This window comes from Enterovibrio makurazakiensis (assembly GCF_050336585.1).
GTDB lineage: Bacteria > Pseudomonadota > Gammaproteobacteria > Enterobacterales > Vibrionaceae > Enterovibrio > Enterovibrio gelatinilyticus.
The window spans coordinates 57672-113854 of the sequence record NZ_JAKJSE010000022.1; the positions used below are offsets into that span (position 1 = coordinate 57672).

Consider the following 56183-nt stretch of genomic DNA (forward strand, 5'->3'; position numbering starts at 1 on the left):
GAGTCAGGTAGAGAAACCTCTGGACGTGACCAAGAAAGACGGCCCATTTGTGATCTTGATGGTGGGTGTCAATGGTGTAGGTAAAACCACCACCATTGGTAAGCTTGCGAAGCAATTCCAGCAAGAAGGTAAGTCTGTGATGCTTGCCGCAGGTGACACTTTCCGTGCGGCTGCAGTCGAACAGCTACAAGTTTGGGGTGAGCGAAATAAAGTCCCTGTCATTGCCCAGCATACTGGTGCAGATAGCGCATCAGTGATCTATGACGCGATTGAAGCTGCAAAAGCACGTAATGTTGATGTCGTGATTGCTGATACTGCAGGTCGTTTGCAAAACAAAGCTAACCTGATGGAAGAGCTGAAAAAAATCGTCCGCGTGATGAAGAAGCTTGATGAGAATGCACCACATGAAATCATGCTGACCATTGATGCAGGTACGGGCCAAAATGCTATCAGCCAAGCACGTTTGTTCAATGACATCGCACCGCTTTCAGGTATTACCCTGACTAAGCTCGATGGCACGGCAAAAGGTGGCGTTATCTTTGCGGTTGCCGATCAGTTCAACATTCCTATCCGTTACATCGGTGTGGGTGAAGGGATCGACGATTTAAGACCGTTTGTGGCGGAAGACTTTATAGAAGCACTGTTTAGTCAGGAGGACTGATAGGCGTGATCCAGTTTCAGCAGGTTAGTAAAGCCTACCGTGGTGGGCAGCGAGCACTACAAAAAGTAAGCTTTCACTTGCCCAAAGGGGACATGGCATTTTTGACCGGCCACTCTGGGGCTGGCAAAAGTACCTTGCTGAAACTGTTGTGCGCCATTGAACGACCAAGTGACGGCAAAATACTGTTCAATAACCACGATATTTCGCGTATTGACCGAAAAGATATTCCTTTTTTACGTCGACACATTGGCGTGATTTTTCAAGATCATAAGCTCTTGATGGACAGAACTGTGTTTGACAACGTGGCACTGCCTCTGCGTATTGAGCAGGCTAATGAATCTGACGTGAAAAAGCGTGTATCGGCTGCGTTGGATAAAGTGGGTTTGTTGGACAAAGCGGCGTGTTTGCCGATCCAGTTGTCCGGCGGTGAGCAGCAACGTGTGGGCATTGCTCGCGCGGTGGTTAACCGTCCGCAGGTGTTGATTGCTGATGAACCAACGGGGAATTTGGATGCGGCACTGTCGCAACAAATCATGGAATTGTTTCGTCAATTCAACCAAGTGGGTGTCACGGTACTCATGGCAACACACGATACCTCCTTACTGAGCCGATACGACATGCGTCGCTTCGATCTGAATCAGGGGCATTTGTCGGAGGTGGCGCGTGGCTAATTTTTTGTCGCTGCATAAGCAGCAATGCGGGCAAGCATTAAAAGATTTGTTAGCACGCCCAACCGGTAACCTGTTGACGGTGCTGGCACTGGCATTCTCGCTCGCACTGCCTGTTACTTTGTATATGTTGGCGAAAAATGTGGTTGCCGTCAGTACGCAATGGCAAGCGCCGAATCAGTTAACCGTGTATCTCGATGACATGCCGGAAAATAGCGCAACATCACTCAGTGAAGAGCTTTTGCAGTGGTCCGAAATTGGTTCGGCTGCGTATATCTCTCCGGATCAGGGCTTGTTAGAGCTTCGTCAGATCCAAGGATTTGATGAAGCGGTCAGCTTACTCGATGATAATCCACTACCTGGGGTTATCGTGGTGACACCCAATAGTGATGATGCCGCGGCCGTCACCGCGTTGGCGTCTAAACTGCATGCAGAATCTGGCATAGAAGAAGTACGGCTTGATAGTGATTGGTTGCAGCGTTTGGCGGCGATTGAATCCTTGGTGCTGACATTAACTTGGGTGTTCTCCGGTCTGATGCTAATGGCGGTGTTCCTTATCGTCGGTAATACCTTGCGATTGCAGGTACTCAACCAAAAACAAGAAATTCAAGTGATGAAGCTTGTGGGGGCGACGGACAGTTATATCCTGCGGCCTTATTTGTACACGGGTGTTTGGTTGGCATTGTCTGGAGCCGTGGTCGCGTGGATTGTTGCAACGGTGAACGGATTACTACTTGATGCAGCCGTCGCGAAATTGGCTACATTATATAGCAGTGGTTTTCGTCTCAGTGGCTTAGGTGTCGATGAAACTTTGATTCTGTTTATGGTCGCTGGCCTGATTGGATTGTTAGCCGCCAGACTTGCCGCAGGAAAACATTTGCGAGACATTGAACCTGTCTAACAGGGAATGGTCACATAATGTAGAGAATATGTACTCGGGCTTGCAGTTTTTTTGTACATGAGTAGAGTATGCCTTTGGTCTTTTTTGACCATGAGTGTTCGATAGATTCGAAAAGAGGTGAAAATGACAGCAGAGATGCATGCACTAGCTCCGATCTCCAGAGATAGCTTGGATAGCTATCTACGTCAGGTAAACAGCCACCCAATGCTGTCAGCTGATGAAGAGCGGGAGCTTGCAGAACGTCTGCACTATGACGAAGACTTGGATGCGGCGAAAAGCCTGATCCTGTCTCATCTAAGATTTGTTGTTCATATTGCCCGTGGTTATTCCGGTTACGGACTGCCTGTGTCTGATCTAGTGCAAGAAGGTAATATCGGTCTAATGAAAGCGGTTAAGCGCTTTAACCCAGAAGTGGGTGTGAGACTGGTGTCGTTCGCCGTGCATTGGATCAAAGCTGAAATTCATGAATACGTTTTGCGTAACTGGCGTATTGTGAAAGTCGCGACGACCAAGGCTCAGCGTAAACTGTTTTTCAACCTGCGTAAGTCGAAAAAACGTCTTGGTTGGTTTAACGCTGAAGAAGTGAACTTAGTTGCCGAGCAGCTGGGTGTTGATGCATCAGAAGTGCGTGAGATGGAATCTCGTCTTGCGGCGCAAGATGCAGGTTTTGATGGTGGTGCTGATGATGATGAGCGTGAAGGCTCAGGCCCTGTGGCTCCAGTCTTTTTCTTAGAAGACAAAAGCTCAGACGTTGCCATCAACCTCGAAGATCAAAACTGGGAAGACCATGCCAACCGCCGACTGGCTCATGCGATGTCAGGGCTAGATGAACGAAGCCAGCATATTATTCGTTCGCGTTGGTTGGATGATGACAACAAAGCAACCTTGCAGGAATTGGCAGATCACTACCAAGTATCTGCTGAACGCATTCGACAGTTAGAGAAGAATGCGATGAGAAAATTGAAAGAGGCGGTTGGCGAAGACGCATTATGATCTTGCCACCCTCTTTGATCGTTAAAAACCGGCCTATCGCCGGTTTTTTTGTCTCTAATAAAGCCTTATCGCTCTAGGGCTCAGATCACTTGTCCACAGCTTTATTACGATCAACACTATATGTTGTGGATCTTTCTCTGAGATCCTACTTTATCAACGCAATCCACAGATTTTTCCACAGGCGACTAAAAATCGTACAAAGCCCATTATTTCTCTGTGGCAAGGATTGCGCAAAACTCAGGTACAATGGTGTTTTCGCTGTTGTTTCCCAGTAATTACGTGAAATCTCAGCATTTTGAATAATGGCAGGGAGTGGAATAACTCATGGAACAATTTGCGCATATCTCCGTTTTGGATGCTTGGCAGCTACTTGAGGACAACGATCAGAACGCAGTGATCGCGGATATTCGGGATCCTCAGTCATTTTCGCTATCTCATCCACAGGGCGCATTTCATCTTACCAACGATACCATGGTGCAATTCAGTCAGAACGTTGATTATGAGCAACCCGTACTTGTGATTTGCTATCACGGCGTGAGTAGCCAAGGTGCGGCACAATATTTGGTTAACCAAGGCTTTGAGCAGGTGTACAGTGTTGATGGTGGATTTGAAGCCTGGCATCGACAGTCGTTGCCAGTTGTAGGTAATAACGATTAGAACAACGAGAAAGAGGCTTGAATGGTAAGGCTGATTGCAATTTCTAACCCTCGTGCTGGACAGGCATTCATTGACTACATGGCATCGCGAGAGATCGACATTCAAATGATGCCGGAAGGGGAAGGGCAATTTGCCTTGTGGCTAACTGATGATCAACATCAAGTTGAAGCAGAGTCTGAACTTCACGCCTTTTTGCAAAACCCCACGGCACGTAAATATCAATCAGCTTCATGGGAAATGGCGGAAAGCCGTACTGCGCATTTTACTTACCCAAAGCAGGGCATATTGGCTTCACTGAGACAAAATGCTGGACCGTTTACGCTGTCTATCATGGTGGTATGCATTGTCGCCTATGCAGGGTTTACCCTTGGCTTTGGCAATGAGGTCTTCTCTTTACTGCATTTCCCTGCAACGGACGACCAGCAGTGGGAACTGTGGCGTTTGTTTACCCATGCCTTGCTGCATTTTTCCGCCACCCATATTGTGTTTAATCTGCTGTGGTGGTGGGTGCTGGGCGGTAAAATAGAAAAACTATGTGGTAGTGCCAAACTGGTGCAGCTGTTTTTGCTCACCGCGCTATTTTCTGGTTTAGGGCAGTATATGTTTGAAGGCCCTGCATTTGGCGGCATGTCCGGTGTGATCTATGCCTTGATGGGGTATTTGTGGCTAATGGGTACATTGGCACCTTCTCGCGGATTGTCGATAGAACCGAGTTACGTCGGCTTTATGCTGTTGTGGTTCGTCGCCGGATTCTTTGAACCGTTTGGTATGGCTATCGCCAACATGGCGCATTTGTTTGGTTTGGTTTCAGGCTGTGCTATTGCCGTGTTTGATGCGAAGTTTTCCCGAGTTGCGAGAAATCCTTCCTAATGCTTAGTGAGTAGTGTGATGCGTGCTGACCCTTGGGCTTGCTTTCGTTGGCAAGCCGCAGGCAGCCACGTAAACTAAAATCTGACATTGTGCTAGCGCAGAGGACACCGTGAAGCAAACGCTACGACATCAAGAAATTCTCGATTTAGTTAGAAGCAAAGGGTATGTCAGCACTGATGATTTGGTGGCTTTTTTTGACGTAAGCCCTCAGACGATTCGTCGAGATTTGAATGAACTGGCAGCGGAAAACAAAATCCGACGTCAACACGGTGGTGCGACCATTCCATCAAGTTCGGTGAATGCAGCCTATGATGCACGCAAAGTGATGCAACAAGACGCCAAGAATAAGTTGGCGCTGGCGTTGGCTTCACACATACCTGATGGTGCAACTTTATTCCTTGATATCGGCACCACGCCCGAAGCCGTAGCACGGGCTCTGCTTAACCACCAAGATCTGCGTATCGTGACTAATAACCTCAATGCGGCGAGCATCTTGATGGCGAAAGAAGACTTTCGGATCATCATGGCGGGCGGAGAAGTCCGTAATCGTGATGGCGGCATCATGGGTGAAGCCACCTTGGATTTCATTTCTCAGTTTCGTCTTGATTTCGGTATTTTGGGGATCAGCGGCATCGACCTTGATGGTGGCCTGCTCGACTTCGATTACCACGAGGTGCGCGTTAAGCAAGCCATCATGGAAAACAGTCGCTCCGTGATGCTCGCGGTGGATCATACTAAGTTTGGTCGTAACGCCATGGTCAACGTGGGTGACATTGCACAAATCAATATGCTTTTCACCAATGCGGCCTTGCCTGAATCTATCGCTATCCTCCTGCAAGACGCTGATACACAAGTCGAAATCATCCTGTAATTGCTCCTGTCGTTGTTGTTACCTCTACTCTCGCCACCGTCAGGTGGCGTTTTTGTATGCGCGTTTTGTTGCGTTTTTCACCACATTGTCACTAGACACGCTCATTTTTTGCACTAGAATGTTCGTAAACGAAAGTTAAATGTTCGAATGAATGGTTGTGCCGATAAGTTGCGCTGTACGGTGCGACACAATGAACGTGAGACAATAGATAGGGCAGAAGGTGGAATGAGCGCAGAAATGTTGGACATACTGGTAGTTGGCGGCGGGATAAATGGTGCGGGCATCGCTGCTGATGCAACGGGGCGTGGCCTGAAAGTGGCGTTGTTTGAGGCTGATGATTTTGCATCAGCGACTTCGTCAGCAAGCTCGAAGCTGATTCATGGTGGTCTGCGTTATCTTGAGCACTATGAGTTTCGTTTAGTGAGTGAAGCGCTCGCTGAACGTGAAGTTCTGTTGAAAAAAGCACCTTTCCTCGCGTGGCCCATGCGTTTTCGTTTGCCTCATCGTCCTCATCTTCGTCCTGCATGGATGATTCGTGCCGGCCTCTTTCTTTATGACAATCTCGGAAAACGCACTAGCCTCCCCGCGAGCAAAGGCATTCGGTTTGGCGCGGATTCCGTATTAAAACCGGAAATTACAAAAGGCTTTGAATACTCAGATTGTTGGGTGGACGATGCGCGATTGGTGGTGCTCAATATCATGGACGCGCAAGAGCGCGGCGCGGAAGTGCGTAATCGCTGCAAAGTCACTAAAGCCACACGCTTGGGCGCTCACTGGGAAGTTGAGATTGTCGACCAACTGACAAACGAGACATTTATTCGTCATTGCAAAGTGTTGGTAAATGCATCTGGCCCTTGGGTTAAGCAGTTTTATGATGACAGCACGACGCTCAAATCCCCTCGCGGTATTCGTCTTATAAAGGGCAGTCACATTGTGGTGCCAAGAGTGCACGATGGGTCTGCGGCGTATATTTTGCAAAATGAAGATGGTCGTATTGTCTTTGTACTGCCTTACTTGGATCGATTTTCGATTGTTGGCACGACGGATGTTGAGCATCATGATGACCCGCGAAAGGCGTCTATTGATGACAATGAAATTGCGTACATGCTGAAAGTCTTCAACCAACATTTTACTAAACAACTGACTGCTGACGATGTGGTATGGACATACAGTGGCGTGCGTCCACTGTGTGATGATGAGTCAGACTCACCGCAAGCCGTGACGCGCGATTACACCCTCGATCTTGATGAAAATGGCGGTGATGCACCGATTTTGTCGGTGTTTGGTGGCAAACTGACCACATATCGAAAACTGGCGCAGGCCGCGGTGAACAAGCTTGAACCTTTCTTTGCTGACATGGGTAAGGCTTGGACTGCTGAGAGCGTGCTTCCTGGCGGAGAGGGAATAACGTCCTTCAATGACGTTGAGACTAGGTTGACCCAAGATTTCGCATGGATGGATGCAATGACCATAAACCGATTGGCGACCACTTATGGTTCGCGTGTTTTGGTATGGCTAGAGGATGCGAAGTCGGCCTCTGATTTGGGCGAGCAATTTGGCAGTGGCCTAACGCAAAAAGAAGTCGACTACTTGATGGCTATTGAATACGTGCAGACAGGCACGGACTTATTGTGGCGTCGTACCAAGCTGGGTTTGTACTTGTCCGAACAAGAGCAGCAACGAGTATGCGATTACGTGGCGCAATATCGTCGTGTGTCGGCCGATCAGGCGATCAGCGCTTAACTTTAACGAATGAGTACACGAAAAAAGCGCACCGCTTAGGGTGCGCTTTTTTATTTGTCTTTAACTACTGGTAGAGGTATTTGGTAAACAGCAGGTCTACCAGTACCTTTTGATTGGTTTCAGCCAGCAGCAGTTCATTGACCTTCTCTAAGCAGGCTTTTCGAATCGCTTCTCGTCCTGATAAGGATTTGACGCGAACTTCATTCTCTTGAGCCAACACTTCAATGATGGTGTCGCGGATCAACGGCTGGTGATATTCCAGCATCTGGATGAGCGACGGGTCATCAACCATTAAGTCGATACGAACATTGATAAAACCGAGTTTTCGACCATCGGTAATAAAGTTGGTGGTAATTTCAGGCTCAAGCGTGAAATAGCTATATTTCGCGGCTTCCTCTTCCGCATTTGCAATGGATGGAATTGAGAGCAGCAGCGTCAATAATAAGGTGAAAATGGCGGTCGTATTTTTTTTCATGGTTTTTGCCAAACCCCAGATTTAATGAATCTCTTATGGTAGTTTAGCTGCGCATGCGTTCGCACAGCTGTGTACAATAGCGCACTATTAATACTAAACATTAATGGCAGATTCGGCGAAAGTTTTGTTGTTTTTTTGCTCTTTGGCTCAGGATAAAATGTCAAATTTCAAGCGATTATATGTAGAAGCCCTTTTGGCAGCGAATTGGGTGGCTCCAGACTGGCAACTGCTGGAAAAAACAAAGGAAGGTGGGTGGCTGCTTGAGCGCCATTCAATGACGGAGCGCTTGAAAGCCTGCTGCCGTACCTTAACGGTGGAAGTGCTGGGTCTTCACGAAGTCGGCAAAGAAGTCTTGTCGAATAATGAACGTGAATTACTTGGCGACCAAGCATGTTTGGTGCGAGAGGTCGTTCTGTCAGGCGACGATACTCCCTGGCTTTGTGCACGAACCTTGGTGCCGATGTCGACCTTGACTGAACGCGAGCAAGACATCGCAGATTTGGGTGCCGTCCCGTTGGGACAGCGTGTTTTTAATCAGGCTAATGCGCGTCGTGATGCAATCGAAGTTGCGCACCTTGTCTGTGATGGACAAGCCTTGTTAGCACGCCGCTCCCGTTTGTGGGTGAATGACAAACCGATGCTGGTGTCTGAATTGTTTCTGCCTCATGCACCGATCTATCAGGAGGAAGGCTAAATGGATGCAGCCAAAGCTAAAGCGTTTTGGCAATTAACGCGGATGGATCGGCCCATTGGTAGCTTGTTGCTGCTATGGCCAACCCTGTGGGCGTTATTTCTTGCTGCTGATGGCGTGCCAGATCCGAAGGTGCTGGTGGTCTTTGTACTTGGCGTTATCATGATGAGAGCGGCAGGCTGTGTGATTAACGATTTTGCTGACCGCAACCTCGACGGTCATGTAAAGCGTACCAAAGCGCGTCCTCTTCCCTCTGGACTTGTTTCCGCCAAAGAAGCGTTGGCGCTCTTTGCCTTTTTAGTGCTTGGCGCTTTCTTACTGGTTCTGACGCTTGACCCACTGACGGTTAAACTCTCGGTGGTGGCGCTGGCGCTTGCCTCCATTTACCCGTTTATGAAGCGTTTCACCCATATGCCACAACTGGTTCTGGGTATGGCGTTTAGTTGGGCGATCCCGATGGCCTACGCGGCGCAGGCTGGTGAACTGCCGCCAGTTGCGTGGATGCTGTTTCTCGCCAATGTCGCGTGGACTGTCGCATACGATACCCTTTATGCCATGGTCGACAGAGATGACGATGTGAAAATCGGCATCAAGTCATCGGCGATTTTGTTTGGTAAGTATGACAAGGCTGCGATTGGTGTGCTTCAGCTCATCACCTTATTGTTGCTAGTACTCGTCGGGTATCTGTCTCAGTTGTCGACGATATATTACTGGTTCTTATTAGCGGCATCGGCGCTGTTTGTTTACCAACAATGGCTAGCAAAAGGGCGAGAAAGAGACGCCTGCTTTAAAGCTTTCTTGAATAACAATTACGTCGGCATGTTGGTATTTGTCGGCGTCGGCTTGGCTGTCATGCTCTAGCAATACAGTCTCTTTGCCGCGAAACGCAACGGCACAATGGCATATCGCTCTCGTGCCAGAGAAAACCGGATAAGCATAAAAAAGAAAACCCTCGCCAATGGCGAGGTTTTTTTGTTTGCTTGAAGCGGCCTCGTTACGCGTCAGAAGGCTGATTCAGAATCGCTTGAATCGTGAGCTGTACTTCTGGCGAAATTAAGCCCAACACACTTTCTTGCAGGGCTTCAATGTGCTCTTCTTTGGCGTGTCCTTCATCATTGAGGTAACCCTCTGCACGCAATGAATCCACTAAAGTACTGAATACGCCTTTGTCGAAGAACTCTGGTGCATTGATACCGTGCAGGCGACTCAAGCGTTGCGCCATCATTTGACTTTGCTGCTCAAGATCGGACTTTGATACATCCGGCTCGTGGCAGAACAAAGTGATAGTGATAGCGTAGCGTTGCAAGGTTTCGGCAATGGTGCGGCCTAACAGCTGAAGTTGATTCAGTTTACCTGACGCTCTTTGCAAGGTGTCGCCATCAATGGTCAGCAATGACTGACGCTCTAGCTCAATGATCACGGCATCCACGTAGCTTTCCAGTGCTTCGTCATCAAAGCTCATAAAGAGCTCAGATTTAAGTAGTGGGTAAAGCTGACGTACTGTTTCCAGCAAGGCTTCACGTTTCACACTGGTCTTGAACACCAGCATTTGCGCGATCAATGATGGAATCGCAAACAGATGAATAATGTTGTTGCGGTAGTAGGTCATCAAAATGGATTGATGACGATCCAATGAAATCACTTCACCTAATGAATCTTTCTCTACCACGAATTTGTTCAGGCTTAATGCATGTTCAACCAACTGTTGCGCCGTGTCTTCTGGCACTGTACTGGTTGATGAATACGGCACTTGGCGTAGTAATTCGAGGTAAATGTTCAACTGCTCTTCAAGCGCTTCACGGCTCAGAGCGCGTTGACGAGAGGCCAACAAAGCTGTGGCACAAAGCGTTAACGCATTGGCGGCTGCCGCATCGTTGATTTGCGTCATCATACGATCTGCTAGCTCATTCACCACTGGGTTTAGCCAGCTTGGGCGCTGAGGCTCGATAGGGTCGATGTCTTTGTGCCAGTTCGGTGCTTTCTCATTCAGGAAGTGGTTAACCTGAATCGGTTCGCCAAAGTTCACATAGCCTTTGCCGTAGTTACGCAGCTTGCGCAGAATGCCGACGACTTGGCCGAAGCTTTCTTTTTCTTTGCGCTTACCTTGTAGCTCTTTCGCGTAGGTACTGACTTCCATTACATGTTCGTAGCCGATATACACTGGCACCAAAGTAACCGGACGTTTTAGACCGCGAAGCATGGCTTGGATGGTCATTGCGAGCATGCCAGTTTTAGCGGGTAGCAAGCGACCTGTGCGTGAACGACCACCTTCGGAGAAATACTCAACCGAATAGCCTTTGGCAAACAGTTCTGCCAAATATTCGCGGAACACGGTGGAGTAAAGGCGGTTACCTTTGAAGGTACGACGCAAGAAGAATGCGCCACCACGACGGAAAATCGGCCCGGCTGGGAAGAAATTAAGATTCACCCCTGCCGCAATGTGTGGCGGAACCAAACCTTCTTTATACAGGGTATAAGAAAGTAGGACGTAGTCCATGTGCGAGCGGTGGCAGGGCACATAAACAATTTCATGACCGTCTTGGGCAAGCTTACGCACACGCTCGGCATTATTGATATTAATGCCTTGATACAGCTTATTCCAAAGCCACGTAAGTAGGCGATCGGCATAGCGAATCATGCTTGGTGAAAAGTCCGCGGCAATTTCTTCCATCATATCGATGGCTTCTTTACGCACTTTTTCGACAGGCACATCTCGGCTGGCAGCTTCGTCTTGTACCACTTTGTCGATTGCTTTGGACGCTAGCAGGCGCTTGAAAAGCAGCTGTCGATCAGGCAGTCCTGGGCCAGATGCCGCCATCTTTTGGCGTGAGAAATGGATTTTAGCAACACGGGCGAGTTTGTTAGCAATAGTGGTGTCGGTGCCGTGCTTGTCTGCCATGAATCGCAGCGAAACAGGGTTGCTTAGACGCACCATGCTGTCGCGACCTAAGGTCAAAATTGTGTAGCACTTTTGCAGCCCATTCATGGCTTGCAACGATGCAGCGACAGGGCGCGATTCATTGCCAGGGCTTCTGTCCCAAACCACAGATGCTGGGATCAACTGAATATCAAGCTCAGAGTCGCGCTTGTGCAGTTCGAGCAGTTCAGTAAACAGTTCTATGGACTCTTCAGGAACCGGATCGCCTTGTTTGAACATGCGTTTGCCTTCTGATATGAAGACATAGCGTGGCAGACTTTTCCCGCCAAGTTCTAAGGGCTCAAGTGGGTCTGGTAACCCGAGTTGCAGGCATATATTGCGCAACGTGAGCAGATCGGTATGAGAGCGAAACGGCAGAACGTAAACCATAGGGCGCGTGAGATCGAAGCCCAGCTGGTTAATCGGGTCTGACGGGATACTGATCGTCTTGACCAGTACCGATAAAGGTAAATTCAGTAACTTGTGATAAAACGATTGGCAAGCAGACATCTGATCGCAGCCTCTTATATTCTGTGCGTGGCAAGTCTAGCAGAAAACATTCGCGAACTTGCAGCGAAATGACACTAATACGCCTGCTTATGTCACCCGTGAGGCAGTAAAGGCAATGCGAGATTAAACAGAAAAGTGTGATCTCTGAGAGGGTCGTTAACCGAGTTGGTGCAAAATGCGCCTTTTCAACTGGTTAAACACTGGATATACTCACAGTTAACTGTATAAAAAGACAGGTCTGATTATGAAGCCGTTAACCGCAAGACAGCAGCAAGTCTTTGATCTTATCAAAGCAAAAATCGACGAGACGGGAATGCCACCAACCCGTGCTGAGATCGCGAGAGAGCTGGGCTTCCGCTCAGCGAATGCCGCGGAAGAACATTTGAAGGCGCTGGCGCGAAAAGGCGTGCTTGAAATCGTACCTGGTGCATCACGTGGCATCCGTTTACTGCTTACAACGGAATCCGCCAATGATGATGGGCTACCTCTGATCGGTCGAGTGGCAGCCGGTGAGCCAATTTTGGCGCAAGAGCATGTAGAAATGCACTATAAGGTTGACCCTAGTTTGTTCAAACCGAGCGCTGATTTCCTACTGCGTGTCAGCGGTATGAGTATGAAAGACATCGGTATTATGGATGGTGACTTACTCGCCGTGCACAAAACACAAGATGTGCGTAATGGTCAGGTGGTGGTTGCGCGTGTTGAAGACGATGTGACGGTTAAGCGCCTAGAACGTAAAGGCACGCAAGTCTGGTTACATGCTGAAAATGAAGAGTTTTCACCTATTGTGGTCGATTTAACACATCAGAACTTAGCCATTGAAGGTATTGCTGTTGGCGTTATTCGCAACAGCGACTGGATGTAATACCACTCCAAATCCAAGATGACTGAGAATAATAGGCGGTTAGTGGCGAAAGCATGCTAACCGCCTTTCTTTTACCTTTTTCTTGTGCCACAAGCCCTATCCTCGGGGTGTCTTCATCCATCTGTTTTCACCCTTTCCCTACTGTATATATCCCTTAATTCGCGATTAAACTCTCTCTAATTTAGTGAGTTACCGTTCGCAAAATTTCGTTCTCGCTAGCGAATTTGTCGATAAAAGTTAAGGATGAAACACTTGTCTTCATCTCGTAATTTCGTGGCTGGCATCAAGTTTCAGCGCATTTTGCAGTCCATTTTTTGTTCTTTCCTGATTCCTTGCCTAGTTTTAATTGTAAATGAAGTGTTAATCGATGTTTCTGTTTGCTGCGCCCAATGAATCTCTGTTTTGCGTAGTGACTTCTAGGAGGGATCCGGTGACGACTCGCCAAACTCTATCTACGCTCGCGCTCCTCCCATCATTTGCTGCTGTCGCTGCAGATGAACAGTCTTCGTTCAACCTGACAAAAGGGGTGACGAATATCAGTGAGCAGGTCTACGACCTGCACATGACGATTCTGTATATCTGTGTCGCGATTGGTGTTGTGGTTTTTGGGATTATGTTTTGGTCGATTGTGCACCATCGCAAATCCAAAGGCGCAGTAGCAGCAAATTTCCATGAAAGCACCAAAGTGGAGATCTTATGGACATTAATTCCATTCTTGATCCTTATTGGTATGGCAGTTCCCGCTACGCGTGTGCTGTTAGCAATGGAAGACCCGTCTGACTCAGACATTACCATTCAGGTCACTGGCTCTCAGTGGAAGTGGCACTATCGCTACTTCGACCATGATGTGTCGTTTTTCTCTCTGCTCGCTTCTTCCTCAGCTCAAATTAATGGCGAACTCAAAAAGCGTGAAAATTACCTACTCGAAGTGGACCGCCCTTTGGTGGTGCCAGTGGGTAAGAAGGTGCGCTTCCTGATCACTTCTGAAGACGTTATCCATTCTTGGTGGGTGCCTGCGTTTGCGGTGAAGAAAGATGCGAACCCAGGCTTCATTAATGAGGCGTGGACAAAAATCGACAAGCCCGGCATCTACCGTGGTCAATGTGCGGAATTGTGCGGTAAAGACCATGGCTTTATGCCGATAGTGGTCATTGCCAAGCCAGTTGATGAGTTCAATGAATGGGTGCAAGAGACGGCATTGGCACAAGCGAAAGTACGTGAAGAAGAACAGAAACTGCTGTCGATGAACATGGATATGGACGAACTGATGACACTGGGTGAGGACGTTTACAACTCTCGTTGTGCAGCGTGTCACCAAGTCAATGGTCTCGGTTTGCCTGGTGTATTCCCAGCATTGGCGCAATCCGATATGGCGATTAAGTCGGACAGGCTTGTTGAGCATCTGAACGTAGTGATTCACGGCAAAGATGGTACAGCGATGCAAGCTTTCGGCGCACAGCTGGGTTTGAAAGAATTGGCTGCGGTCATTACCTACGAGCGAAACGCATGGGGTAATGACACGGGGGATGTCATTCAAGCATCTCAAATTAATGCAGTGCTTAACGGTGACGATCTTTAAGGAGAAACGGTAATGACGGATATGACTCCCGATCAGGTCGATCATGATGACCATGATCATAAACCTCGCGGGGTGATGCGTTGGCTGTTGACAACCAACCATAAAGATATCGGCTCCATGTATCTGATCTTCAGCTTTAGCATGTTTTTGCTTGGCGGAGCCATGGCGCTCGTGATTCGTGCTGAGCTGTTCCAACCTGGGCTGCAATTGGTTGAGCCAAATTTCTTCAACCAGATGACAACGGTTCATGGACTTATCATGGTATTTGGTGCGGTGATGCCAGCCTTTACAGGGCTAGCCAACTGGATGGTTCCTTTGATGATTGGTGCGCCAGATATGGCATTGCCACGCATGAACAACTGGAGCTTCTGGATTCTACCGTTCGCATTTCTGATGCTGATCATGTCACTGTTTATGGAAGGTGGTGGTCCTAACTTCGGTTGGACATTCTACGCACCGCTTTCGACCACCTATTCTCCTGACAGTACCGCACTGTTTGTGTTCGCCATTCATATCATGGGTATCAGTTCTATCATGGGGGCCATCAACGTGATTGTCACCATCATGAACCTGCGAGCCCCAGGTATGACTTACATGAAAATGCCGCTGTTCGTTTGGACATGGTTTATTACGGCCTTCTTGCTTATTGCCGTGATGCCCGTACTCGCGGGGGCGGTGACCATGGTGCTCACCGACAAATACTTTGCCACCTCATTCTTTGATGCCGCGGGTGGTGGTGATCCCGTGATGTTCCAGCATATCTTCTGGTTCTTTGGTCACCCTGAAGTTTACATTATGATTTTGCCGAGCTTCGGCATCATATCCGCCATTGTTCCAGCATTTTCACGCAAGAAGCTCTTTGGGTATGCCTCCATGGTTTACGCCACCGCGTCCATTGCGGGTTTGAGTTTCGTTGTGTGGGCGCATCACATGTTTACGACAGGGATGCCTGTGTTTGCAGAACTGTTTTTCATGTACTGCACCATGCTGATCTCCGTGCCGACAGGCGTGAAAGTGTTTAACTGGGTAGCCACCATGTGGCGTGGCTCGTTAACGTTCGAAACCCCCATGCTGTTTGCACTCGCCTTTATTGTGTTGTTCACCATTGGTGGTTTCTCAGGGTTGATGTTGGCGATCACACCGGCTGATTTCCAATACCATGACACCTATTTCGTGGTGGCGCATTTCCACTATGTTCTCGTGACGGGGGCGATCTTCTCCATCATGGCGGCGGCTTACTACTGGTTGCCGAAGTGGACAGGGCACATGTATGACAACAAATTGGCATCATGGCACTTCTGGTGCTCGCTGATTTCGGTCAACATTTTGTTCTTCCCGATGCATTTCCTTGGCTTGGCAGGTATGCCGCGCCGTATCCCTGACTATGCTCTTCAGTTTGCTGATATCAACGCGATTGTGAGTGTAGGGGCATTCTTGTTTGGCTTCTCGCAACTGATTTTCTTGGTGTTGGTTGTGAAATGTGCTCGCGGCGGTGAGCCAGCACCCGCGAAGCCTTGGGAAGGCGCGGAAGGTTTGGAGTGGGAAATTCCATCTCCAGCGCCTTATCACACCTTCTCTACGCCACCGAAAATTGATTAAAGGTAGGTTTGAATGGGCGAACAAAAAGACGACAACATACAACAACAGTCAGGTCGCTCAGCGTTAAAGCTGGCGGGCATGGCTGTACTGATGTTCGGCTTTGCGTTTGCCCTTGTTCCTTTGTATGACGTGTTTTGTGACATAACAGGCATCAACGGTAAAACGTCTGACATTGCTGCGCAGGAAAGCCAGCAAGTGGATTTCTCTCGAGAGGTCACCGTTGAGTTTGTGGCTTATATCAATCCTGGCCTTGGCTGGGATTTCACGCCTGAAATGAAAAAAATCACAGTCCATCCAGGGGAAACGCACACCATTGCCTACCGTGCGACGAACAACACCACCATGAATTCCATTGGGCAAGCAGTACCTTCGGTTTCTCCGGGGTTAGCGGCTCAGTACTTGAACAAAATTGAATGCTTCTGCTTTAACCGCCAGCCATTAGAGGCGGGGAAAGATGCAGAATTGCCATTGGTTTTCTATGTAGACCCGGCAATTCCTGACGACATCAATACCCTGACGTTGGCTTACACCCTGTTTAGCGCCAAAACTGAGCCAGTCACTCAGTAACCGCAGTGAGGTCATCATGACAACAACGCACTCAAACTCCGAATCACAGCAGGACTATGAACATTACTACGTCCCTGCACAGAGCAAATGGCCGATTGTCGGTGCTATTGCCCTGTTTTTGATCGCCATGGGCGCAGGCTCGACGGTCGGAGGGTTATTCGGCGGGAATGGACCCTGGATGCTGCTTGCGGGCTCTGCGGTGTTGATTTTCATGCTGACAGGTTGGTTTCGCGATGTGATCCATGAATCCATGGGTGGGCTATATTCGCATCAAATGGATCGGTCGTTTCGTCAGGGAATGAGCTGGTTTATTTTCTCTGAGGTCATGTTCTTTGCCGCCTTCTTTGGTGCGTTGTTCTATGCGCGCTTTATCGCGGTGCCTTGGCTTGGTGGAGCAAGTAACAATGCCATGACAGCGGAAGTGCTATGGCCAGACTTCATCCCGGGTTGGCCTTTAGTGAAAACCCCTGATGGCACTGAGACAACAGCAATGGGCGCGTGGGGTTTACCGCTGATTAACACCGTTATCTTACTGGCGTCTTCTGTCACGCTTCATATCGCGCATGTGGCGATGGAAGAGGGCAACCGAAAACGCATCGTCCAAATGCTGGGTTTAACAGTACTGCTAGGCTGGATTTTCTTGTTCTTGCAAGGTGAAGAATACATTCACGCATACCAAGAGCTGAACCTGCGTCTTGATTCAGGTGTTTACGGGAATACCTTCTTCATGCTGACCGGTTTCCATGGCATGCACGTCTTCCTTGGTTCGGTTATTTTGTTCATTGTTTGGCTTAGGGTGCTAAAAGGGCATATGTCGCCTGATCAGCACTTTGCCTTTCAGGCCGGGGCTTGGTATTGGCATTTCGTGGACGTGGTATGGCTGACACTGTTTGTGTTCGTGTATGTCTTATAGCGCGATGTTGGGGTGATTCTTCACCCCTTTTACGTATTTCAGTGCTTAGTAAGGACGAGGATTCGGTTCGATAACGCCAGTCGCTATTGCGATCAGTAGCAAAGCGAACGCAATCACAGAAAAGAAAACACGCCGACCGAGATAACGCGACATAGGGATATCGGACTTCCCTTTGAGCATGATGGGAAGCGCGCGAAACAGGTTAAACACAATAAAGATAAGTAGGCAGACGAGGATAGCTTTGAGCAACATATTGCCTCCATCTGGCCAAAAAGGTGACCAACAGGGTGAATGGGTGTCGACATCGAAAGTACGTCGCATACGACGCTTGGGTTTCCTTGCTTTTACTTTGACCATGGTTGTGCTCTTGGTCAAGTTAGGGATGTGGCAAATGTCACGTGCTGCGGAAAAAGAGACGCTTCTGGATCAACTGTCCGCGCGTCAGCAGCAAGTGTTCACTCAAGTTTCCTCTCTTCCTCAAGATGCCAAAGGGTTTGCGGTTGACCTAAGTGGCACCTTCGACGTGAATCGCAGTGTGTTACTCGATAACCAAATTCATCAAGGAAGAGTGGGGTATCGCTGGATGATGCCACTCTTGACGGATGACCGCTGGCTGTTGATTGATTTGGGTTGGATTGCCGCGCCGCCGCGCCGCGATACATTGCCAGAGTTACCCAAGATATTAGGACGTTATCGCGTTGAGGGTATTGCGGATTTTCCCTCGCAACGCGTGGTGCTCGCCACAGATAATGCGGCGCCTTCGTGGCCTTGGCGAGTGCAGTTAATTGATATTGAAGCGATATCTAAGGCCAGTGGTTACCCCCTACAGCCTTGGGTGATACGTGTTGAAACGATAACAAGTCAATCGGGGGAAACGGTTGATTGGAATGCCTTACCCGTGTGGGAACCTGTCGTGATGCAGCCTGAGAAACACTATGGCTATGCGATGCAGTGGTTCGGCTTGGCTCTGGTGGTGGCTTTGGGATTTGTGATTTGGTGGAGGAAGGGACGCTGATGAATGGAAAGAAAGCCTTAATCATGGTGGTAATAGCCTTTGCTGTGCCTGTGGTGGCTGCCAAGTTGGTTTTGGAAATGGGTTGGTTTAACAAAGGCGTGACCAACAAAGGGGAGCTGCTGACACAAGAGGTTCGCACGGATTGGCTCGAACACAATGGGCAGTGGCGCTTGGTGTATTCTTTGCCGCAAACCTGCTCAGAGCAATGTGAAAGTGCGCTGTTTCAGTTAAAACAAATCCCCGTTGCTGTTGGCCCAGAACGCGATCGCGTGACCAGTATTTTATTGGTGTCTGATGCGCCAGCAGCGAAGGGCGGCGACAGTATCATTGAGCAGAGAATCGATACTCAGCAGCACCAAACCATGGCGGCACTGCCTCATGCGGGTGAAGCGATTTATCTGGTTGACCCACTTAATAACCTCATCTTGGCGTATCCGATTCCGGAAGGAAAACCTGAGCAAATTACTCAAAGCAAGGGGCTACTCTCTGATCTTCGTAAACTCATGAAACTGTCAAAAGTGGGGTGAGCATGGACGCTGAAAAACGCTACCTCGGGGTTATTTATGGCGCACTGCTCTTGGCGTTTGTGGTGGTAGGGCTCGGCGCGTTCACCCGTTTAACAGAAGCAGGGCTAGGTTGCCCTGACTGGCCGGGATGTTATGGATTTTTGACCGTCCCACTAACCCCTGAAAAAGTGGAACAAGCCACACAAGCTTTCCCAAATGCTCCCGTGGAAGCGCAAAAAGCATGGAATGAGATGATCCACCGCTACGTGGCTGGCACCCTAGGTTTGGTCATTGCAGCCATCGCTTGGCTGGCTTGGCGAGGTCAGGGTAGAAGTCGAACATTACCCACAATTTTGCTGGCTGTGGTGACATTTCAAGCCGCTCTCGGCATGTGGACTGTCACCATGAACTTAATGCCCATTGTGGTGATGGGGCACCTATTAGGCGGCTTCACCACAGTGACCTTGCTGTTTTTGTTGGCCGTACTTGAGCGAAAACGTTTTAGGCAACAGCATGAAAGTCATGAAGTATCTGAGCAAGCAGGCGTGGTGCCACCAGACGCCGCATCAATGGCTATCCAAGATAACACCACGTTGTCTGGTTCAATATCCGGTCGATTAAAAGCGCTCACGGTAGGGGCTCTGATGGCGGTGATATTGCAAATTGCCTTGGGTGGATGGACGTCGGCGAATTATGCCGCGGTGGTGTGTACGCAATTGCCCATCTGTGAAGTGGACTGGGCGAGCAGTTATGACGCGTCAGCGTTTCACCCAATCAGCCCAACCAGCGAGACCTATCAATATGGTGTCCTCGGTTTTGAACAGCGTGTGACCATTCACGCCACCCACCGAATTGGCGCGATGGTGGTAACGGCATTGGTGCTGCTGTTGGCGTGGCGTGTTCGCCGACCATTAGGAAAAAATACGTCGATGCTGCTTGTCGGCGCGTTACTGTTACAAATTTCACTGGGTGTAACCAATGTTGTTGCCTTATTACCATTGTCGGTGGCAGTGGCACACAACGTATGTGGCTTGTTGTTGTTATTAATTATGGTGCGGACAACCGTGTTGGTTTTTTCCGCCCAACCTTCCAACGCGTCTCAGACGTCATTGGAAGAATCGGGGAGGTTGAGTCATGGCTAAAGTCTCAGTGCAATCGCTAGCAAACAGCACATCTACGAGAACGGAAACCGCCGTCTGGCGTGATTATCTGGAGTTAACCAAACCTAAGGTGGTGGCCATGTTGCTACTCACCGCGATGGTGGGAATGTGTCTTGCTGTACCAGCGTTACCAACAGCAAAAGTGGTGATTTTGGGACTGCTGGGTATAGGGATGCAATCCGCTGCCGCTGCGGTGTTCAATCATGTGATTGACCGTCGTATTGACCGTCAAATGCAACGCACCATCCATCGTCCTGTGGCGAAAGGTCGTGTCAGCACCATGCAGGCATTGGCGTTTGGTGTCACGCTCATGGTGGTGGGTTTTGCCTTGCTTTGGGCGTTGAATTCGCTGGTGGCATGGCTCACGTTCGCGAGTTTAATTGGCTATGCCTTGGTGTATACCGTTTGGTTGAAGCATGCCACCCCACAAAACATTGTGATTGGTGGCCTTGCTGGCGCCATGCCGCCATTGCTCGGCTGGGTCGCGGTCACAGGTTCATTAGACCCTCATGCATTGCTACTTGTGATGCTGGTGTTTACGTGGACACCGCCTCATTTCTGGGCGTTGGCGATTCACCGTCAGAAAGATTATGCCAAAGCTGGCGTTCCTATGTTGCCCGTGACGCATGGTGTTGAATTTACCAAGACCATGATTTTGCTCTACACCATGCTGCTCATCGTTGTAGGGTTCTTACCATGGTTAGCAGGCATGAGTGGTGAGATTTATTTGGTTGGCAGCTTTGCGCTGAACCTTGGTTTTGCGTGGTATGCATGGCGTTTGAAGTTTGCCGATGAAAAAGGACTAGCCTGGCAGACCTTTAAATATTCCATTTGGCATATCTTCGGTCTGTTTGTCGCCTTGTTGGCTGACCACGCGTGGTATGCGTTAGCATAAGGGAAATGTTTCCTTTGTGCTGAGTGCCATCATGACCTTTCCTGATGTGACGTTTCGAACGCCGCGGTTAACTGCCGCGGCGTTATCATCTACCTCATCACCTCACGTGTTAAGTGCAGTTTCAACGCAGCTTGCCTCGATACTGACGACTGATGTGACTCGCCATCTTCCCCCTGATATACAAACGGTGTGTGACACAGAAAGTGCGGCTAAGTGGTTATTGAGCACGGTCGCTGAATGCCAGTTTGTGACAGTGAGCTTGGCCGATGATGATGCGCTGGCAGGCTTCTTTTTGCTCTATCCAGAGATTGACGCGCACGAAAGCGACGGCTATTTGCTTCGATTGGGCTATGTGGTGGCTGAACGCTATCAGGGGCAAGGGCTTGCCAGTGAAATGATTGCGGGATTAGTGGCGTGGAGTCGCTCGTCTGGTGTTGTCAAAGCCCTGTCTGGTGGCGCCAGTGCCGAGAATGTCCCATCGATTAAGGTGTTGGAGAAAAACGGCTTTGTCCGAGACGAAAATGATGAAAATCATCAGGGTAATACGGTGTTTTTAACGATAACGTTTTAATCATCTTTGCTACACTGGCCCACCGAATTTTCCTAGTGTGCGAATTATGTTTTCAGCACTTCAACAAAAATCACTCCACGTTCGCGTGTTCTCTCTCGCTTTTCCTATGGTGTTATCCAACATCACTGTGCCGCTATTGGGGCTGGTGGATGCGGCCGTTATTGGTCATCTCGACCATGCTTGGTATCTCGGCGGTGTTGCTATTGGCAGCACAATGATTGCTGTTACCTTCTGGTTATTGGGCTTTTTGCGCATGGCAACCACTGGGCTGACGGCGCAAGCGTGGGGCGGTAACGACAAAACAGGGCTTGCCAATGTGTTTTTGCAAGGCTTGACCTTGGCGTGGTTACTGGCGGCGGTGATCCTCGCTTTGCATCCGTTTATTGCTGATGCCGTGCTCTCGTATAGTGATGCCAGCGCGGAAGTAAAACGCTATGCGGATGAATATTTTTCTATTCGTATTTGGAGTGCGCCTGCCGCGCTAACCAATTTGGTGATCATGGGATGGCTGCTTGGCGCACAAAACGCCAAGAAGCCGATGATGCTGATCATCTTGGTCAATCTGGTCAATATCGTGCTGGATTTACTGTTTGTGGTGGGCTTTGGCTGGAAAGTTCAGGGCGCCGCTGCGGCGAGTGTGATCGCCGATTATTCAGGTATGGCGCTAGGGTTGTATTTCGTTGCTAGGGTTTGGGTGGAATCGTCACTGCCTTCGCCGCTTGCGCAATGGAAGAAAGCGTCTGCGGGAATGAGCCGATTAGCAAAGCTCAACAGAGACATTTTCCTGCGTAGCCTTTGTTTGCAATTAGCGTTTACGTTCATGACCTTTCAAGGTGCGACCTTGGGGGATGACGTGGTGGCAGCCAATGCGGTGTTGATGAATTTCTTGATGCTGGTGTCTTTTGCCATGGATGGGTTTGCCTACGCGATGGAAGCCATGGTGGGTAAGGCGATCGGCGCTAAAAATCGGCAAGAACTATTGGAGTCTCTCACGGCAACTTCCTTCTGGAGTTTGGTTATTTCTTTGCTGATCACCTTGGCGTTTTTATTGGGAGGGCGAAGTATCGTCGGGGTAATTTCAGACATTCCCGCCGTACGCGAACAAGCATATTTATACCTGCCTTGGCTGATAGCCATGCCTTTGGTGTCTATGTGGTGCTTCTTGTTAGACGGCGTGTTCATTGGGGCAACACGTGGACGAGAAATGCGTAATACCATGTTCATCTCGATGGCAGGCTTTTTCGCCATTTGGTGGCTGTTGAGCAGTGCGAATCAAGACATAGGTAACCATGCTCTTTGGGCGGCAATGCTCGGCTTTATGGCTTTACGAGGAATTACCCTAGGTGTGTTGTTTGCGTATCAGTGGCGACGTGGGAAGTTCTTGTTGTCATCACATCCTTAAAAACTCGCTATCAGTGATGGCAGGGTGGTGAAAATAGAAAACGAAAAAGGCTCCTTGGGAGCCTTTTTTATGTGTATGTACTCAACGAGCTGGGGGCACTTAGTAGTAAGAGTGCTCGCCGGCAGCGTGCTCAGTCACATCACGTACAGCGGTTAATTCGCCGCTGAATTCTTCAAGTAGCTGCTTTTCGATACCGTCTTTCAATGTCACGTCGACCATCGAACAACCGTTACAGCCACCACCAAACTGGATAACAGCTGCGCCGTCTTCAGTGATTTCAATTAGGTTGATGTGACCACCGTGACCTGCAAGCTGAGGGTTCACTTGAGTTTGGATAACGTATTCAACACGCTCTAACAGCGTGGCATCATCCGACACTTTACGCATTTTCGCATTCGGCGCTTTCAGAGTCAGTTGAGACCCCATTTTGTCAGTGACAAAGTCAATTTCCGCATCATCAAGGAACGGCAGACTCAATTCATCAACGTAGGCCAAAAAGCCATTGAATTCGTACTTAGTGTCCGACGCTTCAATGGCATCTTGAGGGCAGTAAGACACGCCACACTCAGCGCTTTGCGTGCCTGGGTTAACCACGAATACGCGGATGTTGGTGCCTTCTGGTTGCTGCTCCAGCAGCTTAACGAAATGGCTTTGTGCACTTTCTGAAATAATAATGTGTGACACGGCTTCTTACCTGACTATTCCGATATGTTAATGACAGTTTACTCTGGTTTTTCTTTACTATCACCCCCAAAGCAGTGAGGTTACTTTTTTGTCACTTTGGCGGTGTTCGACAAAGGCAATAGACATCAATCTGAGTGACGCCCTGTTTACGCAATAACCGACAAAGTTCATTAATGGTTGCGCCTGTGGTGACCACATCATCAACCAATGCAACGTGCTTCGGCAGTGTTCCTTTGCTTGTAAATGCCCCGCGAAGGTTAGATAAGCGAGATTGTCGGCTTAATCCTTGCTGTTGGCGAGTCGCGCGGTGGCGTTTTAGGATGTCGGGCGCACATTGGGCTTCTAAAGGCTTGGCTAATGCCTTTGCCAGTAGAGTACTGTGATTAAAACCTCGCATGACTCTCCGTCGCCAATGCATAGGAACAGGCAATAAAATCGGTGCTGGGTCGTCGATTTCCTCAGCCAGCAATTTCCCGAGCGCGGGCGCGAGCCAATAATGGCCTTGGTATTTGAAGCGGTGAAGCAGCTTGTCATACGGAAATGTGTAGCCACCGACACAAATGAGCCTATCCCAAGCGGGTGGCGAGTTCAGGCAGCGACCGCAACTGTCGGTAACATAGGGCGTCGGCAAGCCACAGTGCAAGCAGCGCGGGATGCGAGGAAACGTCTCATGACATGTTTCGCACCAGGGATAATGTCGATGCACCAGCGTGTGATGACAAAGCTGACAGCGAAGCGGCAGGGCGCGTAAGATAGAGCGAAACATCATAGCTTGATGGCTCGAAACGAATCGAATTTAGGCAGTGTAAATGACGACATCTCTTTACTGGCATACGGAAGGCCAGGGTTCCGATCTGATTCTCATTCACGGTTGGGGCATGAACAGTGCAGTATGGCAAAACATTCTCCCCGCTCTCACTCCTCACTATCGCGTGCATTGTGTCGATCTGCCCGGTTATGGCTTCAGCCAACCGACAGATGCGTTTTCTTTGCAAGAGATGGCACATTGCTTGCTTGATAATTCTCCACAGGAATCGATCTGGGCAGGATGGTCCTTGGGCGGCATGGTTGCGACGCAAGCGGCGCTGATTGCCCCTGAGAGAGTGAAAGGCTTAGTGACTATTGCCAGTTCACCTCGATTTTCTGCAGAACATGGATGGCGAGGGATTAAACCCGAGGTATTGCAGGCGTTTACGAAACAATTGGCGGGCGATTTTAAAACAACCGTTGAGCGATTTATGGCGCTACAGGCAATGGGCAGTCCAACGGCGCGACAAGATATCAAGTGGTTGAAGCAATCGGTGTTGTCACACCCTGCGCCGCAACCTGAAGCTCTAGAGGCTGGGCTAGGTATTCTTGCTGAGGCTGATTTGAGACCGCAATTGCGTGATATTTCAATGCCTTGGTTGAGAATGTATGGTCGGCTAGATGGCCTTGTGCCCGTGAAAGTGGCGCAAGAGCTCGATGTACTGGCACCGCAGTCGCAACGGCAAATTTTTGCCAATGCATCGCATGCACCGTTTATCTCTGATCCTGCCCATTTTACGCAGGCGCTGTTGGCGTTTTGCGGACAATGTTTGCCGTCCAGTCAGAAAAAAGTGACGAAATAAAGTGAAATGCGGCTAAATTTTACACGTTAGTTGCCGATACTTTATACGTGTTACTTGATATGGCATCAGGAGAGACCATAATGAATATAGGTAACGTTGGGCAATCTCAGTACGTTTACGCTAAACCTTCGCCTGTAAATGCAGAAGCAAAGGCGAATCAGGCGCAAACGTCAGAGGGAGCAAATCAGTCTTATGCGCAAGTCGCTAAAGGTGTAACGGACGCTAAGACTGTCAACCAAGCAACGGCAACCGAAGGCAAAGTACCCGCTTCATCTGACGTTGAAGCATTCACTTACGGGGCATTGGGTATGGACCACCCTGACGAAGTGAAAACCAATGATGATGGGGCTTATACCGCCGGACAAGTTTTATCTGCCATCGGTACGATAGGTGGGATATTAGCTATCTTGGTATAGTTTCGCTGTAGAGATACAGTTTGCGCATGTCGCGGGGTTGCCCGCGGTTTGCCATAAGGCGACGGCCTTCGGTTGATGTTGGGAGACAACATTGGCATGAACATTTCGCCCGCAAACGTCAGCATACCCGCTGTCGCACCGTCAGTGAATCCGCCAACGGAGCAAGTTGCGCGGGACAATCGCGTGCGCGAAAAAATTGTCCCTCCGCGCCAACCCACCGCTAACGCCGAAGAGCGTCCGGTTAGCCAAGAAGAGAAGCAGCTTCGCAAGCCATCATGGGATCCGTCTGAGCATCCTACTTACACTGATCTCACGCAACAATCTCGCCAATTCGATGGCGCACAGTTTGCGGCGCATGAAACCCTAAGCCAACTTTCGTCAATGCTATCAAGCGGCAGTTATGTTCCCGCTGGTGAAAATGGCTATGCCATGAAACTCAAATTGCCGAAAGAAGTGCTGGATAAGATTGATCAGTTGAAAGATTCCCAGCGGACAGGGGCGGTGGTAGCGATGCGCTATCAACAATCGTCAGCGGCAAACCTTCCTTCAGAAGTGTTGATCGTGATTTAGCGAACACTCGCCTGAGCGACCATTGCGATGCTTCGCATCGTACACACGGTAAATGAATATAAAAAACAGCGCCGAGAGGCGCTGTTGTGGTTTTTAGCAAAAGGTTTGTCGTCGGCTTATTTGCGCTTTGCCTTCGCAAATGCATCTGCGAACGCACCACCAAAGGCTGGTGAGTTACCGCTTTGTTGTTGATGACTCGATGCGCCGCGATGAGGTTGATTACGCGTTTGAGGTTGGGCTGAACGTGAATCACGGTTTGCATTGCCACGACTTGCAGGTTTGTTGTCCGCCCCCGGCTCATCGTTTAGACGCATCGACAAGGCAATTCGTTTACGCGCAAGATCCACTTCCATCACCTTCACTTTCACCACATCGCCGGCTTTAACCACTTCACGTGGGTCAGAGATGAATTTGTCTGACAGTGCCGAGATATGCACTAAGCCGTCTTGGTGAACGCCGATATCCACGAACGCGCCAAATGCTGTCACGTTAGTGATGGAGCCTTCTAGCACCATGCCGGGGATCAGATCTTTCACTTCGTTTACGCCTTCCGCGAACGTGGCGGTTTTAAACTCAGGTCGTGGGTCACGTCCTGGTTTTGCTAGCTCAGACAGAATGTCTGTGACCGTTGGAATACCAAAAGTACTGTCTGCGTAATCTGACGCTTTCAAGCTGCGCAGAAAGTCATGGTTACCGATCATGGCATCCACCGCTTTACCTGTGTTGTCGGCAATGCGTTTCACCACAGGGTAGGCTTCAGGGTGAACCGAAGAGCCATCCAATGGGTTCTTGCCATGCATCACACGCAAAAAGCCTGCACACTGCTCGTAGGCTTTCGGGCCTAGGCGCGGTACTTTCAGTAAGGTTTTACGATCGCCAAAGCGGCCGTTCTCATCACGAAACGCCACGATATTCGCCGCCATGGTGGTAGAAAGGCCTGCCACACGGGTTAGCAGTGCGGCAGAGGCACTATTCACATCCACACCCACGGCGTTCACACAGTCTTCTACCACCGCATCCAAGCGTTTTGCCAATTGGCTCTGGCTCACATCGTGTTGGTATTGGCCCACACCGATAGATTTCGGGTCAATTTTCACCAGCTCGGCCAATGGGTCTTGCAAGCGACGCGCAATGGAAACGGCGCCGCGCAGCGAGACGTCAAGTCCTGGGAATTCGGCAGCGGCAAGTTCTGACGCTGAATAGACCGATGCGCCTGCTTCACTCACCATCACGGTTTGAATTTTCTGGCCTGCGTCTTTGAGCATGCCAGCCACAAACGCATCGGTTTCACGTGATGCTGTGCCGTTACCAATCGCAATCAAATCCACGTTGTGCTTTTTCACTAACGCCATGACCACGCGCGACGATTCGGCAATCTTGTTGTGCGGCGCGGTTGGGTAAATGGTGGCGGTATCGAGTAGCTTACCTGTACTGTCCACGACAGCGACTTTACACCCTGTACGCAAGCCTGGGTCGATACCCAAGGTGCTGCGAGGGCCAGCGGGTGCAGCCATCAGGAGATCTTTCAGGTTATCGGCAAACACTTTAATGGCATCGTTTTCTGCCATTTCACGCAAGTTGCCCATCAATTCAGTTTCCATGTGCATCAAAATTTTGATGCGCCATGCAAAGCTCACCACCTGCTTGCGCCAACGATCGGCAGCAGCGGTACCGAGTGTCACGCCAAAGTGATCGCAGATGATGTTTTCGCAATACGATCCCGTGGATTTTTCATCCTGACCGGGATCGGCATTGAGAGAAAGTTGAAGGATGCCTTCGTTGCGACCACGGAACATGGCCAATGCTCGGTGAGACGGCACTTTGGTGAGACGTTCGTCATGCGCAAAGTAATCTTTAAATTTCGCGCCTTCGTTTTCCTTGCCAGCAATCACACGCGCTTGAAGCTCGGCTTGTTGGTTTAAGTGACGACGAATTTTATCAAGCAGGGCTGCGTCTTCGGCAAATTGCTCCATCAAGATAGCACGTGCGCCATCAAGTACGGCTTTGGTGTCAGCGAAGCCTTTGTCGGCATCAATGTAGCTAGCGGCTTCGGCGTCTGGATCGGTATCTGGGTGCTGCCATAGGGTTTGCGCCAACGGCTCAATGCCCGCTTCAATGGCAATTTGCCCTTTGGTGCGACGCTTTTGTTTGTACGGCAGGTACAAATCTTCAAGGCGGTTTTTTGTGTCAGCGCTCAGGATATCTTTTTTCAGCGCGTCGCTGAGTTTGCCTTGTTCATCAATCGATTTGAGGATGACGTGGCGACGGTCTTCTAGTTCGCGTAAATAGCCAAGGCGAGATTCCAGATTACGCAATTGGGTGTCATCAAGGCCGTTAGTGACTTCTTTACGGTAACGGGCAATAAATGGGACGGTATTGCCATCATCGAGCAGGGTAACAGCAGCAATCACTTGCGCGTCACGGACATTTAGCTCACTGGCAATTTGTTGATAAATTGACGAGGTCATGGTGTTCCTTTGAGAGTCACCGCCGCAACGGCAGTATTAAAGTTCGTCTTGTTGATAGCGGATGGCATTAACATACCAGAGCTTAACGCCTTCAGGAGTTGGCACTGAGGCTTCGTCATCGACTTCTTTTTTTATCAATGCACGTGCCATGGGGCTATCAATGGAGATGTAGTCTTTTCGGCCATATATTTCATCGGGGCCGACAATGCGGAAGGTAAGGGTGTCGCCGTTCTCGTTTTCAATATCGACCCATGCACCGAAGAACACCTTCCCGTCTTGTTGTGGGTTATAATCGATGACGCGCAATATTTCTAAGCGCTTGCGCAGGTACCGAACGCGACGATCGATTTCACGCAGTATCCGTTTGTTATACGTGTAATCCGCATTTTCTGAGCGATCGCCGAGGCTTGCCGCCCACGATACGATTTTGGTGATTTCTGGGCGTCGTTCTTTCCATAAGAAATCGAGCTCTTGTTTGAGCTTTTTGTAGCCTTCTCGGGTGACTAAATCGGTTTTTTTCATTGCTATGTCCGAGTATGTCGTTCGTTTTCGAGAAGAGTTATAACCGCTTTGGCGTCATGATTAAAGCCAACAAGCCCTGCAACGTTAAGCTATCCCGCGAAATGGTGGTCGGTGAGCAAGCTGGGACGGTTACAACTGGTAACAGTTTTTCTCCCCGAAGGGCTTCGCCTTGATGTTTCATAAACAGGTCAGACGATACAATCAAGTTCGTAAACACCTTCAAGAATAGAAAGAAAGGTAGGTCATGCAAGATAATCATAAAATCCTAGTGGTAGATGACGATATGCGTTTGCGCTCTTTGCTTGAGCGTTATTTGTCAGAGCAAGGTTTTCAGGTTCGTAGCGTGGCGAATGCCGAGCAGATGGACCGCTTACTTTCTCGAGAGAATTTCCACCTGATGGTGTTGGATTTGATGTTGCCGGGTGAAGATGGGTTATCCATTTGCCGCCGCCTTCGTCAGGCGAACAACACATTACCGATCCTGATGCTGACTGCAAAAGGTGATGAGATTGACCGCATTGTGGGACTGGAAGTGGGCGCGGATGATTATCTGCCAAAACCATTCAACCCGCGTGAATTGCTTGCTCGTATTCGTGCCGTATTACGTCGTCAAGTTGTTGAAGCACCGGGCGCACCGTCTAGTGAAGAAAAAGTGGTTCAGTTTGGTCAGTTCCGTTTGAACCTCGGCACGCGTGAAATGTTCCGCAATGATCAGCCATTGACGCTCACCTCGGGTGAATTCGCCGTGCTAAAAGCACTGGTGACTAACGCGCGTGAACCAATGTCTCGCGATAAGCTGATGAACATGGCTCGTGGTCGTGAGTATTCCGCGATGGAACGCTCGATTGACGTGCAAATTTCACGACTTCGCCGCATGGTGGAAGAAGACCCAAGCAAGCCGCGCTACATTCAGACAGTTTGGGGCTTGGGCTACGTGTTCGTTCCGGACGGAGAAGCGTAAATAATGCGCTTTTCTCCACGTAGTAACTTTGCTCGTACACTCGTGGTAATGGCTGGCCTTCTTATCGCCAGCCAGATCTTCTCTTATCTCACTATCCTCAATTACGCCCTTCTGCCCAGCATTAAGCAGTTCAACAAAATCCTCGCCCATGAAATTCAGGTGATGCTGAATGAGGACATGACGCTGTCTGATGGCAAGGTTTATCACCTCGATGAAAATCTGCGCCGTCAATTGCTGGAAAAATTGGGTGTCACCATGCATGACGAAACTGAACTCGTCATGATGGAAGAATTTGAGAATGCGGCGGCGATTGATTACCTCAGTACGGATATGTCGGAAAAGCTGAGTGCGCCGACGGAAGCGCGGATAAGCTTAGAGTCGAAGAACTATGTGCTTTGGCTAGATAGCACCGCGTTCCCTGGCTATATCATGCGTATTCCGCTTTCAGAGCTGCATCAAGATGATTTCCAACCATTATTCTTCTATTCCATGTTCATCGCCTTGTTGGTGATTGGTGGCGGTTGGGTGTTTATCAAGGTGCAAAACCGTCCGCTGGCTGCGTTGGAAAAAGCTGCATTGGAAGTGGGGAACGGAAAGTTTCCGCCACCTTTGCCTGAGCGAGGCGCGTCAGATATTCGAGCAGTGACGAAATCGTTCAATCAGATGAGCGAAGGTATTCGTAAGCTGGAAGAAGACCGTGCCCTGCTAATGGCAGGCGTGAGTCATGATTTACGCACACCATTAACACGTATTCGCTTGGCGACAGAAATGATGTCTCCGGCGGACGAATATCTTGCCGACAGCATGATCAAAGACACGGAAGAGTGTAACGAGATCATCAACCAATTTATGGACTATTTGCGTTCAGTGCAGCTGCAAGATATGACCCCGATTGATTTGAACGCCTTGGTTGATGATGTCTCCGTGGCGGATGGTGCAACGGGTCATGATCTTGAAATGAGCAAAGGCGAGCTGGTGGGTAAGCTTGAAGCGAACGAAGTGGCTATTCGCCGCGCGGTGACCAACTTGGTGGTTAATGCCGTGCGCTATGGCGGAGGCTGGGTTCGCATTGCGACAGGCAGTAGTGCTGATCGTCGTCATCAATGGATCACCGTCGAAGACAATGGTCCGGGTATTGAACCTGATCAGGTGGAGATTGTGCTGCAGCCTTTCACTCGCGGTGATACAGCGCGTGGCAGTGAAGGTACTGGGCTTGGATTAGCAATCGTGAAACGCATTGTGGAGCAACACAATGGCACGTTGAAACTGATGCAGCGTTCGCAAGGCGGATTGCGTGCTCAGATTGTTTTGCCAGTCGCCAAAAATAAAGGTTCGCGCACGACAACGCGTTAATTTATAAATATATTTTCAATAACATCAAAACGCAGGGCGGTCACCGCTCTGCGTTTTTTTGTGGGTATATTCCTGTTCCTGTAGCAAATTTTTTGCATTTTTATCGTCTCACTTGTGAGTCATCTGCTACAACTGTAATAGAGTGCCAATACAGCAGGAAGAAAAATGCACATTGTCATCGACCCGCAGGATCCATCACCGAAGTTCCGTCAATTGATGACGCAGATCCAGCGTCAAATTGTGGCGGGGACCTTAAAGCCGGGGCAAAAACTGACGTCTGTCAGGAAGTTAGCTGCAGAGCTAAATATCAACCCAATGACCATTTCTCGTTGTTATCAGAACATGGAAGAGCTTGGCTGGCTTGAGCGTAAGCGCGGCGTGGGTATGTTGGTGGCGCGTGATGGACTGAATGCGCGTATGGAAGACCGATTTGGCTTTATTGAACCATCACTGAAAAATCTGATCGTCGATGCTCGCGAAGTTGGGTATAGCAAATCAGAAGTGATGGCGCTGGTGATGCAGTACTGGGAAGATGAGTGATCTGCTCTAGCGTAAGCTATGCGAGCGCTGATGGGGCTTCATCAACTCTCGCTGTCAGTCTGCCTGTGCCGTTTAGGCGTTGCTGTATTTGTCTTTGTTACCTAACCAACGCGTAATGATGGCTTTGGCGTTGTCAGGATAATTCTGGTGTAGATACAACGACAGTTTCTGCACTTCAGGGATCAGTTTCTGATCGCGAACCAAATCCGCAATTTTAAATTCTGCTAAGCCTGTTTGCTTGGTGCCTAGAAGCTCTCCGGGGCCACGAATTTCCAAATCTCGTTGTGCGATGACAAATCCATCACTGCTCTCTCGTAATACGCCCAACCGTTTGGTCGCTGTTTTGGACAGGGGGGCGTGATAGAGCAATACACAATGACTCGCTACTGTGCCTCGTCCTACTCGTCCACGTAACTGGTGCAATTGCGCCAGCCCCAAACGTTCTGGGTTTTCGATAATCATCAAGCTGGCGTTCGGCACATCTACACCCACTTCAATCACGGTGGTGGCAACAAGCAGGTGAAGCTCGCCATCTTTAAAGGCCTTCATCACGGCTTGCTTTTCTGCCGCTTTCATTCGGCCATGTACCAATCCGATATTGAGATCGGGCAGGGCGCGAGATAAATCATCTGCTGTGTCGGCGGCGGCTTGCGCTTCCAACACTTCAGATTCATCAATCAAGGTACAGACCCAATAGGCCTGACGGCCTTCTTCTATACATGCAGCATGTACACGATTGACGATATCAATGCGTCGTGTATCGGGTACGGCAACGGTTTGAATGGGGGTTCGCCCTGGTGGCAGTTCATCGATAATGGAAGTGTCTAAATCTGCGTAGGCTGTCATGGCGAGTGTGCGTGGAATAGGCGTCGCCGTCATGATCAGTTGATGCGGGTGAATACCTTGTTTCATGCCCTTTTCACGCAGCTCGAGTCGCTGATGAACCCCAAAGCGGTGTTGTTCGTCGATGATAACCAACGCCAGTTGAGCGAACTCAACATGCTTTTGGAACAGTGCGTGTGTGCCGACTACCATCTTTGCTTCGCCGCTGGCAATCTTAGCGAGCTCCGCTTCTTTGGCTTTTCCAGTTAGCTTTCCGGCTAACCAGCCGACGGAAATCCCCAAGGGCTCAAGCCAGTTGGCAAAGTTAATGGCGTGCTGTTCAGCCAAAAGCTCAGTCGGCGCCATGAGCGCCACTTGGTAGCCTTGTTCTATAGCTTGCAGTGCCGCTAGTGCGGCAACCAAGGTTTTGCCGGACCCCACGTCGCCTTGCACTAAACGCATCATTGGCTTGGTCAGTCCCATATCACGTTCGATATCGGCGACAACACGAGACTGCGCACCTGTCGGAGAAAACGGTAACGACGCTAACAGTTTGGCGGCTAAATCCACCGACGGTGGCAGTGAAAACGTGGGGTCTTGTTGCAGCTTGCTGCGTACCGCCAGCATCGACAAATTCTGCGCCAATAACTCTTCGATGATCAGCCGCTTCTGTGCAGGGTGTTCGCCGTTTTCCAGCGCATCGACAGAAATGTCGGGGGTGGGGCGATGCAGGGTGATCAGTGCATCTTTCAGCGTGATTTGTCGGTCGTATAGCCCCTCAGGCAATAACTCTTGTACGGCGGCACCTTCGAGTAAGGCGAGTGCTTGATCGGTGAGGTTTCGCAGCGTTAACTGGCGAAGGCCTTCTGTGGTTGGGTACACAGGGGTTAGGGTTTCTTCTAGAGAAAGCTCTGTGGGTTCAGAAAATACCTTGTAGTCGGGATGAATAATCTCGAGCCCGCCCTGTCCGCGTTTGATCTCGCCATAGGCTTTGACGCGCTTGCCGGACTCCAAGCTGTTTTTCATTGCCGCGTTGAAGTTGAAGAAGCGCAAGGTGAGGGAGCCGTTACCGTCGGTGATTTTGACCGTCAACATGCGTCGGCGACCAAACGAGATATTGCTGTTCACTACCTCGCCTTCTACCGAGGCATGTTGCCCTGGCATTAGGCTCATAATAGGCCAGACACGAGTACGGTCTTCATAGCGATAAGGGAGATGAAACAGCAGATCCTGAACGGTAAACAAGCCGATTTTCTCGAGCTTTTCCGCCATTTTTCCACCCACACCAGTCAGCGCGGTGACGGGAACTGCATCTAACATTGAAGCGCGCATGGCGGTTTCATCTCTCCTGAATCGTGATTGTCACCCATCCATCTTGTCTAGCTTACCTAGGCGACATAGATGAGGTTCGTTGAGTTGGCTTTATTTGGCGGCCTGCATTTGTGCCCACCACGCGGTATCTGCCACTATCTGACCTTGGCCATCTAGCGCAGGATACGGCAGACCTTTGCGTTTGGCGACTCTTGCCAGTACAGGATGCCCGCGTTCGAAGATAATGCGGTCAACTTCGTCTTGCGGGATCAAGGTATGCGTACGCTGGTACATGCCTGCATTCTGCCGCTGCCGCTGTGCTTCATACAAAATTAGGGCACTGGCGACCGAGACATTGAGAGACTGTACCATACCAATCATGGGAATGATGATGTCTTGATCCGCCAATTCAAGGGCTTGCTGGCTGATCCCCGTTTTTTCCTGACCCATAACAATCGCGGTGGGTTTGGTGTAATCAATCTCACGAAAATCGACAGCAGTGTCAGACAGGTTGGTGACTAAGATCTGCATGCCTTTGGCTTTCATTGTCGCAAAAGCTTCAGGCGTGGTGTCATGTGTGACCACATCAACCCAGTTACGCGCACCCGCTGAAGTGCCGCCCAATGTGCGCATTTTACTGTTCTTTGGCCAAACGGCATGAACTTGATGAACGCCTACCGCATCGGCGGTGCGGATAATTGCTGAAATATTATTGGGTTTGTGGACTTCTTCCATACAGACCGTTAAATCGGGCTGTCGGGTAGCCAGCACGTCATGGATACGTGCAAAACGTTCTGGAGTCATTTTGTTCTCATCTATAAAAACGCCCGCGAATGGCGGGCGTTGTTGTTTGTTGCCTGAACATTGCTTGAACGGGCCTGCGCCACGCTGAGTACTAAATCAGTTCTTCTGACGGCTGACTTTGACCACGTTAGGCATGACACGTAAACGGCGCATGATATTGGCCAGATGCACACGGTTCTTGGTCGTGAGCTTCACGTAAATCGTATATAAACGGCCGTCACGCTCTTCCGTAGACAGTCCCTGAATGTTTGAACCTGTCGCGGCAATGGCGTTGGTCAAATCAGCAAGTGCACCTTGGTGGTTGTGCATATCAATACGCAAACCGGTCACGAAATCTTGGTCAATGTCTCCACCCCATTCGACAGACATGTATTTGTCTGGCTCTTGGCTATAACCGCGGATATTGGCACATTCTTCACGGTGGATAACCAACCCTTTACCCGGGCTGACGTGACCCACAATGTGGTCACCAGGGATTGGGCGACAGCAGTTCGCATAGGTAAGAAGAATGCCTTCTGCCCCGCGAATTGGCAGGCAACCGCCTTGTTCTTCTAAGCTGTCAGCATCACCCAGAAGGCGTTTGGCTATCACCACGCTCATCAACTCACCAGACCCGATATCGGCCAGCAAATCGTCTACGGTCTCGAGCTTAAGGTCGAGCAAGACTTTGTTGATGTTCTCTGGTTCCATGTCCTGAAGGTTAAAGTCTCCAAGGGCATGGTTGAGCAAGCGACGACCAAGGATCAAGGATTCTTCACGGCGCTTGGTTTTGAGCACTTGACGAATCTTGGTGCGAGCGCGAGAGGTCACGACATAGTTGAGCCATGCCGCATTCGGACGTGCGCCCGGCGCTGTGATGATCTCAATGGTTTGACCGTTCTTCAGTGGTTGACTCAGCGGGTAGGAGTTGCGATTTACGCGTGCACCCACACAGGAGTTACCGACATCCGTATGTACGCCATAGGCGAAGTCGACTGCCGTTGCACCAACAGGCAATTCGACAATACGGCCTTTTGGCGTAAACACGAACAACTCATCAGGGAACAAGTCAGATTTCACGCTTTCGATAAATTCGAACGAGCTGCCTGCGCTTTGCTGAAGTTCAAGCAGGCTTTGCATCCAACGTTGTGCGCGAACTTGAGCGGTGGTTTCACCTTGAACGCGATCAGCACCGTCTTTGTAAGCCCAGTGTGCGGCAACACCTTTGTCTGCCATCTGATCCATGTCTTCAGTACGAATCTGCACTTCAATCGGCACGCCGTGTGGACCAATCATTGACGTATGCAAAGACTGATAGCCGTTTGCTTTTGGTACGGCAATGTAATCTTTCATGCGGCCCGGGCGAGGCTTATACAAATTGTGCATTTGGCCCAGCACGCGATAACAAGTATCTAGGTCGTCAACAATCACACGAAACGCGTATAAATCCATGATGGTGTGGAAGCGCTGCTCTTTGTTCTTCATCTTGTTGTAGATAGAGTACAAGTTCTTCTCGCGTCCTAACACTTTTGCATTCATGCCGGCATCGCTAAGGCGGCCTTCAATCTCTGCATGGATTTTCTGGATCATCTCTTTGCGGTTACCGCGCGCTTGAATAACCACTTCCTTCAACACGCGATAGCGGTTGGGGTATAGCGCTTCAAAGCCAAGCTCTTCCAGTTCCACTTTGATGTTGTGGATACCGAGGCGGTGGGCAAGTGGTGAGAATATTTCGAGGGTTTCGCGGGCTATGCGGCGACGTTTATCGGGGCGAAGTGCACCGAGTGTACGCATGTTGTGAGTGCGGTCGGCCAGTTTGATCAGAATAACGCGAATATCATGGGCCATTGCCATGATCATTTTGCGGAAGTTTTCCGCCTGCGCTTCTTTGCGGTCACGAAACTTCAGTTTGTCGAGTTTCGACACGCCATCAACCAAGTCGGCGACGGTATCACCAAATCGTTGCTGCAAGTCTTCCTTGGTTACGTCAGTGTCTTCGATCACGTCATGCAGCAAGGCTGCCATTAAGGTTTCGTGGTCGAGACGCATTTCCGCAAGGATACGAGCAACGGCTATTGGGTGAATAATGTAAGGTTCACCGCTGGAGCGGCTTTGCCCTTCGTGGGCATCACGCGCCACCAAATACGCTTGCCGGAGTGCCTCTAAGTGCGGCTCCGGCAAGTATTGTGCGGCGACTTCTTTCAGGCTATCGAAGAGATACAATCTGCCTGTTTCCCTGAAGTTAGATTAGCGGAGTGAGCCTGTGATGGTGCTTACAGCAGCCATTTCAGCCGCTTCTTGCTCTTGCTGCTCTTGGCGTTCACGAGTGTCTAGCACTTCTTTCGTGATCAGACCTTCTTCGATTTCACGAAGAGCGATAACGGTGTACTTATCGTTCTCTTCTTGAACCAGTGCATCTTTACCACCAGTTTGCATTTGGCGTGCGCGACGAGCTGCTACCAATACTAGATCGAAACGGTTGCCAATTTTTTCAACAGCGTCTTGAACGGTTACGCGTGCCATGAAGAACTCCAGTAAGTAATAAAATCAAAATGACCGAAAATTATACAAAAGCGTTGACTATTGTGCCAGCAATCTGTCGAGCATGTCGTGATATTTGCTGGCTTGCTTGTCTTGCTTCATGCGCTCGGCACGTAGAATGGCTTTAAGATCCATCAAAGCTAGGTCAAAATCGTCGTTCACTATAACGTAATCGTACTCGCTAAAGTGGGAGATTTCGGAACAGGCTTCTTCCATGCGCTTCGCGATGACCTCATCAGAATCCTGACCACGGGCATTCAAACGGCGTTCTAACTCTTCACGACTTGGTGGAAGAATAAAGATGCTTTGTGCCAACGGCATTTTTTCACGAATTTGCTGAGCACCTTGCCAGTCAATATCAAGAAAAATGTCGATGCCTTTTGCCAGCATTTCTTCAATCCAAATACGTGACGTACCGTAATAGTTACCGAATACTTCCGCATGTTCCAAAAACGCGTCTTGTTCGATCAGTGCTTTGAATTCGTCAACCGGCACGAAATGATAGTGAACACCGTCTTCTTCACCCGGACGAGTTGCTCGGGTGGTGTGAGAAACGGACACTTTTATGTCGTAACGAGGGTTGTCTTTCAACAGCGCCGAAATCAGGCTTGATTTTCCGGCACCACTTGGCGCTGAAACAATGTAAAGCGTACCTTGGCTCATGGTTTTGATCACTGTGAGGTTAAAGGGCGCGCAGAGTACCACGAACGCTCGATAAAAAAAATCCAGCGTTGGTGTTGTTTACTCTCTGCGATGGCCTTTGTCGCTATTTGTAATAAGAGTAACACGCAAAAACACGTCTAGCGTAATTTAGGTGTATTACCCCATGCTCCCAACGACCGATACACTGCGATCATCGGGGATTTCATTGAATGACAACACGTACAACCCACGTGCGCAAACGCGTGCGTATCGAGCGAGTAATGGGCGCAGTTGTGGCATGACTAACAAGATAGGTGGATGTCCGTTGATCCGCATCGAATCTAGCACTTCTGGCAAGCTACGTTGCAGTTTATCAATCAATGTGGGTTCTAGGGCGAAGCCATCAAGTTGCACATGACCACTTGTTTGCGCCTGACTGAGTGCGCCCATCAGCATTTGTTCCAAATCGCCGGATAAGGTAACGGCAGCCACTTCGTGTGCCGTGCCCACTAATCCGCTGAGAATATTGCGGCGCAAGGCACAGCGAATATCGGCTGAGAGCAAAATTGGGTCTTTCGACAATTCAGAGGATTCGATCAGTGAGTTGGCGATCGTGACGATGTCATTCAGTGACACACCATCAACGGCTAATTGGCGAAACACACGCAATAATTGTTGCGGGGTGAGTTTTTGGCGCAAGTCATCAGCAAGGCGAGTGTTGAGTTGGGACAGGCGACTCATCACACTCTCTACTTCGTCTGGGCCTAAAACATCTTCCACGTATTCGTTGAACACTTTACTGATGTGCGTCGAAATGATGGTCGCGTGGTCAACCACGGTATAACCAAGGTTCACGGCTTTATCTTTATTTGTCGGTTTAATCCATACCGCTTCCATGTTGTAAGCGGGGTCACGAGTCAGAATGCCGTCGACATCCCCAAACACTTGCCCTGGATTAATGGCGAGCAAATGGTCCATTTCCAAATCAACTTTGATCACGTTGGCGTCACGCACCGCAATTTGATATTCGCTTGGCTCAAGACCCAAATCATCTCTGACATGGATTTGCGGGATCACAAACCCGCGCTTTTCAGACAGTGTTTTACGGATACCAGCAAGGCGGTTTAGCACTTCTGCGCCTTGGCGACGGTCGATAAGGCTAACCAGTCGGTAGCCCACCATCAGGCTCATCGCATGAACACGTGGAATGTCAGTGGCGTTGATTTCAAGGTTTTCTTGCAGGGCAGGGCTGCTGTCTACCAGCGCTTCTGCACGGGCGAGGTCTTCGGCAATCTGCGGGCTTTCCGCAGGAGATTGCATTCTCCAGCCCACAAACGCTAGCACAGCGGCAAAGCTTAAGAAGGCAAGATGTGGCATGCCGGGGATGAGACCCAGAACCAGCATCAAACCTGCTACCACAAAGATGACCACTGGCGAGGCCAGCATTTGGCGTGATATCTGGCCAGACAGATCGGAAGCATCGCTAACGCGGGTTACGATGATGGCCGCTGCAGTTGCGAGCAGCAATGACGGGATCTGGGCAACCAGACCATCACCAATGGTGAGCAATGCATAGGTCTTGAATGCTTCAGAGAAATCGAGGCCATTCGAGAACACGCCAATGGCGATACCACCAATGATGTTGATAAACAGAATCAACATACCGGCAATGGCGTCACCACGAACGAATTTTGACGCACCGTCCATCGAACCATAGAAATCGGCTTCGGTGGCGATAGTTTCACGGCGCGTTTTAGCTTCAAGGTGGTCGATAATGCCGGCGTTGAGGTCGGCATCGATAGCCATCTGCTTGCCTGGCATCGCATCCAAGGTAAAGCGGGCGCTTACCTCGGAAATACGTTCACCACCTTTGGTGACCACGACAAAGTTGATGATCATCAGAATGACAAACACCACCATACCGACCACATAGTTACCGCCGATAACAACGTCACCAAAGGCTTGGATAACCTTACCGGCGGCGTCGCCACCTTCGTGACCATGCAGCAAAACCACACGGGTAGAAGCAACGTTCAGTGCCAGTCGTAGCAAGGTCGCCACCAACAAGATCGTCGGGAATACCGAGAAATCGAGCGGCTTTTTGCTGTAGACCGCCACCAACATCACCATCAATGCCAGCACGATGTTGAAGGTAAACAGGATATCCAGCACAAACGGAGGGATCGGGAGCATGACCATTGCGAGAATGGTCATTAGCAGCAGGGGGACGCCCAGCTTTCCTTTCGCCAATAGTTGGCTGATGGTGGCAATTTTCGTTTTCATGATCACGGCTTATCGACGTAGTTCTTCAGGGACAACGACCGTTGGCAGAGCAGGCAGACTGGTTTGTCGACCTTGCTTATATTGATCCAACTGGAAGATGTAATTCAGTACATGGGCAACGGCGACATACAGTTGCGCCGGTACTTCTTGCCACTCGTTCGTGGAGTAGTACACCGCACGAGCAAGAGGGGGAACCTCTATCACTGGCAGTTCGTGTTGCTTAGCGATTTGACGAATCTGTAGCGCGGCTTCGTCTACGCCTTTGGCGACAACAAACGGGGCTTTGGCTTTTGATAAGTCATACTTTAACGCCACCGCATAATGCGTCGGGTTAGTAATAATGACGTCCGCTGTCGGCACGGTATTGGTCAAGGCACGTTGCGACATCTGGCGCTGCAGTTGACGAATCTTGGCCTTAATTTCTGGTCGACCTTCACTGTTTTTATGTTCTTCTTTTGTCTCTTGTTTGGTCATTTTGAGTTTGCGAATGTAATCCCAAGAGGAGTACGGCAACTCAAGAACAGCAATCAAGAGCAACGCAAGGCCATAAACAAACAATCCTGTCCAAAGTAGGTCAAGAAACGCAGGAATTGCGGCGCTGAGCGAAGTGCGTTGCAGCGCGATAATGTCCGTTAAATAGTGGTTGAGCAGGGCATAGAGTGCCCAGCTGATCAGCGCCACTTTCAGAATGCTTTTAATCAGTTCTACCAAGGAGTTTGCAGAGAAAATGCGCTTAACTCCCGCGATTGGGTCTAACTTTGACATTTTCGGCATGGCTGCTTTCGATGAGACGTTCCATCCTCCGCGCAAAAGGTTTGCGCCGACCGTGACCATTAAAATTAGGGCAAACATGGGCGCGATGGCCCACGTCGCGGCGAGCGCACTTTGCCATAAGTACTCTGTCATTTTTGCGGTCGAAAATACCGACTCTTTATCCAGCGCCAACGTCATTTGAGAAATGGTCACGATCATGTCATACATGGCGGAAGAGAAAGCATTCAACAGTAGTGCCGACGCGATGGTCATGAGCGCAGTGACCAGTTCCTTGGAGCGGGGTAAGTTTCCTTCCTCACGTGCTTTTCGGATTTTCTGTTCACTGGGTCGTTCTGTTTTGTCCTGTGAACTGCTGCTGTCGCTCATGGTTAGCCCTCCAGCCTTGTCATTAGCGTCAGGATTTCACCGCATAAACGGGCGAAGTTATCCGGAATGCCTGACAAGGTCAGGAACAAGCACATCAGGCCCAAAAGCATGGTCATCGGGAAACCCAATGCAAACACGTTGAGTTGAGGGGCGGCGCGGTTCATCACACCGAACGCAATGTTCACCAATAGCATTGCCACCACAGCAGGCAGTGACAATAGCAACGCAGCGCCAATCATCCAGTTGAACTGGGTGATCACTGTGTCCAATACATGTTGGCTTGGGAAGTCGCCTACCTGCCAGGTATTGAAACTCTGTACGACGATCTCGAGTGCAACAAGGTGCCCGTTAAGTGCCAGAAACAGCAACACAGCGTAAAGCTGATAGTACTTACCAATAGCTGCAATACTGACGCCGTTGATGGGGTCGTTCATCATTGCCATCCCCAGACCCATTTGTGTCGACAGGATTTGGCCTAAGGTCATAAATATCGAGAACAGCAATTCAATCAACAGGGCTAAGATGCCGCCGATCAGTATTTCTCTGCCAGCAATCAGTATTGCGTCGAGAGAAAGGGGATCGACTTCAGGCATAGGTGGCATCAGGGGAGCGGCAATGATGCAAATCATCATGGTCAAGCCAACGCGCACTTGCGCGGGCATGTTAGCGCCACCAAAGATAGGCACTAGCATCATGAAGGATCCAATGCGAAGAAACGGCCACCAAATCTGGCCAAACCACGCCGTGACCTGAGCGGCAGTTAGCTCGAACATTGGCTATCCAATCAGGTGGGGAATGTCTTGGAACAGCCGCGCAAAAAGGTCGCCCATTTTACGCATCATCCAAGGGCCCGCAAAACCTAGCATGGCAAGAGTGACCAAAAGGCGAGGTAAGAAGCTAAGGGTTTGTTCGTTGATTTGTGTCGCGGCCTGAAAAATACTCACGACCAAGCCGACCAATAGACCCGGCAACACCAGCACACACACCATGCTGACAATCAGCAGTAAGGCATCGCCAAAAAAAGCGGCAATGAACTCTGTTCCCATCATCAGCCAAAACTCGCTGTTAGGGTGCCAACCAGCATGGTCCAGCCATCAACCATCACGAATACCATCAGCTTGAACGGCAGAGAGATGATCAGTGGAGACAGCATCATCATACCCATCGCCATCAAGACGCTGGAAACAACGATATCGATGATCAGAAAGGGCACAAACAGCATAAAACCAATCTGGAAAGCAGTTTTTAGCTCACTGAGCACAAACGCCGGCATCAACAGCAACAGCTCTATATCCTCATCAGGGTTATAGGCTGGCTCATTGGCAATGCGTAAAATTTGGTCGAGATCAGCTTCCCGTGTTTGTTGCAGCATGAAGGTTTTTAGTGGCACTTCCGCAATCGACAGCGCTTGTTGAAGCGTGACCTCACCGCTTTGATACGGCTGAACGGCGTTTTCATGAATGTCATTGATGACGGGGCGCATGATAAACAGCGTCAATGTCAGCGCGATACCAACCAGTACACGGTTGGGAGGACTTTGTTGCAAGCCAATCGCTTGGCGTAAAATGCCCAACACGATGATGATACGGGTGAAACTGGTTACCATCAAAAGCATGGCTGGCAAGAAGCTCAGCATGGTCATCAGCAGGAAAATCTGCATCTTGACGCTGTATTCTTCCGTGCCATCTGGCCCAGTTATGCTGAGCACAGACAAATCCTGCCCGAAAACGGGCAGGCTGCAAAGGAAGAGCAATAGTGCCAGCAGAGGCTTGTGTCGCATTAGCCTGCGAGCCCCTTGAGCATGTCTTTTTCATCAACAACATTCACAAGGCGCAGGCCGTATTTGTTGTTAACAATAACGACTTCTGCATGGCCAAGTAGCGTGCCATTAACACGCACATCCATTGGTTCACCACTGAGCTTATCTAGCTCAATCACAGAACCGATGGAGATATTCATGAGATCGCCAACCATGAGCTCAGTGCTCGCTACTTCCAATGTCAGGTTGACAGGAATGTTGCGGATGAAGCCCATGTCGTTGCTGCTGCTTGCCACTGTCGGCAGAGTGTCAGCACCAAGTCCGCCCAGATCTAAGTCATTAAGATCGAGCGTTAAATCAGAATTTAAGTCAGTCATGATGCTCTATTACTGTTCGATGATATTTTGAATTTGCAGCACCAAGGTTGCGTTGTTTTCTGCAACCTTCGCGGTAAATAATGGGGTTTGCCCTGCACGAACCACCACTTCACTTGGCAACTCTACCGGTATCACGTCACCGACTTTTAGCGCCATGATGTCGCCAAGCGGTAATTGACGCTCGCAAAGCGTACTGTGAAGACGAATAGGCGCTTTTTTCAGCGTGGCATTGACGATACGTTGTAGCTCAGGGTCCGTAGCAACATCTTCACTTTTCGCTTGTTGGTCACGAAGAAAATCCAAGCCATTGGATGGAAGACTGATATCTACCCAACCTTTATGACCACCAACATTCATTGAAAAACGGCACACCTGATAAAGCTGACCGGCTTGCGCTGATGAACTCAGTTGTAAGCTATTACGCGACTGCAATTGGCACTGCCATTGCGTCACTGTCTGCCAAGCGATGGAGTACTGATGCAGAATTTGGCTGAAGAAACGTTCTACCAAGCGAAGCTCAGTGTCACTGATTTCAGTTCGGCCTTTTGACAGCCCTTTGCCGCCAAAAAACAAATCAACCAAAAAGAACTGTAAGTCCCGTTCGATAGCCAATGTACCGCCTATGTTGTGCGGTGAAACATTAAACTCACGGTAAAGCGACTGCTTGCTCAGCGGTTGCAAATATTCCTGCAGTTTTATGGCTTCTTGTTGCAAAAATTGAAACTCCACAGGGCAACGCAGCGTGTGTTGAAACATCTGCTTTGCCAGTCGTTCAAATTGTTTGCACACATTGTCAATGATTGCCTGCACGGCCCCGACGCGATGTTCAGGGCTGGCTAGATCATAGGCCCTGACTTCGCCAAGTTCAGGTTCAGCGATGATTTTACTTCTCTTAGTCATAACCATTGGCAATAGATAAACCGCATTACGAACATCGTATTCGGTAAAAAACGTAGAGGCCGGATAGCACCGACAGTCTTTCGTAAAAGTGTGTTTTTTGTCATTGCGTCGATTATTCAATCACATAGAGCGAGAGCAATTAGTGGGGTTTTGCGACAGTAGTCAATCATATTAGACAAAAAGTGTCGGGAGACTACGGATTGAGCAGGGTTTTGTCAATCACAAGCAATTGACTATTTATTTGGCGATCTTTCATTTCATGATCCTAGTGCCATTACCAATTTCTATTAGAGGGAAAAACTCTCAATTTGTACTTGGGTGGATATAATTATCCCCCTTCTAGGCATGTCCAGATAAATGTGCGGTTTGGTGTTATTTTTGCAGCATGTGCGGATTAATTATCTGGATATTGTTAATTTTGACGTTTAAATGGCTAGTGTATTATTTTTGCGTGTCAGAAATCAAAAAATTGACAGTTGACTTGACGTCGAGATTGTTTTCTTATTCGCGCCTGAGGGTGTGGATGGAATTGTAGACATGCAGTTTTAAGACCCAAACAAGGCCACTTTCTCGCCAAAAGAGCGAGTTATGCGCAGTGACATGTCTGCTGAATACAGCCCCATTTTTCCGGCTTTCAGTGTCGATGCTTGGTCTCGTTTGGTGGATGAGCATGAAACAATTACTCGCCTAGTTTGGTTCGCGTTTTGCTGGAGATCGAAGTACCTCATGAGGCGCTTACTTACTTTATTAATTTTGTTCACACCGGTTGCCTTTTCCGCGGAACGTATTTGGCTGTCTGACTTAGACGGTAGCCGTTGGCACTTTGATGGTAATGAGAGTCGTTGTGAACTTACGCACCAGATTAATGGTTTTGGTTCTGTTCAAATCATTGCTTCGCCAGATGAAGCCATTAGCGTGCACGTACAACCAAAGTCTGGCAGCCAGATTGAGAAATTGGTGTCGGTCGAATCGATCCCACCACCTTGGCATGTCGATGTATTGAGTACATTTGAATACACCGGCGAAGTGGATGTGCGGCTTGATGGTGGTGTGACACTAAAAAAAGCGCAGTCGCTTTATGACACACTTGCTGGTGGTGATTGGCTTTGGATTAGTGTTAAAGGCCAGCAAAACCAAATTCACAGCCTTCAAGTACCGAATGTGCATTTTCCTAGTGCATCTGAAAAATTCAATGCGTGCCGCGCGAACATGTTGCCAATCAGCTACGCCTCGGCGCGTAATACCACGATTCACTTTGAGCGTGACGAATACCAAATCGGACTCGACGAAATGGAAGACTTGTCGTTGATTGCCGAACTGCTTGCCAATGACAAAGCGATAACCCGTGTGTTGGTTGATGGCTATGCCAACGATGCAAAAGGCAGCGTGGCGAACCTGCGACTTGCTCAAGCTCGCGCAGAAGAAGTCGGTTCCGTTTTAGCAGAAGCGGGTGTGCCTTTGGCAAAAATGGAATTTCGCTGGCACGGTGATAGATACCTTGTTGCCGACGATACAGAAAAAAATAAACAGAATAAAAATCGGTACGTTTCTGTACGTTTAATTAAGAAGGCCGTGTCGGGTAAATCATGAAACAAAAATGGCAAATACTGATGCTTCAGTGCCGACATGTTCAGCACTCTCCGCGTTTGGCGACGCAACATGTGGACTACGAATTGACTCAGACGCAGAGCTGGGATGAATTCGCCGCCACACTGCAGTCAGCCAAATGGGATATGGTGCTGATCCCAAGCCAATATGCGCAGGGTGTTGATGCTGCTGAGTTGCTTGGGCATCGCGTACTTAAGCAATTTGGTGGGCCAGCTGTTGTGGTTGCTATGGGCGATCAGGCCAGCTCAGTGTCTCGTGCCATGCAACACGGCGCGGTCGATTACTTGCTGGCTCCGTTCGAATCTTTCCACCTGTCGCAGCTAGTGAACCGATTGAAAACCATCGGACACGGCAATAGCGATGTGGTGACAGAATCTGCACACAACCGCCAATTGTTTCAAATGGCTCAACGCGTGGCACAAACTGATGCCTCTGTGTTGATCAACGGTGAAAGTGGCACGGGTAAAGAAGTGCTCGCGCGATTTATTCACAATGCCTCACCACGAGCCAATGGCCCTTTTGTTGCGATTAACTGTGCAGCACTACCAGAGAGCATGATTGAGTCCATATTATTCGGTCACGCCAAAGGCGCATTTACGGGCGCGATACAGTCTCATCCAGGCAAATTGGAAGTCGCGAACCAAGGCTCTTTGCTGCTTGATGAAATCGGTGAGCTGCCTTTGGCAATGCAAACGAAATTGCTGCGTGTCCTGCAAGAGCGAGAAGTTGAGCGTTTAGGCTGCAATAAGAAGATCAAACTCGATATCCGCGTGTTGGCTGCAACCAATTTGGATCTGGAAGTGGCAGTGGCAGAAGGGCGCTTTCGTTCAGATTTGTACTACCGACTGAACGTATTCCCGTTGCAATGTGCGCCGCTGAGAGAGCGCAAGCAGGATATCTTGCCGTTGGCGAGCAACATGATTAAGCGTTATGTGCCGGATTATCACGAGTCTATTGGCTTTTCGAGTGACGCCAAGCAGTTGCTGGAAACCTACCCATGGCCGGGCAATGTTCGTGAACTGGAGAACGTAATTCAGCGTGCGATGGTGCTTAGCCGTGGCTGCGTGATCCGTGCAGAAGACTTGATGCTGCCAGGGGCATTCGCCATGTCTGATCTGCCTGAACTGGACGCAGTGGTTGTAGATACCCCTGCGCCGATAGAACCTAATCGCCAGCGTATGACGAACGACAAACCCAGTTTGAGAAAAAGCCGAAAACTGGCGGAGTTCGATACCATTATCGACACGCTACGTCGGTTCGATGGGCATCGCAGTAAATCGGCAGAAGAGCTCGGTGTGAGCACACGAGCGCTTCGCTACAAAATTCAAACCATGCGTGAAAACGGGTGGGACATTGAACAAATCTTAGCTCATGGCCCGAACGATTTGGCTGAGCCTTCATTCCACTATTAGGGTCAACAGACCCTAGACAGTACCAACCCTCGTAGAGAATGCTGAAATGCAAAATGACCTAATGGGCTTAGACAGTGTTCTGAGCCAAATCAGTGATGTTCGCCAAAGCGTGACGGACATGAACGCGATTTCAATTGCACCAAATCCACTGAGCAATGGTGCTGTGGGCCAAGTTTCTTTCACCGATATTATCTCTAACGCGATTCGCAATGTAGACAGTCAAGGTCAGGAAGCATCGCAAAAAATGACCGCTGTCGACACCGGTCAAAGCGATGACTTGGTCGGCGCGATGATTGCCAGTCAGAAAGCGAGCCTATCGTTTACCGCCATGGTACAGGTGAGAAATAGCGTCATGATGGCGTACGACGACGTCATGAAAATGCCGGTTTAATGGGTGGGATCGGTGACCAATTTTTTGAAAAACAAAATGACCCTGCTTAACGGCACAGTCACGCCTCAGCGTGTGCTCGGTGGTACACGTTTTGTTGCTTTGCTGAGTATTATTGCTGTCGCGGTTGCCGTGGCAGTGGTGCTTGGTTTGTGGCAAGGCGGAGAATACCGTCCACTGTATGGCGAGCAAGAACAATACGATCGCAATCAGGTGATTGCCGCACTTGAACAGAACCGTTTTGATTACTATGTCGAGCCGCAAAAAGGCAACATCATGGTAGAGCGTGCCCAGATCGCGAAGGCGCGTATTGCCATGGCGGCGGCAGGTATCGAAGCGGCAAAACCGACAGGGCTCGAAATCCTGACGCAAGACTCTGCGCTCGGCACCAGCCAGTTTGTGGAAAATGCCCGTTACCGTCATGGTCTTGAAGGTGAACTTGCTCGTTCAATCATGACGCTTGAAGGCATCAGCAATGCACGTGTGCATTTGGCGATTCCTAAGCAAACCCTCTTTGTTGGACGTAACAAAGATCTGCCATCCGCATCGGTCGTGGTGGTGTTGATGCCGGGGCGTGAGCTTCATGGTGACAACATTTCAGCCATCGTGAATTTGGTTGCGGGCAGCGTGTCGGACTTGCAAGCCGAACGCGTTAACGTGATTGACCAACACGGCAACCTGTTGTCGAACCAAATTGGTAACGGCGCTGGCCTCAGCAGCCAAGGTAATAGCCAACACCTGAGCTATATCCAAAAGCTAGAAGGTGAGTACGTTGAGAGTGCAGCGAAAATGCTGCGTCCAATGGTTGGCCTCAATAACTTCCAAGTGGAAGTGGCTGCCAATGTGAATTTCGACCGTATTGAGTCCACCGAAGAAACCTACGCACCGCAAGGCACAGTGAGAAACGAATACAACTCGTTTGATAGCGACAGCCAGAAAGACGCCGCAGGTGTACCGGGCGCACTCAGTAACCGTCCACCGGAAGAAGATGGCGAAGCCGAAGATAACCTCGTGAAAAACCGTGGTGAGTCATCGACGGACTACGCCATTGACCGCACGTTAAAGCACATCAAATACCAGCAAGGCACCATCGAGCGCGTTAGTGTTTCTGTGTTGCTTAATGGCGAACCGGATCGTTTTACCGCTGCGCAGCAAGACAATATTCGCGTGATGCTATCGGATGCGTTGGGATTAGATGAAGCGCGAGGCGACAAACTGAGTTTGTTCGTCCACCCGTTTAATACCGAAGCCCCAACCTTACTGACCTCGACACCGGAATGGTGGATGGAAAGCATCTGGCTGGACTACTTGCGCTATATCCTTTCCGCGATTGTTGCCTTGGTGATATTGCTGGTGATCATTCGCCCGGCTATCCGTGCGCTGTCGGGCACTCCTTCACGAAAAGAGCAGCGTAACCTTAACGTTGACGCCAATAACGACGTGCAAGGATTACCGCCAACCGCGACTGCGCTAGAGCGTACAAACGCAGCGGCGCCAGCATTGGCGGCAGAAAATGAAGGGGTTGTTGAGGTGATCACGCCCGCAGCAGCCGTGAAAGAATTGCCAGACTTACCGACGCCGGAAACGGGGTTAGAAGTCCAATCATCGTATTTGCAAATGCTCTCTGAGCGCGAGCCTGAGCGCGTCGCTCATGTTGTAAAACAGTGGATCACACCGAAAAATGCAGACAGTTGAACTTAACGCCGGCATAGAGCATGCCGCTATCCTATTGCTCAGTATGGGAGAAGAAGCTGCCGCGAACGTGTTGAAACAACTCGATCGTGAACAGGTTCGTCAACTGACCATGGCAATGGCCAGTTTGCCTGCGCTGAAAAACGACGAAGTGTCACAGGTGTATGGCCGTTTCTTTAACGACTTTAAATCTGAATCCGGCATTTCAGGCGCATCTCGCGCCTACTTAGAACGCACGCTGAACAAAGCACTGGGGCGTTCATTGTCCCAACCGCTGTTGAACTCGATTTATGGCGACACGCTCAAGCAGAACTTGCAGTCTTTGCAGTGGTTAGAGCCTGCAAAAATCGCGGAATTGATCAGTAGCGAGCACCCGCAGATGCAAGCCGTGTTCTTGGCCTACCTTGACCCGGAGATTGCGTCAGAAGTCTTGATGCGTTTGCCAGAAGACAGCATGGACGATCTGCTGTATCGCGTAGCCAACCTAAGCGAAATCCATCCAAGCATGATGGAAGAAGTGCAGGTGCTGATTAATCGCTTCCTCGATCAGCCGACGCACCAAAACAGCACGCCAATCGACGGTACCGATCAAGCCACGGCGATCATCAACCGTCTGCAACCAGCGCAAAGCATGAAAGTGCTGAAAGGATTGAAAGAGCACGACCCTGAGTTGGTTGAGCGCCTTGAAAGCAAGATGTACAACTTCAGTATTCTTGAGCAGCAAAGCGAAGAGACGCTGGAGCGACTCATTCAAGACATTGACCAAGACACCTTGGCTATCGCACTTAAAGGTGCAAGCCCAGAGCTGATGGACAAAGTTTTTGCCACCATGCCAAAACGTGCTGCGCAATACTTGCGTGAAGCGATTGAAGGAAAAGGCCGCGTGCGTATCAGTGCGGTGGAAGAAGCCAGAAAAGAAATGGTTGCCTTACTTCGCCAGCTCAGTGAGTCCGGTGACGTTGAGTTGCAACTTTTCAGTGAGCCAGTAATGGAATAACCATGAAAAAAAATAGCCCACTGATCCTGCACCCACAACTGGGTCAATTTCGAAACTATCACTTTCCGCCTTTAATGGGGTCAGATGATGACATGTTCGCCGAAGAAGGCACAAGTTATCAGGATGACTACCAAAATGGTTTTGACGATGGTCAGCAAAAAGGCCATGAGCAAGGCTATCAGGAAGGTTTGTCGCAAGGCATCGAAGCGGGTACGCAGCAAGGTCTACTCGAAGGTAGACAGCAAGGCGTCCAGCAAGGTGTTGAACAAGTGCGCGGGCACATGAGTGGCTCTGTTGCAGCGGTAGACCAACTGACCAAGCAGATTGAAACCCTTTTTCATCAGCATGTTCGCGACCAAAGCGAAATGATCTGCGATTTGGTGCAGAAGGTGGCTCGTCAGGTGATTCGTGCCGAGCTAACCCTTCAACCAGGTCAAATGTTGAGACTGATTGAAGAGACCTTGGCACAAATCCCAGAGCAGAAAAGTCAGATCACCGTGTTTTTGAACCCGAGTGATTGCCAGCGTTTGATTGAGCTAATGCCAGATGCAGTGTCTGGTTGGGAGTTGCGACAAGACGAGTCACTGGCAACCGGCAGTTGCCGTGTGATCAGTGAAGATGCAGAAGCCATCGCCGACACCGAAGAGCGATTGGATGCCTGCATGGATGCGGTGCGTGAGAGCTTGATGGCCGATGCGTGATTTTGCTTCTGAACTCACGGCGCGTTTAACCACTGCCAGCCAACACATTCCAGACATTCCGGTGGCGCGCAGCTATGGGCGCTTAGTCAGAATGGCTGGCCTTACTATGGAAGCGGTAGGGTGTCGTTTGTGTACCGGTCAGCGTTGTTTGGTGGAAACCGATCACGGTGATTTGGTGGAAGCGGAAGTCGTCGGGTTCGATCGCCACGCCACCGTGTTAATGCCCATTCGGCACACCACGGGGTTGCGCCCGGGAAGCCGTGTGTTGCCATTGCACGGTGACAGCAAAATTCAAGTTGGCCCAAACATGTTGGGGCGTGTTCTCAATGGGTTGGGCGAACCGCTAGACAGCTTAGGACCGCTTTATTGCGAGCAGCGTGTCCCCTTACAAGGGGAGAGCATCAACCCGCTCAAACGCCAGCCTATTTCTGAGCAGCTTGATGTGGGCGTTCGCGCAATCAATAGCATGCTCTGCGTGGGTAAAGGTCAGCGGTTAGGCTTGTTTGCAGGTTCAGGCGTCGGCAAGAGTGTGTTGCTGGGTATGATGACCCGCAACACCACCGCACAAATTACGGTTGTCGGTTTGATTGGTGAGCGTGGCCGAGAGGTGCGTGAATTTATCGAGCATTCGTTGGGCGAAGAAGGCATGCGCAATGCCGTGGTGATTGCCTCGCCAGCGGATGATTCACCGCTGATGCGACTTCGCGCTTCTGTTCTTTGCCATCGCATCGCCGAATACTTTCGCGATCAGGGTAAAGATGTCCTATTGCTGATGGACTCGCTGACGCGATACGCACAAGCCCAGCGTGAAATCGCGTTGGCTGTCGGCGAACCGCCAGCCACCAAAGGCTATCCGCCTTCAGTCTTTAGTCTGTTGCCTCAGCTTGTCGAGCGAGCCGGTAATGGCGCGAAAGACAGTGGCTCCATCACCGCGTTTTATACGGTTTTATCCGAAGGCGATGATCAGCAAGACCCTATCGCCGATGCAGCGCGTGCGATTTTGGATGGTCACATTGTTTTGAATCGTGAATTGGCAGAGCAGGGACACTATCCCGCTATCGACATTGAACAGTCGATCAGCCGAGCCATGCCGCAAATTGTGTCACCCGATCATCTCAGACGCGCACAAAGGGTGAAGCAACTGTACGCCCGATACCGTCAGGTTCAGGAGCTCATTTCACTTGGGGGTTATCAGCCGGGCTCAGATCGTACGCTCGATCTGGCTGTGCAAGCATACCCTTCTATTTGTCAGTTTCTTCAGCAAACCATGAACGAGAAAGTCACGCTCAATGACAGCCTTGGACAAATCATGCAATTACCGGGTGTAGAGTAATTATGCGACGTATTGCTGCCGTCTCAGGCTATCGTGATCAGCAACAAAAGCGATTGGACGATTTGAAAGCCCAAGCGGGAAATGCCACTCGTACCCACTTGGCGCATCAAGAACGTTTCGAATTACTAGAAGGGTTGAAGACCCAATATGGGTTTTCAACGGGCAATCAGGTGTCGGCCATTTTAATGAAAGGCACGGTGCGTTTTCGCGGACAGCTAGAAAGTTTGAGCGTGATGCAAAAGCAAGAGATGGCGCTATCTGAAATCGAGCTTCGCAGCGTCAATGAGCGCGTGGTCTCTCAGCATCGACAAGTAAAGATGTGCGAGAAAGTGATTGAAAAGCGTCTTACCGCCATCAATCAAAAGAAAGCCAAAAGCGAGCAGAAGATGATGGATGAGCTGGCCATGCAGGCGAGTTTTCGTCGTCGTTTGTGTCGCTAACGGTTGCTAACTGGATATCAGAGAGCGGATAAGTCCACTCTCTAAGGCGTGATCTGATTTCAAAAGCGAGTGCGGTTGAAAATTAGAGATTGGGCGCGTAGCTAAATGCGTTTTCAGGTTTTAGCAGTTTGTCAAAAATCTGCTTTTGTTGAGCCAGTAAACGACCATTGGCGTTGTTCTGCTCTTGGCAACGTTTTGCCAGATCGTAAATGCTCTGCCAGTGAGTCAAACCTTGTCGACCATAGGCTTCAGGCAATGCAGCCAATACCTTCCTCATTCCCGCGTCATCGGCGGATACACCCAGCAATTCAAGACACTTCACTCTGCGCTGTGCGCGTGAATTTAGCGAATCCATCAAGGGCTGAACGCGGGCATTAATGGTATTGAGTGACTGACTTTCTCGACGGTTCAAGAAGGTATGTTGCTGCGACAGCAGAGATTCAAGATCTGCATATTGCGCAGCGTCGTTTGCCAGATCAGACAATAGGTTTTTCACAAGGGTAGTGCGATCGGTCATGATTTACGTCGAGCCTGAGAATGTGGTTGATGAAGCTTTTTCGCCATGGCAACACGACGTGATTGCGTTATTTATTGCGCGTTACCTGTCGTGTTACTTAGATGGCGAGTAATACTCAACGATGCTGTCGGCTAGGTTGTCTAGGTTCACGTCGAGGTTGCCGCTTTTCAGCATGGCTTTCATTGCTGCCACTTTATCCATATCCACGTCAGAAGCGTGCTTAATGGACTCTTTCGCCGCATTTAAGGTGCGCATGTCGGCACTTAGTTCAACATTTGACGCTTGCTTGGCTGGCGTTTTTTCTGCGCCAACGGTATTTGTTTCACGCACATAGCTTGTGGACTGTGTGAATCCAATGTTTCCGATCATCGCCCAATACCCAAATAATCTGTGTTCTGATAATAACAAGACGACCACATTTGTTGAGAACTTAAGTCAAAAAATGAAAAATTGTGGTCGCGGCAGATCAAAACGTGGTGGAGACGGTACCGGGCGCAGAAACCGTAGCCTGAATCTCTTTCTCTGAGGTGATGTTTTTCACCCGAATGGTGTCGCCCTCACTGCCACTTTCCAAAGCAATGCCCTTCATTCGGGCGAGCATATTATCGCGTCGTGCTTCAATAATCACCACATCATCGCGCTTCACCCACTCAGGCATCTCCACCAAGCGGGGAGTGAGCACACGCCCTGCAGACACGTTTCTGCTCACCACCTTGCCGATAAGTTTTTTCTTTTCAGTGAAGTAACTGTATCGAACGTAGGCGATATTGACGGCTTTTGAGCTTAAATCGCCGCCTTGAATACTTTGTCCACGTTTTAGCGGTTTTTTCGCCACTACCATATCAACCGTCACAGCCGATTGGGCTTTGACTCGCGTTTTCCAATAACGGGGCTGTTCGCAGATGAGTGTGAGTGTCATGCGCCCCACTGGCCTGCTTGGGTCGCTCAGTTCCATCTTCACAGGGGTGTCGCACACACCAGGGATCTTAAATTCATCCACCGTGACATCAACGGAATGACTGTTTATCGAGCGTGCAAACGCGTTGACTGACCGCTCAATGTAAGCGACCACCTCCTCGCGACTTAGCGTTGATGCGTTGGCCTGTGCCACGGGCGCTGCTAACAACACACCAAGGAGTGCCCAACTGCACAGAAAATGCAGGAGGAAGCGTTGCTTCCGCTTAGGGGCGGACTCCTGTGCGATCTGTTCGTAACTCATTGAAAAATTAGCCTCAAATTGTTTGGCACGATAAATGCTTAATGGCAGAGAATTTATATTGTGTGACGGACAACATGGCCATCGATTTTGAACAAGCGTTAGGGGTTCACCCGAGTGCTTTAGCGTTTAGAACTGAACGCGCAAAGGTCATCGCCGGCAACTTAGCGAATGCCGATACCCCTCACTTCAAAGCGCGTGATATTAGCTTTGAAAATGCGATGGATAGCGTGGCGAGTCAAGCGCGAACGAAGCACATGCAACGTCGCAGCATATCGCAACACCACGAGATGCTTTATCGCAACCCGATGCAGCCCTCGCAAGATGGTAACACGGTGGAACTGGGTATCGAACAAGCGAAGTTTGCTGAAAATGCCATGGCATTTGAGACCAGCATGACGTTTTTAAACATGAAGTTTAGCGGATTACGATCTGCGATTAAGGGGCAGTAATAAAGCATGTCTTTTTCAAGCATTTATGAAATCGCAGGCTCTGCGATGACCGCTCAAACCGTACGCCTTAACGCGGTGGCGAGTAATCTCGCGAATGCGGATGTGGTGTCAGGCTCTGAGCAAAATGGTTACCGTGCAAAACGTCCGGTTTTCGAAACCGTGATGATCGAATCAGACGGCGGCACACAAGGCGCGATGGTACGAATTAAAGACGTACAAGAGAGCACCGAGCCTCTTCAGCGCCGCTATGAGCCGAATCACCCGCAGGCAAATCAAGAAGGGTATGTGTTCTTTTCACAAGTGAACCCGATTGAAGAAATGGCCGACATGATGTCTGCATCACGCAATTTTGAAACCAACGTCGATGTGATGACGCGTGCACGAAGCATGCAGCAAAGCATTCTGCGCCTTGGACAGACGAGCTAGGAGCCGGAATGAGCTTAGCACAAGTAAGATCGGAAGCGATGTACAACGCTCCGGGCGTAGCAAGTGAAGCGCAAGTGGGTGCCAATGGCGTTAACCCAACGGGTAACGACTTCCTCACCATGATGGTGGCACAGATCCAAAACCAGAACCCATTGAACCCGACAGACGGTACGGAATACCTGACCCAGTTGGGCATGATGTCAGCGGTTGAAAGTTTGGAAGGCGTGAAAGCTGGTTTAGGCAACTTGAACATCGGTATGACCAACGTTGAGATGCTTCAAGCCACCAAC

General features: G+C 49.8%; 60 protein-coding genes (2 of these 60 cut by a window edge). 38 read left to right on the forward strand and 22 right to left on the reverse strand.

Annotated elements, in window-relative coordinates:
- From ftsY to glpD, 8 genes are all read left to right on the forward strand, one after another.
- Positions 1–661 carry the 3' end of a signal recognition particle-docking protein FtsY gene (gene ftsY, locus L4D06_RS17160; protein WP_429740558.1) on the forward strand. 1145 nt of this gene lie to the left of the window's left edge, so the window shows 661 of its 1806 coding nt (coding positions 1146–1806); its start codon lies beyond the left edge, outside the window; it ends in the stop codon at positions 659–661.
- A 5-nt stretch (positions 662–666) separates the two neighbouring features.
- Positions 667–1332, forward strand: coding sequence for a cell division ATP-binding protein FtsE (gene ftsE, locus L4D06_RS17165; RefSeq protein WP_028025785.1), 666 nt, complete (start codon positions 667–669; stop codon positions 1330–1332).
- A complete protein-coding gene (ftsX, locus tag L4D06_RS17170; RefSeq protein WP_429740525.1) occupies positions 1325–2230 on the forward strand; it encodes a permease-like cell division protein FtsX in 906 nt (301 codons plus the stop codon). The genes ftsE and ftsX overlap by 8 nt, the downstream gene beginning before the upstream one ends.
- Before the next feature lie 123 nt (positions 2231–2353).
- Positions 2354–3223, forward strand: coding sequence for an RNA polymerase sigma factor RpoH (gene rpoH / locus L4D06_RS17175; RefSeq protein WP_274164361.1), 870 nt, complete (start codon positions 2354–2356; stop codon positions 3221–3223).
- A gap of 324 nt (positions 3224–3547) precedes the next feature.
- On the forward strand, positions 3548–3880 hold the full coding sequence (glpE, locus tag L4D06_RS17180; RefSeq protein ID WP_274164362.1) for a thiosulfate sulfurtransferase GlpE: 333 nt from the start codon (positions 3548–3550) through the stop codon (positions 3878–3880).
- A 21-nt stretch (positions 3881–3901) separates the two neighbouring features.
- The gene (glpG, locus tag L4D06_RS17185; RefSeq protein ID WP_429740526.1) at positions 3902–4750 is read left to right on the forward strand and encodes a rhomboid family intramembrane serine protease GlpG; all 849 of its coding nucleotides are present in this window, start codon (positions 3902–3904) and stop codon (positions 4748–4750) included.
- Positions 4751–4859: 109 nt separating this feature from the next.
- The gene (locus L4D06_RS17190; RefSeq protein WP_274164364.1) at positions 4860–5621 is read left to right on the forward strand and encodes a DeoR/GlpR family transcriptional regulator; all 762 of its coding nucleotides are present in this window, start codon (positions 4860–4862) and stop codon (positions 5619–5621) included.
- A 225-nt stretch (positions 5622–5846) separates the two neighbouring features.
- A complete protein-coding gene (gene glpD / locus L4D06_RS17195) occupies positions 5847–7364 on the forward strand; it encodes a glycerol-3-phosphate dehydrogenase (RefSeq protein ID WP_429740527.1) in 1518 nt (505 codons plus the stop codon).
- A gap of 64 nt (positions 7365–7428) precedes the next feature.
- On the opposite strand, the gene L4D06_RS17200 is transcribed toward glpD, so the two are convergent.
- Positions 7429–7839 carry a flagellar basal body-associated protein FliL gene (locus tag L4D06_RS17200; protein ID WP_274164366.1) on the reverse strand — a complete coding sequence of 137 codons (411 nt, stop codon included), beginning with the start codon at positions 7837–7839 and terminating at the stop codon, positions 7429–7431.
- 157 nt (positions 7840–7996) lie between these two features.
- On the opposite strand from L4D06_RS17200, the gene L4D06_RS17205 reads away from it, so the two are divergent.
- Together L4D06_RS17205 and ubiA are read left to right on the forward strand one after the other, a co-directional pair.
- Positions 7997–8533, forward strand: a complete 537-nt coding sequence (locus tag L4D06_RS17205) for a chorismate--pyruvate lyase family protein (protein WP_274164367.1) — start codon at positions 7997–7999, stop codon at positions 8531–8533.
- Positions 8534–9391, forward strand: a complete 858-nt coding sequence (ubiA, locus tag L4D06_RS17210; protein WP_429740528.1) for a 4-hydroxybenzoate octaprenyltransferase — start codon at positions 8534–8536, stop codon at positions 9389–9391.
- Between the two features lie 133 nt (positions 9392–9524).
- Here ubiA and plsB read toward each other — a convergent pair whose 3' ends face one another.
- The gene (gene plsB, locus L4D06_RS17215) at positions 9525–11957 is read right to left on the reverse strand and encodes a glycerol-3-phosphate 1-O-acyltransferase PlsB (protein WP_429740529.1); all 2433 of its coding nucleotides are present in this window, start codon (positions 11955–11957) and stop codon (positions 9525–9527) included.
- A 244-nt stretch (positions 11958–12201) separates the two neighbouring features.
- Between plsB and lexA the strand changes: the two genes are divergently transcribed.
- The 5 genes from lexA to L4D06_RS17240 all read left to right on the forward strand — a co-directional run bounded on the left by lexA (position 12202) and on the right by L4D06_RS17240 (position 17480).
- Positions 12202–12822: a transcriptional repressor LexA gene (gene lexA / locus L4D06_RS17220; RefSeq protein WP_274164370.1), complete on the forward strand. Its 621-nt coding sequence runs from the start codon at positions 12202–12204 to the stop codon at positions 12820–12822.
- A 430-nt stretch (positions 12823–13252) separates the two neighbouring features.
- Positions 13253–14401, forward strand: a complete 1149-nt coding sequence (gene coxB / locus L4D06_RS17225; RefSeq protein WP_274164371.1) for a cytochrome c oxidase subunit II — start codon at positions 13253–13255, stop codon at positions 14399–14401.
- Between the two features lie 12 nt (positions 14402–14413).
- A complete protein-coding gene (gene ctaD, locus L4D06_RS17230) occupies positions 14414–16000 on the forward strand; it encodes a cytochrome c oxidase subunit I (protein WP_274164372.1) in 1587 nt (528 codons plus the stop codon).
- 12 nt (positions 16001–16012) lie between these two features.
- Complete coding sequence (locus L4D06_RS17235) at positions 16013–16567, forward strand: cytochrome c oxidase assembly protein (RefSeq protein WP_274164373.1); 555 nt, start codon at positions 16013–16015, stop codon at positions 16565–16567.
- A gap of 16 nt (positions 16568–16583) precedes the next feature.
- The gene (locus tag L4D06_RS17240) at positions 16584–17480 is read left to right on the forward strand and encodes a cytochrome c oxidase subunit 3 (RefSeq protein WP_274164374.1); all 897 of its coding nucleotides are present in this window, start codon (positions 16584–16586) and stop codon (positions 17478–17480) included.
- Between the two features lie 45 nt (positions 17481–17525).
- On the opposite strand, the gene L4D06_RS17245 is transcribed toward L4D06_RS17240, so the two are convergent.
- Positions 17526–17732: a DUF2909 domain-containing protein gene (locus L4D06_RS17245; protein ID WP_429740530.1), complete on the reverse strand. Its 207-nt coding sequence runs from the start codon at positions 17730–17732 to the stop codon at positions 17526–17528.
- Between L4D06_RS17245 and L4D06_RS17250 the strand changes: the two genes are divergently transcribed.
- Genes L4D06_RS17250 through dinF form a run of 6 tightly spaced genes read left to right on the forward strand, consistent with a single transcriptional unit; the run spans position 17722 to position 23029 of the window.
- Positions 17722–18495 (forward strand): SURF1 family protein, encoded by a 774-nt coding sequence (locus tag L4D06_RS17250; protein WP_429740531.1) that lies wholly within the window; start codon positions 17722–17724, stop codon positions 18493–18495. The genes L4D06_RS17245 and L4D06_RS17250 overlap by 11 nt on opposite strands.
- Positions 18495–19022: a hypothetical protein gene (locus tag L4D06_RS17255; RefSeq protein ID WP_274164376.1), complete on the forward strand. Its 528-nt coding sequence runs from the start codon at positions 18495–18497 to the stop codon at positions 19020–19022. The genes L4D06_RS17250 and L4D06_RS17255 overlap by 1 nt, the downstream gene beginning before the upstream one ends.
- 2 nt (positions 19023–19024) lie before the next feature.
- Positions 19025–20143, forward strand: coding sequence for a COX15/CtaA family protein (locus L4D06_RS17260; RefSeq protein WP_429740532.1), 1119 nt, complete (start codon positions 19025–19027; stop codon positions 20141–20143).
- Complete coding sequence (cyoE, locus tag L4D06_RS17265) at positions 20136–21056, forward strand: heme o synthase (RefSeq protein WP_274164378.1); 921 nt, start codon at positions 20136–20138, stop codon at positions 21054–21056. The genes L4D06_RS17260 and cyoE overlap by 8 nt, the downstream gene beginning before the upstream one ends.
- Before the next feature lie 16 nt (positions 21057–21072).
- A complete protein-coding gene (locus tag L4D06_RS17270) occupies positions 21073–21627 on the forward strand; it encodes a GNAT family N-acetyltransferase (protein WP_429740533.1) in 555 nt (184 codons plus the stop codon).
- Positions 21628–21673: 46 nt separating this feature from the next.
- Complete coding sequence (gene dinF / locus L4D06_RS17275) at positions 21674–23029, forward strand: MATE family efflux transporter DinF (protein WP_274164380.1); 1356 nt, start codon at positions 21674–21676, stop codon at positions 23027–23029.
- A gap of 99 nt (positions 23030–23128) precedes the next feature.
- Here the strand turns inward: dinF and nfuA are convergent, their stop codons facing one another.
- Together nfuA and L4D06_RS17285 are read right to left on the reverse strand one after the other, a co-directional pair.
- Complete coding sequence (gene nfuA / locus L4D06_RS17280) at positions 23129–23713, reverse strand: Fe-S biogenesis protein NfuA (RefSeq protein WP_274164381.1); 585 nt, start codon at positions 23711–23713, stop codon at positions 23129–23131.
- A 91-nt stretch (positions 23714–23804) separates the two neighbouring features.
- Complete coding sequence (locus tag L4D06_RS17285) at positions 23805–24482, reverse strand: ComFC family protein (RefSeq protein ID WP_274164382.1); 678 nt, start codon at positions 24480–24482, stop codon at positions 23805–23807.
- 40 nt (positions 24483–24522) lie between these two features.
- Between L4D06_RS17285 and bioH the strand changes: the two genes are divergently transcribed.
- The 3 genes from bioH to L4D06_RS17300 all read left to right on the forward strand — a co-directional run bounded on the left by bioH (position 24523) and on the right by L4D06_RS17300 (position 26309).
- Positions 24523–25323, forward strand: coding sequence for a pimeloyl-ACP methyl ester esterase BioH (gene bioH / locus L4D06_RS17290; RefSeq protein ID WP_429740534.1), 801 nt, complete (start codon positions 24523–24525; stop codon positions 25321–25323).
- 80 nt (positions 25324–25403) lie between these two features.
- The gene (locus L4D06_RS17295; RefSeq protein ID WP_274164384.1) at positions 25404–25739 is read left to right on the forward strand and encodes a hypothetical protein; all 336 of its coding nucleotides are present in this window, start codon (positions 25404–25406) and stop codon (positions 25737–25739) included.
- A 75-nt stretch (positions 25740–25814) separates the two neighbouring features.
- Positions 25815–26309: an ATP-dependent Lon protease gene (locus tag L4D06_RS17300; RefSeq protein ID WP_337992913.1), complete on the forward strand. Its 495-nt coding sequence runs from the start codon at positions 25815–25817 to the stop codon at positions 26307–26309.
- 116 nt (positions 26310–26425) lie between these two features.
- On the opposite strand, the gene L4D06_RS17305 is transcribed toward L4D06_RS17300, so the two are convergent.
- Complete coding sequence (locus tag L4D06_RS17305; RefSeq protein WP_274164386.1) at positions 26426–28777, reverse strand: Tex family protein; 2352 nt, start codon at positions 28775–28777, stop codon at positions 26426–26428.
- A 36-nt stretch (positions 28778–28813) separates the two neighbouring features.
- On the reverse strand, positions 28814–29299 hold the full coding sequence (gene greB / locus L4D06_RS17310; RefSeq protein ID WP_274164387.1) for a transcription elongation factor GreB: 486 nt from the start codon (positions 29297–29299) through the stop codon (positions 28814–28816).
- A gap of 244 nt (positions 29300–29543) precedes the next feature.
- On the opposite strand from greB, the gene ompR reads away from it, so the two are divergent.
- From ompR to L4D06_RS17325, 3 genes are all read left to right on the forward strand, one after another.
- Positions 29544–30260, forward strand: coding sequence for an osmolarity response regulator transcription factor OmpR (gene ompR / locus L4D06_RS17315; RefSeq protein WP_028025815.1), 717 nt, complete (start codon positions 29544–29546; stop codon positions 30258–30260).
- Positions 30261–30263: 3 nt separating this feature from the next.
- Complete coding sequence (gene envZ / locus L4D06_RS17320; protein ID WP_274164388.1) at positions 30264–31613, forward strand: two-component system sensor histidine kinase EnvZ; 1350 nt, start codon at positions 30264–30266, stop codon at positions 31611–31613.
- A gap of 165 nt (positions 31614–31778) precedes the next feature.
- The gene (locus L4D06_RS17325) at positions 31779–32153 is read left to right on the forward strand and encodes a GntR family transcriptional regulator (protein ID WP_274164389.1); all 375 of its coding nucleotides are present in this window, start codon (positions 31779–31781) and stop codon (positions 32151–32153) included.
- Between the two features lie 72 nt (positions 32154–32225).
- On the opposite strand, the gene recG is transcribed toward L4D06_RS17325, so the two are convergent.
- The 12 genes from recG to L4D06_RS17385 form a co-directional block, all read right to left on the reverse strand.
- A complete protein-coding gene (gene recG / locus L4D06_RS17330) occupies positions 32226–34307 on the reverse strand; it encodes an ATP-dependent DNA helicase RecG (protein ID WP_429740535.1) in 2082 nt (693 codons plus the stop codon).
- A 90-nt stretch (positions 34308–34397) separates the two neighbouring features.
- On the reverse strand, positions 34398–35090 hold the full coding sequence (trmH, locus tag L4D06_RS17335; RefSeq protein WP_429740536.1) for a tRNA (guanosine(18)-2'-O)-methyltransferase TrmH: 693 nt from the start codon (positions 35088–35090) through the stop codon (positions 34398–34400).
- A 96-nt stretch (positions 35091–35186) separates the two neighbouring features.
- Complete coding sequence (gene spoT / locus L4D06_RS17340) at positions 35187–37292, reverse strand: bifunctional GTP diphosphokinase/guanosine-3',5'-bis pyrophosphate 3'-pyrophosphohydrolase (RefSeq protein ID WP_274164392.1); 2106 nt, start codon at positions 37290–37292, stop codon at positions 35187–35189.
- A gap of 24 nt (positions 37293–37316) precedes the next feature.
- Positions 37317–37592: a DNA-directed RNA polymerase subunit omega gene (rpoZ, locus tag L4D06_RS17345; RefSeq protein ID WP_028025821.1), complete on the reverse strand. Its 276-nt coding sequence runs from the start codon at positions 37590–37592 to the stop codon at positions 37317–37319.
- 57 nt (positions 37593–37649) lie between these two features.
- Entirely contained in the window at positions 37650–38273 is a 624-nt protein-coding gene (gene gmk / locus L4D06_RS17350; protein WP_274164393.1) for a guanylate kinase, read from the reverse strand.
- 156 nt (positions 38274–38429) lie between these two features.
- Positions 38430–40535, reverse strand: coding sequence for a flagellar biosynthesis protein FlhA (flhA, locus tag L4D06_RS17355; RefSeq protein WP_429740537.1), 2106 nt, complete (start codon positions 40533–40535; stop codon positions 38430–38432).
- Between the two features lie 9 nt (positions 40536–40544).
- Positions 40545–41675 carry a flagellar biosynthesis protein FlhB gene (gene flhB / locus L4D06_RS17360; RefSeq protein WP_429740538.1) on the reverse strand — a complete coding sequence of 377 codons (1131 nt, stop codon included), beginning with the start codon at positions 41673–41675 and terminating at the stop codon, positions 40545–40547.
- A gap of 2 nt (positions 41676–41677) precedes the next feature.
- Complete coding sequence (gene fliR, locus L4D06_RS17365) at positions 41678–42448, reverse strand: flagellar biosynthetic protein FliR (RefSeq protein ID WP_429740539.1); 771 nt, start codon at positions 42446–42448, stop codon at positions 41678–41680.
- 3 nt (positions 42449–42451) lie between these two features.
- Positions 42452–42721: a flagellar biosynthesis protein FliQ gene (fliQ, locus tag L4D06_RS17370; protein ID WP_274164493.1), complete on the reverse strand. Its 270-nt coding sequence runs from the start codon at positions 42719–42721 to the stop codon at positions 42452–42454.
- A gap of 2 nt (positions 42722–42723) precedes the next feature.
- Positions 42724–43455: a flagellar type III secretion system pore protein FliP gene (fliP, locus tag L4D06_RS17375; protein ID WP_274164397.1), complete on the reverse strand. Its 732-nt coding sequence runs from the start codon at positions 43453–43455 to the stop codon at positions 42724–42726.
- Positions 43455–43811, reverse strand: a complete 357-nt coding sequence (fliN, locus tag L4D06_RS17380) for a flagellar motor switch protein FliN (RefSeq protein WP_274164398.1) — start codon at positions 43809–43811, stop codon at positions 43455–43457. Before fliN ends, fliP begins: the two co-directional genes overlap by 1 nt.
- Positions 43812–43820: 9 nt before the next feature.
- Complete coding sequence (locus L4D06_RS17385) at positions 43821–44711, reverse strand: flagellar motor switch protein FliM (RefSeq protein WP_274164399.1); 891 nt, start codon at positions 44709–44711, stop codon at positions 43821–43823.
- A gap of 588 nt (positions 44712–45299) precedes the next feature.
- Here L4D06_RS17385 and L4D06_RS17390 point away from each other — a divergent pair.
- From L4D06_RS17390 to L4D06_RS17425, 8 genes are read left to right on the forward strand one after another with little or no spacing between them, the layout of a single operon-like run.
- Positions 45300–46301, forward strand: coding sequence for an OmpA family protein (locus tag L4D06_RS17390; protein WP_274164400.1), 1002 nt, complete (start codon positions 45300–45302; stop codon positions 46299–46301).
- Positions 46298–47731, forward strand: a complete 1434-nt coding sequence (locus L4D06_RS17395) for a sigma-54 interaction domain-containing protein (RefSeq protein ID WP_429740540.1) — start codon at positions 46298–46300, stop codon at positions 47729–47731. The genes L4D06_RS17390 and L4D06_RS17395 overlap by 4 nt, the downstream gene beginning before the upstream one ends.
- A 46-nt stretch (positions 47732–47777) precedes the next feature.
- Positions 47778–48122, forward strand: a complete 345-nt coding sequence (gene fliE, locus L4D06_RS17400) for a flagellar hook-basal body complex protein FliE (protein WP_274164402.1) — start codon at positions 47778–47780, stop codon at positions 48120–48122.
- A 12-nt stretch (positions 48123–48134) separates the two neighbouring features.
- On the forward strand, positions 48135–49814 hold the full coding sequence (fliF, locus tag L4D06_RS17405) for a flagellar basal-body MS-ring/collar protein FliF (RefSeq protein ID WP_429740541.1): 1680 nt from the start codon (positions 48135–48137) through the stop codon (positions 49812–49814).
- Positions 49801–50808 (forward strand): flagellar motor switch protein FliG, encoded by a 1008-nt coding sequence (gene fliG, locus L4D06_RS17410; protein ID WP_274164404.1) that lies wholly within the window; start codon positions 49801–49803, stop codon positions 50806–50808. Before fliF ends, fliG begins: the two co-directional genes overlap by 14 nt.
- Positions 50809–50810: 2 nt before the next feature.
- The gene (fliH, locus tag L4D06_RS17415) at positions 50811–51509 is read left to right on the forward strand and encodes a flagellar assembly protein FliH (RefSeq protein WP_274164405.1); all 699 of its coding nucleotides are present in this window, start codon (positions 50811–50813) and stop codon (positions 51507–51509) included.
- Positions 51502–52842, forward strand: a complete 1341-nt coding sequence (fliI, locus tag L4D06_RS17420) for a flagellar protein export ATPase FliI (RefSeq protein WP_429740542.1) — start codon at positions 51502–51504, stop codon at positions 52840–52842. Before fliH ends, fliI begins: the two co-directional genes overlap by 8 nt.
- A 2-nt stretch (positions 52843–52844) precedes the next feature.
- Positions 52845–53282, forward strand: coding sequence for a flagellar export protein FliJ (locus L4D06_RS17425; RefSeq protein WP_274164407.1), 438 nt, complete (start codon positions 52845–52847; stop codon positions 53280–53282).
- A gap of 82 nt (positions 53283–53364) precedes the next feature.
- On the opposite strand, the gene L4D06_RS17430 is transcribed toward L4D06_RS17425, so the two are convergent.
- The 3 genes from L4D06_RS17430 to flgA form a co-directional block, all read right to left on the reverse strand.
- Positions 53365–53799, reverse strand: a complete 435-nt coding sequence (locus L4D06_RS17430) for a flagella synthesis protein FlgN (RefSeq protein ID WP_274164408.1) — start codon at positions 53797–53799, stop codon at positions 53365–53367.
- A gap of 93 nt (positions 53800–53892) precedes the next feature.
- Positions 53893–54168 (reverse strand): flagellar biosynthesis anti-sigma factor FlgM, encoded by a 276-nt coding sequence (gene flgM, locus L4D06_RS17435; RefSeq protein WP_429740543.1) that lies wholly within the window; start codon positions 54166–54168, stop codon positions 53893–53895.
- Positions 54169–54265: 97 nt separating this feature from the next.
- A complete protein-coding gene (flgA, locus tag L4D06_RS17440) occupies positions 54266–55018 on the reverse strand; it encodes a flagellar basal body P-ring formation chaperone FlgA (RefSeq protein ID WP_429740544.1) in 753 nt (250 codons plus the stop codon).
- A 74-nt stretch (positions 55019–55092) separates the two neighbouring features.
- On the opposite strand from flgA, the gene flgB reads away from it, so the two are divergent.
- The 3 genes in view from flgB to L4D06_RS17455 are tightly spaced (at most 8 nt apart) and all read left to right on the forward strand, a layout consistent with a single transcriptional unit that may run on beyond the window.
- Positions 55093–55467, forward strand: coding sequence for a flagellar basal body rod protein FlgB (gene flgB / locus L4D06_RS17445; protein ID WP_429740559.1), 375 nt, complete (start codon positions 55093–55095; stop codon positions 55465–55467).
- A gap of 6 nt (positions 55468–55473) precedes the next feature.
- The gene (gene flgC, locus L4D06_RS17450; protein WP_429740545.1) at positions 55474–55893 is read left to right on the forward strand and encodes a flagellar basal body rod protein FlgC; all 420 of its coding nucleotides are present in this window, start codon (positions 55474–55476) and stop codon (positions 55891–55893) included.
- 8 nt (positions 55894–55901) lie between these two features.
- On the forward strand, positions 55902–56183 hold the 5' portion of the coding sequence (locus L4D06_RS17455; RefSeq protein ID WP_274164412.1) for a flagellar hook assembly protein FlgD. It continues 390 nt past the right edge of the window; 282 of the gene's 672 nt are visible here — the first part of the coding sequence; it begins with the start codon at positions 55902–55904; its stop codon lies beyond the right edge, outside the window.

Excerpts from the sequence above, each read along its gene's own strand:
- rpoH (WP_274164361.1), top strand. The coding sequence starts at position 2,354 with ATGACAGCAGAGATGCATGCACTAGCTCCGATCTCCAGAGATAGCTTG.
- glpE (WP_274164362.1), top strand. The coding sequence starts at position 3,548 with ATGGAACAATTTGCGCATATCTCCGTTTTGGATGCTTGGCAGCTACTT.
- glpG (WP_429740526.1), top strand. The coding sequence starts at position 3,902 with ATGGTAAGGCTGATTGCAATTTCTAACCCTCGTGCTGGACAGGCATTC.
- glpD (WP_429740527.1), top strand. The coding sequence starts at position 5,847 with ATGAGCGCAGAAATGTTGGACATACTGGTAGTTGGCGGCGGGATAAAT.
- L4D06_RS17200 (WP_274164366.1), bottom strand. The coding sequence starts at position 7,839 with ATGAAAAAAAATACGACCGCCATTTTCACCTTATTATTGACGCTGCTG.
- L4D06_RS17205 (WP_274164367.1), top strand. The coding sequence starts at position 7,997 with ATGTCAAATTTCAAGCGATTATATGTAGAAGCCCTTTTGGCAGCGAAT.
- ubiA (WP_429740528.1), top strand. The coding sequence starts at position 8,534 with ATGGATGCAGCCAAAGCTAAAGCGTTTTGGCAATTAACGCGGATGGAT.
- plsB (WP_429740529.1), bottom strand. The coding sequence starts at position 11,957 with ATGTCTGCTTGCCAATCGTTTTATCACAAGTTACTGAATTTACCTTTA.
- lexA (WP_274164370.1), top strand. The coding sequence starts at position 12,202 with ATGAAGCCGTTAACCGCAAGACAGCAGCAAGTCTTTGATCTTATCAAA.
- ctaD (WP_274164372.1), top strand. The coding sequence starts at position 14,414 with ATGACGGATATGACTCCCGATCAGGTCGATCATGATGACCATGATCAT.
- L4D06_RS17235 (WP_274164373.1), top strand. The coding sequence starts at position 16,013 with ATGGGCGAACAAAAAGACGACAACATACAACAACAGTCAGGTCGCTCA.
- L4D06_RS17240 (WP_274164374.1), top strand. The coding sequence starts at position 16,584 with ATGACAACAACGCACTCAAACTCCGAATCACAGCAGGACTATGAACAT.
- L4D06_RS17245 (WP_429740530.1), bottom strand. The coding sequence starts at position 17,732 with ATGTTGCTCAAAGCTATCCTCGTCTGCCTACTTATCTTTATTGTGTTT.
- L4D06_RS17255 (WP_274164376.1), top strand. The coding sequence starts at position 18,495 with ATGAATGGAAAGAAAGCCTTAATCATGGTGGTAATAGCCTTTGCTGTG.
- L4D06_RS17260 (WP_429740532.1), top strand. The coding sequence starts at position 19,025 with ATGGACGCTGAAAAACGCTACCTCGGGGTTATTTATGGCGCACTGCTC.
- cyoE (WP_274164378.1), top strand. The coding sequence starts at position 20,136 with ATGGCTAAAGTCTCAGTGCAATCGCTAGCAAACAGCACATCTACGAGA.
- dinF (WP_274164380.1), top strand. The coding sequence starts at position 21,674 with ATGTTTTCAGCACTTCAACAAAAATCACTCCACGTTCGCGTGTTCTCT.
- L4D06_RS17285 (WP_274164382.1), bottom strand. The coding sequence starts at position 24,482 with ATGATGTTTCGCTCTATCTTACGCGCCCTGCCGCTTCGCTGTCAGCTT.
- bioH (WP_429740534.1), top strand. The coding sequence starts at position 24,523 with ATGACGACATCTCTTTACTGGCATACGGAAGGCCAGGGTTCCGATCTG.
- L4D06_RS17295 (WP_274164384.1), top strand. The coding sequence starts at position 25,404 with ATGAATATAGGTAACGTTGGGCAATCTCAGTACGTTTACGCTAAACCT.
- L4D06_RS17300 (WP_337992913.1), top strand. The coding sequence starts at position 25,815 with ATGTTGGGAGACAACATTGGCATGAACATTTCGCCCGCAAACGTCAGC.
- L4D06_RS17305 (WP_274164386.1), bottom strand. The coding sequence starts at position 28,777 with ATGACCTCGTCAATTTATCAACAAATTGCCAGTGAGCTAAATGTCCGT.
- greB (WP_274164387.1), bottom strand. The coding sequence starts at position 29,299 with ATGAAAAAAACCGATTTAGTCACCCGAGAAGGCTACAAAAAGCTCAAA.
- ompR (WP_028025815.1), top strand. The coding sequence starts at position 29,544 with ATGCAAGATAATCATAAAATCCTAGTGGTAGATGACGATATGCGTTTG.
- envZ (WP_274164388.1), top strand. The coding sequence starts at position 30,264 with ATGCGCTTTTCTCCACGTAGTAACTTTGCTCGTACACTCGTGGTAATG.
- L4D06_RS17325 (WP_274164389.1), top strand. The coding sequence starts at position 31,779 with ATGCACATTGTCATCGACCCGCAGGATCCATCACCGAAGTTCCGTCAA.
- recG (WP_429740535.1), bottom strand. The coding sequence starts at position 34,307 with ATGCGCGCTTCAATGTTAGATGCAGTTCCCGTCACCGCGCTGACTGGT.
- trmH (WP_429740536.1), bottom strand. The coding sequence starts at position 35,090 with ATGACTCCAGAACGTTTTGCACGTATCCATGACGTGCTGGCTACCCGA.
- rpoZ (WP_028025821.1), bottom strand. The coding sequence starts at position 37,592 with ATGGCACGCGTAACCGTTCAAGACGCTGTTGAAAAAATTGGCAACCGT.
- gmk (WP_274164393.1), bottom strand. The coding sequence starts at position 38,273 with ATGAGCCAAGGTACGCTTTACATTGTTTCAGCGCCAAGTGGTGCCGGA.
- flhA (WP_429740537.1), bottom strand. The coding sequence starts at position 40,535 with ATGAAAACGAAAATTGCCACCATCAGCCAACTATTGGCGAAAGGAAAG.
- flhB (WP_429740538.1), bottom strand. The coding sequence starts at position 41,675 with ATGAGCGACAGCAGCAGTTCACAGGACAAAACAGAACGACCCAGTGAA.
- fliR (WP_429740539.1), bottom strand. The coding sequence starts at position 42,448 with ATGTTCGAGCTAACTGCCGCTCAGGTCACGGCGTGGTTTGGCCAGATT.
- fliQ (WP_274164493.1), bottom strand. The coding sequence starts at position 42,721 with ATGGGAACAGAGTTCATTGCCGCTTTTTTTGGCGATGCCTTACTGCTG.
- fliP (WP_274164397.1), bottom strand. The coding sequence starts at position 43,455 with ATGCGACACAAGCCTCTGCTGGCACTATTGCTCTTCCTTTGCAGCCTG.
- fliN (WP_274164398.1), bottom strand. The coding sequence starts at position 43,811 with ATGACTGACTTAAATTCTGATTTAACGCTCGATCTTAATGACTTAGAT.
- L4D06_RS17385 (WP_274164399.1), bottom strand. The coding sequence starts at position 44,711 with ATGACTAAGAGAAGTAAAATCATCGCTGAACCTGAACTTGGCGAAGTC.
- L4D06_RS17390 (WP_274164400.1), top strand. The coding sequence starts at position 45,300 with ATGCGCAGTGACATGTCTGCTGAATACAGCCCCATTTTTCCGGCTTTC.
- L4D06_RS17395 (WP_429740540.1), top strand. The coding sequence starts at position 46,298 with ATGAAACAAAAATGGCAAATACTGATGCTTCAGTGCCGACATGTTCAG.
- fliE (WP_274164402.1), top strand. The coding sequence starts at position 47,778 with ATGCAAAATGACCTAATGGGCTTAGACAGTGTTCTGAGCCAAATCAGT.
- fliG (WP_274164404.1), top strand. The coding sequence starts at position 49,801 with ATGCAGACAGTTGAACTTAACGCCGGCATAGAGCATGCCGCTATCCTA.
- fliH (WP_274164405.1), top strand. The coding sequence starts at position 50,811 with ATGAAAAAAAATAGCCCACTGATCCTGCACCCACAACTGGGTCAATTT.
- fliI (WP_429740542.1), top strand. The coding sequence starts at position 51,502 with ATGCGTGATTTTGCTTCTGAACTCACGGCGCGTTTAACCACTGCCAGC.
- L4D06_RS17425 (WP_274164407.1), top strand. The coding sequence starts at position 52,845 with ATGCGACGTATTGCTGCCGTCTCAGGCTATCGTGATCAGCAACAAAAG.
- L4D06_RS17430 (WP_274164408.1), bottom strand. The coding sequence starts at position 53,799 with ATGACCGATCGCACTACCCTTGTGAAAAACCTATTGTCTGATCTGGCA.
- flgM (WP_429740543.1), bottom strand. The coding sequence starts at position 54,168 with ATGATCGGAAACATTGGATTCACACAGTCCACAAGCTATGTGCGTGAA.
- flgA (WP_429740544.1), bottom strand. The coding sequence starts at position 55,018 with ATGAGTTACGAACAGATCGCACAGGAGTCCGCCCCTAAGCGGAAGCAA.
- flgB (WP_429740559.1), top strand. The coding sequence starts at position 55,093 with ATGGCCATCGATTTTGAACAAGCGTTAGGGGTTCACCCGAGTGCTTTA.
- flgC (WP_429740545.1), top strand. The coding sequence starts at position 55,474 with ATGTCTTTTTCAAGCATTTATGAAATCGCAGGCTCTGCGATGACCGCT.